General features: G+C 66.3%; 53 protein-coding genes and 2 pseudogenes (1 of these 55 running past the window's edge). 27 read left to right on the forward strand and 28 right to left on the reverse strand.

The features are described 5' to 3' along the window. Positions 1-215: pseudogene (locus SAZ01S_RS01390) on the reverse strand (transposase); the annotation flags it as partial. A 304-nt stretch (positions 216-519) separates the two neighbouring features. Here SAZ01S_RS01390 and SAZ01S_RS01395 point away from each other — a divergent pair. From SAZ01S_RS01395 to SAZ01S_RS01410, 4 genes are all read left to right on the forward strand, one after another. Beyond that, entirely contained in the window at positions 520-1,056 is a 537-nt protein-coding gene (locus tag SAZ01S_RS01395) for an RNA polymerase sigma factor (RefSeq protein WP_084579495.1), read from the forward strand. Continuing rightward, complete coding sequence (locus SAZ01S_RS01400) at positions 1,040-1,984, forward strand: FecR family protein (protein ID WP_084579331.1); 945 nt, start codon at positions 1,040-1,042, stop codon at positions 1,982-1,984. Before SAZ01S_RS01395 ends, SAZ01S_RS01400 begins: the two co-directional genes overlap by 17 nt. Before the next feature lie 97 nt (positions 1,985-2,081). Continuing rightward, positions 2,082-4,997, forward strand: coding sequence for a TonB-dependent receptor (locus SAZ01S_RS01405; protein WP_084579333.1), 2,916 nt, complete (start codon positions 2,082-2,084; stop codon positions 4,995-4,997). Further along, entirely contained in the window at positions 4,997-6,661 is a 1,665-nt protein-coding gene (locus SAZ01S_RS01410) for an FAD-dependent oxidoreductase (protein ID WP_084579335.1), read from the forward strand. Before SAZ01S_RS01405 ends, SAZ01S_RS01410 begins: the two co-directional genes overlap by 1 nt. A 436-nt stretch (positions 6,662-7,097) precedes the next feature. Here SAZ01S_RS01410 and SAZ01S_RS01415 read toward each other — a convergent pair whose 3' ends face one another. The 3 genes from SAZ01S_RS01415 to SAZ01S_RS01425 all read right to left on the reverse strand — a co-directional run bounded on the left by SAZ01S_RS01415 (position 7,098) and on the right by SAZ01S_RS01425 (position 9,722). Next, positions 7,098-7,391: a (2Fe-2S)-binding protein gene (locus SAZ01S_RS01415; protein ID WP_084579337.1), complete on the reverse strand. Its 294-nt coding sequence runs from the start codon at positions 7,389-7,391 to the stop codon at positions 7,098-7,100. Between the two features lie 75 nt (positions 7,392-7,466). Next, positions 7,467-8,264, reverse strand: a complete 798-nt coding sequence (locus SAZ01S_RS01420) for a MipA/OmpV family protein (RefSeq protein ID WP_084579339.1) — start codon at positions 8,262-8,264, stop codon at positions 7,467-7,469. 141 nt (positions 8,265-8,405) lie between these two features. Then, the gene (locus tag SAZ01S_RS01425) at positions 8,406-9,722 is read right to left on the reverse strand and encodes an MFS transporter (RefSeq protein ID WP_084579341.1); all 1,317 of its coding nucleotides are present in this window, start codon (positions 9,720-9,722) and stop codon (positions 8,406-8,408) included. 181 nt (positions 9,723-9,903) lie between these two features. Between SAZ01S_RS01425 and SAZ01S_RS01430 the strand changes: the two genes are divergently transcribed. After that, positions 9,904-10,788 (forward strand): AraC family transcriptional regulator, encoded by an 885-nt coding sequence (locus SAZ01S_RS01430; protein WP_245824492.1) that lies wholly within the window; start codon positions 9,904-9,906, stop codon positions 10,786-10,788. A 113-nt stretch (positions 10,789-10,901) separates the two neighbouring features. Beyond that, the gene (locus SAZ01S_RS01435; RefSeq protein WP_084579345.1) at positions 10,902-11,816 is read left to right on the forward strand and encodes an SDR family oxidoreductase; all 915 of its coding nucleotides are present in this window, start codon (positions 10,902-10,904) and stop codon (positions 11,814-11,816) included. 45 nt (positions 11,817-11,861) lie between these two features. Here the strand turns inward: SAZ01S_RS01435 and SAZ01S_RS01440 are convergent, their stop codons facing one another. Then, on the reverse strand, positions 11,862-12,767 hold the full coding sequence (locus SAZ01S_RS01440; RefSeq protein ID WP_084579347.1) for a LysR family transcriptional regulator: 906 nt from the start codon (positions 12,765-12,767) through the stop codon (positions 11,862-11,864). Positions 12,768-12,910: 143 nt separating this feature from the next. Between SAZ01S_RS01440 and SAZ01S_RS01445 the strand changes: the two genes are divergently transcribed. Beyond that, positions 12,911-13,411, forward strand: a complete 501-nt coding sequence (locus SAZ01S_RS01445; RefSeq protein ID WP_084579349.1) for a DoxX family protein — start codon at positions 12,911-12,913, stop codon at positions 13,409-13,411. A 6-nt stretch (positions 13,412-13,417) separates the two neighbouring features. On the opposite strand, the gene SAZ01S_RS24695 is transcribed toward SAZ01S_RS01445, so the two are convergent. Together SAZ01S_RS24695 and SAZ01S_RS01455 are read right to left on the reverse strand one after the other, a co-directional pair. Beyond that, positions 13,418-13,867, reverse strand: a complete 450-nt coding sequence (locus SAZ01S_RS24695) for a xanthine dehydrogenase family protein molybdopterin-binding subunit (protein WP_167693029.1) — start codon at positions 13,865-13,867, stop codon at positions 13,418-13,420. Then, a complete protein-coding gene (locus tag SAZ01S_RS01455; protein WP_084579351.1) occupies positions 13,867-14,802 on the reverse strand; it encodes a LysR family transcriptional regulator in 936 nt (311 codons plus the stop codon). Before SAZ01S_RS01455 ends, SAZ01S_RS24695 begins: the two co-directional genes overlap by 1 nt. A gap of 90 nt (positions 14,803-14,892) precedes the next feature. Between SAZ01S_RS01455 and SAZ01S_RS01460 the strand changes: the two genes are divergently transcribed. After that, positions 14,893-15,306, forward strand: a complete 414-nt coding sequence (locus SAZ01S_RS01460) for a hypothetical protein (RefSeq protein ID WP_084579353.1) — start codon at positions 14,893-14,895, stop codon at positions 15,304-15,306. Positions 15,307-15,803: 497 nt separating this feature from the next. On the opposite strand, the gene SAZ01S_RS01465 is transcribed toward SAZ01S_RS01460, so the two are convergent. The 11 genes from SAZ01S_RS01465 to SAZ01S_RS01515 form a co-directional block, all read right to left on the reverse strand. Further along, positions 15,804-18,086 (reverse strand): hypothetical protein, encoded by a 2,283-nt coding sequence (locus SAZ01S_RS01465; protein ID WP_139809888.1) that lies wholly within the window; start codon positions 18,084-18,086, stop codon positions 15,804-15,806. Between the two features lie 26 nt (positions 18,087-18,112). Continuing rightward, complete coding sequence (locus tag SAZ01S_RS01470) at positions 18,113-19,507, reverse strand: c-type cytochrome (RefSeq protein ID WP_084579357.1); 1,395 nt, start codon at positions 19,505-19,507, stop codon at positions 18,113-18,115. 3 nt (positions 19,508-19,510) lie between these two features. Further along, positions 19,511-19,909 carry a hypothetical protein gene (locus SAZ01S_RS01475; protein WP_084579358.1) on the reverse strand — a complete coding sequence of 133 codons (399 nt, stop codon included), beginning with the start codon at positions 19,907-19,909 and terminating at the stop codon, positions 19,511-19,513. A gap of 11 nt (positions 19,910-19,920) precedes the next feature. Next, complete coding sequence (locus SAZ01S_RS01480) at positions 19,921-21,372, reverse strand: c-type cytochrome (RefSeq protein WP_084579360.1); 1,452 nt, start codon at positions 21,370-21,372, stop codon at positions 19,921-19,923. Between the two features lie 20 nt (positions 21,373-21,392). After that, the gene (locus SAZ01S_RS01485; protein WP_084579362.1) at positions 21,393-21,830 is read right to left on the reverse strand and encodes a hypothetical protein; all 438 of its coding nucleotides are present in this window, start codon (positions 21,828-21,830) and stop codon (positions 21,393-21,395) included. After that, positions 21,827-23,191: an NADH:flavin oxidoreductase gene (locus SAZ01S_RS01490; RefSeq protein WP_084579364.1), complete on the reverse strand. Its 1,365-nt coding sequence runs from the start codon at positions 23,189-23,191 to the stop codon at positions 21,827-21,829. Before SAZ01S_RS01490 ends, SAZ01S_RS01485 begins: the two co-directional genes overlap by 4 nt. After that, positions 23,191-24,054 carry a hypothetical protein gene (locus tag SAZ01S_RS01495; protein ID WP_084579366.1) on the reverse strand — a complete coding sequence of 288 codons (864 nt, stop codon included), beginning with the start codon at positions 24,052-24,054 and terminating at the stop codon, positions 23,191-23,193. The genes SAZ01S_RS01490 and SAZ01S_RS01495 overlap by 1 nt, the downstream gene beginning before the upstream one ends. Beyond that, on the reverse strand, positions 24,051-25,970 hold the full coding sequence (locus SAZ01S_RS01500) for a peroxidase family protein (RefSeq protein ID WP_218017997.1): 1,920 nt from the start codon (positions 25,968-25,970) through the stop codon (positions 24,051-24,053). The genes SAZ01S_RS01495 and SAZ01S_RS01500 overlap by 4 nt, the downstream gene beginning before the upstream one ends. A 280-nt stretch (positions 25,971-26,250) precedes the next feature. Continuing rightward, positions 26,251-26,595: a thiolase family protein gene (locus SAZ01S_RS01505; RefSeq protein WP_139809889.1), complete on the reverse strand. Its 345-nt coding sequence runs from the start codon at positions 26,593-26,595 to the stop codon at positions 26,251-26,253. Between the two features lie 82 nt (positions 26,596-26,677). After that, positions 26,678-27,484 carry an SDR family NAD(P)-dependent oxidoreductase gene (locus SAZ01S_RS01510; RefSeq protein ID WP_084579370.1) on the reverse strand — a complete coding sequence of 269 codons (807 nt, stop codon included), beginning with the start codon at positions 27,482-27,484 and terminating at the stop codon, positions 26,678-26,680. Between the two features lie 26 nt (positions 27,485-27,510). Continuing rightward, positions 27,511-28,674, reverse strand: a complete 1,164-nt coding sequence (locus SAZ01S_RS01515; protein WP_084579372.1) for an HlyD family secretion protein — start codon at positions 28,672-28,674, stop codon at positions 27,511-27,513. 104 nt (positions 28,675-28,778) lie between these two features. On the opposite strand from SAZ01S_RS01515, the gene SAZ01S_RS01520 reads away from it, so the two are divergent. Genes SAZ01S_RS01520 through SAZ01S_RS01530 form a run of 3 tightly spaced genes read left to right on the forward strand, consistent with a single transcriptional unit; the run spans position 28,779 to position 32,389 of the window. Continuing rightward, positions 28,779-30,380 carry a DHA2 family efflux MFS transporter permease subunit gene (locus tag SAZ01S_RS01520; RefSeq protein WP_245824494.1) on the forward strand — a complete coding sequence of 534 codons (1,602 nt, stop codon included), beginning with the start codon at positions 28,779-28,781 and terminating at the stop codon, positions 30,378-30,380. Positions 30,381-30,392: 12 nt separating this feature from the next. Further along, positions 30,393-31,799: an efflux transporter outer membrane subunit gene (locus SAZ01S_RS01525; RefSeq protein WP_084579374.1), complete on the forward strand. Its 1,407-nt coding sequence runs from the start codon at positions 30,393-30,395 to the stop codon at positions 31,797-31,799. Next, a complete protein-coding gene (locus tag SAZ01S_RS01530; protein WP_245824496.1) occupies positions 31,778-32,389 on the forward strand; it encodes a TetR/AcrR family transcriptional regulator in 612 nt (203 codons plus the stop codon). Before SAZ01S_RS01525 ends, SAZ01S_RS01530 begins: the two co-directional genes overlap by 22 nt. A gap of 495 nt (positions 32,390-32,884) precedes the next feature. Here SAZ01S_RS01530 and SAZ01S_RS01535 read toward each other — a convergent pair whose 3' ends face one another. Continuing rightward, positions 32,885-33,181, reverse strand: coding sequence for a putative quinol monooxygenase (locus SAZ01S_RS01535; protein ID WP_084579378.1), 297 nt, complete (start codon positions 33,179-33,181; stop codon positions 32,885-32,887). A 262-nt stretch (positions 33,182-33,443) separates the two neighbouring features. Here SAZ01S_RS01535 and SAZ01S_RS01540 point away from each other — a divergent pair, with 262 nt between their 5' ends. From SAZ01S_RS01540 to SAZ01S_RS01550, 3 genes are all read left to right on the forward strand, one after another. Next, positions 33,444-34,238: a type 1 glutamine amidotransferase domain-containing protein gene (locus SAZ01S_RS01540; protein WP_084579380.1), complete on the forward strand. Its 795-nt coding sequence runs from the start codon at positions 33,444-33,446 to the stop codon at positions 34,236-34,238. Positions 34,239-34,348: 110 nt separating this feature from the next. After that, on the forward strand, positions 34,349-35,110 hold the full coding sequence (locus tag SAZ01S_RS01545; protein ID WP_084579382.1) for an alpha/beta hydrolase: 762 nt from the start codon (positions 34,349-34,351) through the stop codon (positions 35,108-35,110). 66 nt (positions 35,111-35,176) lie between these two features. Further along, entirely contained in the window at positions 35,177-36,085 is a 909-nt protein-coding gene (locus tag SAZ01S_RS01550; protein WP_084579384.1) for an MBL fold metallo-hydrolase, read from the forward strand. 175 nt (positions 36,086-36,260) lie between these two features. Here SAZ01S_RS01550 and SAZ01S_RS01555 read toward each other — a convergent pair whose 3' ends face one another. The 5 genes from SAZ01S_RS01555 to SAZ01S_RS01575 form a co-directional block, all read right to left on the reverse strand. Further along, positions 36,261-37,316: a hypothetical protein gene (locus tag SAZ01S_RS01555; protein WP_084579386.1), complete on the reverse strand. Its 1,056-nt coding sequence runs from the start codon at positions 37,314-37,316 to the stop codon at positions 36,261-36,263. A 36-nt stretch (positions 37,317-37,352) separates the two neighbouring features. Next, positions 37,353-37,844: a hypothetical protein gene (locus SAZ01S_RS01560; protein ID WP_139809891.1), complete on the reverse strand. Its 492-nt coding sequence runs from the start codon at positions 37,842-37,844 to the stop codon at positions 37,353-37,355. Positions 37,845-37,856: 12 nt separating this feature from the next. After that, positions 37,857-41,096: a LamG domain-containing protein gene (locus tag SAZ01S_RS01565; RefSeq protein WP_084579390.1), complete on the reverse strand. Its 3,240-nt coding sequence runs from the start codon at positions 41,094-41,096 to the stop codon at positions 37,857-37,859. A 511-nt stretch (positions 41,097-41,607) separates the two neighbouring features. Beyond that, positions 41,608-42,042, reverse strand: a complete 435-nt coding sequence (locus SAZ01S_RS01570; protein WP_439951204.1) for a zinc-binding dehydrogenase — start codon at positions 42,040-42,042, stop codon at positions 41,608-41,610. Positions 42,043-42,165: 123 nt separating this feature from the next. Further along, positions 42,166-43,134 (reverse strand): LysR family transcriptional regulator, encoded by a 969-nt coding sequence (locus SAZ01S_RS01575; protein ID WP_084579392.1) that lies wholly within the window; start codon positions 43,132-43,134, stop codon positions 42,166-42,168. A gap of 109 nt (positions 43,135-43,243) precedes the next feature. On the opposite strand from SAZ01S_RS01575, the gene SAZ01S_RS01580 reads away from it, so the two are divergent. Genes SAZ01S_RS01580 through pcaD form a run of 11 tightly spaced genes read left to right on the forward strand, consistent with a single transcriptional unit; the run spans position 43,244 to position 52,758 of the window. Further along, the gene (locus tag SAZ01S_RS01580) at positions 43,244-44,404 is read left to right on the forward strand and encodes a muconate/chloromuconate family cycloisomerase (RefSeq protein WP_174596070.1); all 1,161 of its coding nucleotides are present in this window, start codon (positions 43,244-43,246) and stop codon (positions 44,402-44,404) included. Further along, complete coding sequence (catC, locus tag SAZ01S_RS01585) at positions 44,404-44,694, forward strand: muconolactone Delta-isomerase (protein WP_084579394.1); 291 nt, start codon at positions 44,404-44,406, stop codon at positions 44,692-44,694. The genes SAZ01S_RS01580 and catC overlap by 1 nt, the downstream gene beginning before the upstream one ends. Before the next feature lie 53 nt (positions 44,695-44,747). After that, positions 44,748-45,653: a dioxygenase family protein gene (locus SAZ01S_RS01590; protein WP_084579396.1), complete on the forward strand. Its 906-nt coding sequence runs from the start codon at positions 44,748-44,750 to the stop codon at positions 45,651-45,653. An 11-nt stretch (positions 45,654-45,664) separates the two neighbouring features. Beyond that, the gene (locus SAZ01S_RS01595) at positions 45,665-47,053 is read left to right on the forward strand and encodes a Rieske 2Fe-2S domain-containing protein (protein WP_084579398.1); all 1,389 of its coding nucleotides are present in this window, start codon (positions 45,665-45,667) and stop codon (positions 47,051-47,053) included. Beyond that, on the forward strand, positions 47,050-47,556 hold the full coding sequence (gene benB, locus SAZ01S_RS01600; RefSeq protein ID WP_084579400.1) for a benzoate 1,2-dioxygenase small subunit: 507 nt from the start codon (positions 47,050-47,052) through the stop codon (positions 47,554-47,556). Before SAZ01S_RS01595 ends, benB begins: the two co-directional genes overlap by 4 nt. A gap of 28 nt (positions 47,557-47,584) precedes the next feature. Next, positions 47,585-48,607 carry a benzoate 1,2-dioxygenase electron transfer component BenC gene (gene benC / locus SAZ01S_RS01605; RefSeq protein WP_084579402.1) on the forward strand — a complete coding sequence of 341 codons (1,023 nt, stop codon included), beginning with the start codon at positions 47,585-47,587 and terminating at the stop codon, positions 48,605-48,607. Beyond that, positions 48,604-49,380, forward strand: a complete 777-nt coding sequence (benD, locus tag SAZ01S_RS01610; RefSeq protein ID WP_084579403.1) for a benzoate diol dehydrogenase BenD — start codon at positions 48,604-48,606, stop codon at positions 49,378-49,380. Before benC ends, benD begins: the two co-directional genes overlap by 4 nt. Positions 49,381-49,389: 9 nt before the next feature. Continuing rightward, the gene (locus SAZ01S_RS01615) at positions 49,390-50,100 is read left to right on the forward strand and encodes a CoA transferase subunit A (RefSeq protein ID WP_084579405.1); all 711 of its coding nucleotides are present in this window, start codon (positions 49,390-49,392) and stop codon (positions 50,098-50,100) included. Continuing rightward, positions 50,100-50,774: a 3-oxoacid CoA-transferase subunit B gene (locus SAZ01S_RS01620; RefSeq protein WP_084579407.1), complete on the forward strand. Its 675-nt coding sequence runs from the start codon at positions 50,100-50,102 to the stop codon at positions 50,772-50,774. Before SAZ01S_RS01615 ends, SAZ01S_RS01620 begins: the two co-directional genes overlap by 1 nt. Beyond that, the gene (pcaF, locus tag SAZ01S_RS01625) at positions 50,771-51,973 is read left to right on the forward strand and encodes a 3-oxoadipyl-CoA thiolase (RefSeq protein ID WP_084579409.1); all 1,203 of its coding nucleotides are present in this window, start codon (positions 50,771-50,773) and stop codon (positions 51,971-51,973) included. The genes SAZ01S_RS01620 and pcaF overlap by 4 nt, the downstream gene beginning before the upstream one ends. Further along, positions 51,970-52,758 carry a 3-oxoadipate enol-lactonase gene (pcaD, locus tag SAZ01S_RS01630; RefSeq protein ID WP_084579411.1) on the forward strand — a complete coding sequence of 263 codons (789 nt, stop codon included), beginning with the start codon at positions 51,970-51,972 and terminating at the stop codon, positions 52,756-52,758. The genes pcaF and pcaD overlap by 4 nt, the downstream gene beginning before the upstream one ends. Here pcaD and SAZ01S_RS24340 read toward each other — a convergent pair. After that, positions 52,721-53,137 (reverse strand): SRPBCC family protein, encoded by a 417-nt coding sequence (locus SAZ01S_RS24340; protein WP_084579413.1) that lies wholly within the window; start codon positions 53,135-53,137, stop codon positions 52,721-52,723. The genes pcaD and SAZ01S_RS24340 overlap by 38 nt on opposite strands. A 146-nt stretch (positions 53,138-53,283) precedes the next feature. Between SAZ01S_RS24340 and SAZ01S_RS24260 the strand changes: the two are divergent. Next, a pseudogene (locus SAZ01S_RS24260) lies at positions 53,284-53,465 on the forward strand (transposase); the annotation flags it as partial. A 54-nt stretch (positions 53,466-53,519) separates the two neighbouring features. Here the strand turns inward: SAZ01S_RS24260 and SAZ01S_RS01645 are convergent. The 3 genes from SAZ01S_RS01645 to SAZ01S_RS01655 all read right to left on the reverse strand — a co-directional run bounded on the left by SAZ01S_RS01645 (position 53,520) and on the right by SAZ01S_RS01655 (position 55,582). Beyond that, on the reverse strand, positions 53,520-54,386 hold the full coding sequence (locus tag SAZ01S_RS01645) for an alpha/beta hydrolase (RefSeq protein WP_084579415.1): 867 nt from the start codon (positions 54,384-54,386) through the stop codon (positions 53,520-53,522). A gap of 72 nt (positions 54,387-54,458) precedes the next feature. Next, the gene (locus SAZ01S_RS01650; RefSeq protein ID WP_084579417.1) at positions 54,459-55,079 is read right to left on the reverse strand and encodes a pyridoxamine 5'-phosphate oxidase family protein; all 621 of its coding nucleotides are present in this window, start codon (positions 55,077-55,079) and stop codon (positions 54,459-54,461) included. Positions 55,080-55,114: 35 nt separating this feature from the next. Beyond that, positions 55,115-55,582 carry a cysteine hydrolase family protein gene (locus SAZ01S_RS01655; protein WP_084579419.1) on the reverse strand — a complete coding sequence of 156 codons (468 nt, stop codon included), beginning with the start codon at positions 55,580-55,582 and terminating at the stop codon, positions 55,115-55,117. 308 nt (positions 55,583-55,890) lie between these two features. Between SAZ01S_RS01655 and SAZ01S_RS01660 the strand changes: the two genes are divergently transcribed. Further along, on the forward strand, positions 55,891-55,949 hold the 5' portion of the coding sequence (locus SAZ01S_RS01660; protein WP_245824500.1) for a response regulator. Its footprint extends 559 nt past the window's final position; only the first 59 of its 618 coding nucleotides appear in the window; its start codon is at positions 55,891-55,893; the stop codon falls past the right edge of the window.

A 55,949-nucleotide genomic window follows, 5' to 3' on the forward strand; every position in this document is an offset into this window, starting at 1 on the left:
TGACGGGGAGAGGCTGGAGGAGCCGGTATCAACGCAGCCTGGTATAACCGGCGCAGGTATCTGTCGCCTTGCTTCGATAGGCCGACCAGCTTCGTCTTTCCGCCCGCGGACTGCTGCTTTCGGGTCTGGCCGAGCCGAGCGGCAGATTGTCGGCCCGATTTGAACTGCTCGGGGTCAGCAACGGTAGCGGCGATCGCGGTAATGACACCGCGCCCGAGACGAACCGCATCATGGGGCGCTGCACCGCCTCACCTATGGCTTCGGCATCGAGGGCATCGGCTTGCCGTGCAGCTTCTGCACCAGCCCCGTGGCACCGGCCTCGTCTATGCCGCAGGCCTGGAACACGCTCGGAAGTTTTGAAGTGCTTATCCGATGCTGTCGAGCGACTCCCTCTCGGGCACACCCGCATGGCATCTGCCAACTGGCGGCGCTATTTGGTGCTGACGGAAAATGCGCCCTCATGTCTCGAAGGATGCGGAGAGGAGAGCAGCCACGGAACGGACGGCATTGGCGGCATGGGTGGGGCGGGAGATCCTACCCCACGAACGCGACCTTCGTGGTTGGTTGCGGTCGCGCGTCGTGGCGACCGAGGACGTGGAGGACATCGTGCAGGAATGTTATTGCCGGCTTTCACAGCTCTCCGACGTGTCCCATATCGCCGAGCCGCGGGCCTATTTGTTCGCCATGGCGCGGAACCTGGCCCACCGGCAGCGGCAGCGCGCCCGCGTCGTTCGGATCGAGCCCATTGCCGAAGGCGAGGGACGCGAACTGGCGAGCGACCTGCCCTCGCCGGATCGGATTGCGGCGGGGCGCCAGGAACTTGATCGGGTGCGCGCCGCGCTGGGCACCCTCTCCCACCGCGCGCGCAGGATCTTCCTCCTTCGTCGCGTCGACGGGCTCAGCCAGAAAGAAATCGCCGCACAGCTGGGCGTGACCGAGGCGGTGGTGGAAAATGATGCCAGCCGCAGCCTTCGCGCGATCCTGCGGATGCTGACCGAACCGGACGAGATCGTCCCCCCGGCGACGGAGGAAAGAGCCCATGTCCGATCGCGTTGAGCAAGCGGCCGCCGAATGGGCGCTGCGCCACCCGCTCGATCCGGCGGGGGAGGCCCAAATCGAGGCGTGGCTGGCGGAAGATCCCGGCCATGCGGGCGCGCTCCTGCGCGCAATGGCCGGGCTGAGCCTCGTCGATCAGGCGATCGCACCGCGCGCGGATCGCATCGAGCCGGCGCGGCCGTCGTCGGAGGTGCGCCGCCGGTTTCTCGCCGGCGCAGGCGTCGCGCTCGCCGCGAGCATCACCGGGCTGTTCGGATGGCACTATTGGCGCGCGCAGCATGTCGAAACGGCACGCGGCGAGATCCGCCGGCTTCCGCTTGCCGACGGATCGGTCGCGATGATCAATACCGACAGCGCGCTCAGCGTCGCCCTGGAGCGGAACATCCGCCGCATTTCGCTCGATCATGGCCAGGCCTGGTTCCAGGTTGCCAAGGATCGCGCCCGCCCGTTCGTCGTGGATGCCGGCATCGCGCTCGTGCGGGCGGTGGGAACCGCCTTCTCGGTGGAACGACGCGATCAGGGCGTAATCGTCGCCGTGACCGAGGGGACCGTGGCGGTTTGGGCGGCAAACGCCAGCGGCGCGATGACGATCATCGATGCAGGCCAGTTCGCGCGCTTTCATGCCGGTGCAGCAACGCCCGTCGTCGGCACCGCACCTGCCGCGATCACCCGTGCGCTGGCCTGGCGCAGCGGCGAGATCGCGCTGGAGAATGAAACCGTCTCCAACGCGGTTGCCCAGTTCAACCGCTATAATCGCCAGCAGCTCGTGATCGAGGATCAGCAACTGGCGCATGCGCGGCTGATCGGCCTGTTCCAGATCGACAAGCCCGGTGATTTTGCCGCCACGCTGGCCACATCGTTCGACGCACAGGTAACCACAACGCCCCAGGAAATCCGCATCGCGCGCAAAAAGGCGGAGGCGCGCTGACGGAATCGCCGGCTCGCCGGCTCGTACGGTGTGAGTGCCTCGAAACAGAAGGCGCCGCACAGGGAGAGGTTCACCGATGGTTTCCTTGCGTTCTCCAATGATCGGCTCCGCGACGCTGGTCGTCGCCTCGGTTGCGCCGATGGCTGCCGCGACGGCGCAGACCCGCCAATTCGACATATCGGCACAGCCGGCCCGTACCGGGATTCCCCGGTTCGCGCATCAGGCCGGGATCCAGATCCTCGTGCCGGGACCCTTGGCGGACAACCTCCGGGTCAATCCCGTGCGGGGATCGCTCGACGTCGCCGCGGCGCTGCGCCGCCTGCTCGACGGAACGGATCTGGTGCCGGTGCGCGCAGGGGGCGCGATCGTGCTGCGCCGCCGCGCGGCCAACGAGCGGGTGTCGCTCACCCCCGCCGTCGCCCAGATCCAGCCTGCGCCGATGCAAGTGACGGCGGAGCCTGCGCCGCAGCAGGAGCCGAGCGGCGGCGAGGAGATCGTCGTCACCGGCATCCGCGCCTCGCTGCAGCAATCGATCAACGTCAAGCGCGCTGCCGGGAACATCGTCGACGTCATCACCTCGCAGGACATCGGCAAGCTTCCCGACCAGAATGTCGCGGAATCGATGAGCCGGATTACCGGCGTCCAGATCACCCGCAGCGAAGGCGAAGGATCGAACTTCACCGTGCGCGGGATTTCCCAGAACCGGCTGGAGATCAACGGCCGCTCGTTCCTGGGTCCGAGCAGCGGCGGCGGCGCCTCGCTCGAATCGCTGAGCCCCGAAATCATTTCCAGCATCGTGGTGAGCAAGACCCCCACCGCCGACATGCCCGAAGGCGCGCTGGGCGCCACCGTCAACCTGAAGACCAAGCGTCCGCTCGAGCTGGGAGACTTCGTGGCGAGCGGCCGCATCCAGGGCATGTATGCCGACCAGGCCGACAAGCTGGGCTATCGCGGGTCGGCACTGGTCTCGAAGACGTTCGGCGAGCGTTTCGGCATCCTGGGCACGGTCGCCTATTCCGATATCCACACCCTGGCCTATGGCTTCGACAGCGGCGGCTGGACGCGGACCAACGCCATCGACGGCAATGGCGACGGCGTGGACGATGCGGGGCTGGTCCGGCCCAACCGGCTGATGCAAAAGGTGGACAAGCGCGACCAGCGCCGTCTGACCGCGCAGGGATCTGTACAGTTCCGCCCGGACGACCATTGGGAAATCATCCTCGACGGGACCTATTCGCGGCTCGATATCGGACGCGTCGGCATCAACAACCAGATCCTGCTCAACGACAATGACAGCGGCGCCAAGGCCGATGCCAGCGGCACCATCGTCAGCGGCACGCTCAACAACGTGACGGTGCGTCCGCTGATCTACGACGCCCCCACCCTGCTCAAATCGACCAACATCGGCTTTTCGACCGCGTACAAGGGCAGCCTGGTCGAGGTTTCGATGGACGCTTCGTACAGCAAGGCCAGCTCCGAACCCGCAAACGGCAGTTCGATGACCTATGTCGTCGTGCAGAAGAACGGCAACGTCGCCAACGCGAGCTTCGACTTCCTGACCGGCAATGCCGTGCCGAACATCGCCCTCGCCACCAACTTCAACGCGCTCGATCCCTCGCAATATCGGCTGAACTCGATTTTCGACGGGGCCATCGTCACCAACAATGACGGCTTCGACGGCCGGGTGGACTTCAAGATCCACACCAATGCCGGGCCGCTCTCCTCGGTCGAGCTCGGGTCGCGCTTCGAGCATCTCAGCCTCTATTCGGAGGCGCCGCAGAACATCCCCGGCGTGGCCGGGCTGCTGGCGCTGGGCGACACGAATGGCGACGGGATCATCTCCGTGAACGAGCTTCCCGGCGTCCGCTACAGCGGAACAATCGACTATTATCCGGGCGTGGGCGGCACCTTTCCGCGCCAGCTGCTCGACGGGCATCTCGATTCCGCCGCCGCCCGCGCCGCCTTCCACCTGCCCAAGCCGACCGCCGAGACGATCCCGCTGGGACGGGTATCGATCAAGGACGTGACGCAGGATACGCTGGCGTTCTATGCCAAGGGCAATATCGAGACGACGATCGGCGGGATGGCGCTGACCGGCAATGCCGGAATGCGCTATGTCAGCCAGGAGCGGCTTTCGTCCGGCTATCTGTCGGACACGCAGCCGACGGCGGCCAAGCCTACCTTCCATTATTGGCTGCCCAGCGCGAACCTGTCGCTGGCGATCCGCGACGATCTCAGCTTCCGCGTCGCCGCGGCCAAGGTGGTGGCCCGGCCCAGTCTTGCCGACGTCGCGGTCAGCTTCGTGCCACTGCTGGTCTCGCGCACCGGCAACCGCGGCAACCCCAATCTGCGCCCGTACGAGGCGACCCAGTATGACGCGACGCTCGAATGGTATTTCGCGCCCGCCAGCGCGCTGACCGGCGCGCTATTCTACAAGAACGTCGATTCCTTCACGATCAACCTGACGCAGGAAGAATTCATCCCCGGCGTGTCCGAAACCTATGGGACGTTCCAGATTACCCAGCCGGTCAACGGCGAATCGGGCAAGATCAAGGGCTTCGAGCTTGCCTTCCAGCAATCGCTGCGCTTCCTGCCTGCGCCGTTCAACAATCTCGGCGTCCAGGCGAACTATACCTATGTGGACAGCGAGACCCCGCTGATCGACGAAGCGACCAAGGCACGCCTGCCGCTCCCCGGGCTTTCGCGGCACAGCTACAATCTGATCGGCTATTACGAGGACAAGCTGCTGTCGCTGCGCCTCGCCTATATCCATCGCAATGCCTATCTGCAGGGCCAGGGCAGCGCGGCGGCGGGCGGCAGCTCCTATGCCGCCGGCCGCGGACAGCTGGACTTTTCGGGCCAGGTCAACCTGACCAAGAAGGTGCGGCTGACGCTGGAGGCGATCAACCTCACCAAGGCGGGCGAGGTGCAATATCTGCAGAACCGCAACCGGCTGCTGAGCAGCGCGCGCGAGGATCGGCGGGTGTTCTTCGGTCTGGCAGCGACCTTCTGATGCGGTCGCGCATAACCCGGTTCGCCAGCGTCGCCGCCGCCCCGGCACTGGCCGTCTTCGCGCCGCCCGCGGCAGCCCGCGATGCCGCGCCGGCGGCCGACATTGTCGTCTATGGCTGCACCGCGGGCGGGGTGATGGCGGCGATCGAGGCGCGCCGGCTGGAGCGGACGGTGACGCTGGTGTGCCGCGACTCCTATCTCGGCGGGATGACCACCAATGGGCTGAGCTGGTCCGACACCGGCAACCACCGCGCGATCGGCGGGCTCGCGCTCGAATTCTATCGCCGGGTGAAGCGCCACTACGACGATCCCGCCGCCTGGACCCACGCGCCGCGACCGGCACGGGCCGAGAACTTCATCGACGACGGCGCGATGTGGCAGTTCGAACCCAAGGTCGCGGAGCGCATCTTGGAGGATTGGGTGCGCGCCGCCGGCGTCCGAGTGGAGCGGCACCAGCCGCTCGATCGCAGCCGCCACGGCGTAGAGCGACGCGGCGCGACGCTGATTGCCTTTCGATCGAAGGCGGGACGGCGCTTCGCCGGACGCATGTTCATCGATGCGAGCTATGAAGGCGACCTGATGGCGGCCGCCGGCGTTTCCTTCACGGTCGGGCGGGAGGCGAACGCCGCCTATGGCGAGACGCTGAACGGGGTTCAGCTCGGCAGAACGACCAACCACCAGTTCACGCTCGACATCGACCCGTACAGGGTGCCCGGCGATCCCGGCAGCGGGCTGCTGCCGCGAATCAGCGCCGAGAAGCCGGCACCGGACGGCAGCGCCGATACCAAGATCCAGGCCTATACCTACCGGTTGTGCCTGACCGACGTGGCGTCGAACCGCCTGCCGCTGCCCAAGCCCCCGGGGTATGATCCCGGTCAATATGCGCTGCTCCAGCGCTATATGGACGCAGGGTATCGCAACTTCTTCCAGAAGTTCGATCGCATTCCCAACGGCAAGGCCGATGTGAACAATTTCGGCGCCTTCTCCACCGACAATATCGGCGGGAACTATCGCTATCCGGAAGGCAGCGATGCGGAGCGCGAGGCGATCGCGCGCGCGCATGTCCGGTACCAGCAGGGCCTGTTGTGGTTCATGGCGCACGATCCAGGGGTGCCGCCGGAAACCCGCGCCGAGATGGGTCGCTGGGGCCTGTGCCGGGACGAATTCGTCGCGAATGCCGGCTGGCCGCGCGAAATGTATGTCCGCGAGGCGCGACGGATGGTGTCCGATTTCGTGATGGCGGAACCGCAGGTGCGCGGCCTGCAGCCGACGCCGCGGCCGATCGGCATGGGCTCGTACCAGATGGATTCGCATAATACGCAGCGCATCGTCGACGCCCGCGGCCATGTCCGCAACGAGGGCAATATCGAGGTGCCGGTCGGTCACGCCTATCCGATCAGCTATGATGCGATCGTGCCGAAGCGCAAGGAGGCGCAAAACCTCCTGGTCCCGGTCGCCCTGTCGGCATCGCACATCGCCTATGGGACCATCCGGATGGAACCGGTCTTCATGATCCTGGGCCAGTCTGCGGCGGCTGCCGCGGATCTGGCGATCAAGGGCAAGCTGCCCGTGCAGACTGTCCCCTATGCGCGGCTGCGGCAGCGGCTGGTGTCGGAGGGGCAAATTCTGGCGCTCGAAAAAGGATCTTATACCAGGCTGCGTTGATACCGACTCCTCCAGCCTCTCCCCGTCATCCCGGCGACAGCCGGGATCCATTCGCCACTCGGTCTCAGCAAACCCCGACAGCGAGACCGCAATGGACCCCGGCTGTCGCCGGGGTGACGATGTGGAGAACGAAGATAGGTTCTTCTCCGTGCAGGTTGGTATTAGCCTGCACGCCGCGAACGCCACGCGGATCTGCGCAATATCATCGACGCCATGGACATCTGTGACGATGGTCTCGACGTTGCCCTTGCCATCATGCGCGAGCGCATCGCGCCACGGCTGTCCCAGCAGGGCATCGAATTGCGCTGGCGCGATACGGCGCGTCGCCCACTGCCCGATCTCGATCCCTCGCAGCTGGTCCAGTTGTTCCGGATCGTTCAGGAGGGAACGACCAACACGCTGAAGCACGGCCGCGCCAGCCGCATCTTTATCGATCTCAGGTCGGGGGCGAACAGCGTGCCACCCAGGCATTGCGCACTGCCTGCGCCCGCGGGCCATCGACACCTTCGATCGTCGTCACCTCGGCCGTACCCAGCGCGTTGCGCGGCACCGAGCAGGACCGCACCGGGGCGCCGTCGAGATGGACCGTGCACGCACCGCATTGGGCGGCACCGCATCCATATTTCGTGCCGGTCAGATGGGCCGTGTCGCGCAGGACCCAGAGAAGCGGCGTCTCGCCATCCGCCTCGATCCGGTGGCGCTGCCCGTTGACGGTGAGCAGATAGGGCATGGTGGGGCTCCAGTCGGGTGTTGGTCGCCAGGGCGAGCCCGGCGCCGGCCGTCCTCGGCCTGCGCCGGGCTGCATTCAGAAGCGATAGGCGAGCATCAGGCCGGCGATCGGCTGCCAGCGGCTGCCTTCGCGCGTGACCGGGCTGTCGGCCGCATCGCCCACCAGATAGCCCGCGCTGGCATGGGCGATCACGCCCAGATGGCGATCGAACCAATAGCCCGCGGTCACCCCGCCGCCGACGTCGCGCAGCCCCGATCCCGGGCGGTAGGCCGCGAGCCCACTCGCCGCCGCGCCGGCCGCGTCGATGCCGAAATAGGTGCGGGTATAGTTCGCATCCGCCCAGGTCGTCCGCAGGTCGAAGGACAGGAACAGGTCGCGGCGCTGCACGGCGGCGTAGGAGGCGCTTGCGGTCGCGAGCAGGCCGTCATGCGTATCGGACACGTCATGCACGACGGACAGTTCCAGCTGCACCCCGCCCTGCCCCTGGGCATTGCCGCCGATGTGGTAGCCGACGAACCCGCCCGCCTCGACCGCGGTGCCGATCTCGGGAAGCCGGCCGAGCCGCCCGTCCACATCCTGTCGCGGCAGGCGCGGGCCGATCACCGGCCCGGCGGCGAAGCGCGGATCGGACACCAGATCGACACGCGCACCAGTGCCGCGGAGCTGGAAGTTGACCCCGCGCCAGCGGATGTCGGCGGTGGCGAAAGGAAAGGGGCGCACGTCGCCGGCGCCGTCGAACTCGGGCACCACCCCGGCACCGAGCGCGACCATGCCATGGGCGCCGCCGTCCTCGGCGGGGGCTTGCTGGGCATAGGCGGTCGCGCTGGTCAGCGCAGTGGTCCAGGCAAAGGAAAGCAGCAGCAGAATACGCATGGTCGAAACTCCTCGTCATGGGGGTAGCCGCCGGAGGCAGGGGGGTGGCCTCCGGCGGCGGTTCGAGGGATCGCCCACCGCCCAGGGGCGGCGGTGGGTGCTCCCTCGCCGGGTCTGCGGTCTGGCGCCGCAGACCCGATCTCAGGCCATCGCTGGTTTCCCGGCGGCGGCGATATGGCGGTTGGCGACCAGCATGGCCGCGGCGGTGAGCACGCTGGCGATCGGCACGAGCAGCAGGCCGAAGCGCAGGCCGTGGCGGATGCCCGCGTCGCCCGCGGCATCGCTCGCCGCGCCGACGAGCAGCGGCGCCAGCGTCGGCCCCAGCAGCCCCGACGCGATCAGGACCATGCTCGAGGCCATCGCCTGATGGCCGGCGCCGGCGACCAGATGCGCGGCGCCGAAGGCCCCGGGCAGCATGAACGCGAAGGACAGCATCGTAGGCACGAGCAGCGCGGTCGCGAGCCAGCCGATCGGCACGAACAGCGCGACGCTGGCGGTGGTGCCCGCCACCAGGAACAATGTCGCCGGCGTCGCGAGCAGGAAACGGTTGCCTGCGCTGCGCCGCCGATCGAAGTCGCGCCCGCCCAGCAGCGTGCCGACCAGCCCCATGCTGCCCTGGAGCAGCCCGAAGGCGAGGCCCGCCTGCGCGGCGCTGAACCCATGGACACGGATCAGGAAGCTCGCGGCAAAGGCGTAGAAAGGCGCGGACGCAAAGCCGACGCCGACGGCGGCGAGGAGCAGCCAGCGAAACGCGCGCGACGCCAGCAACACCCTGCCCGTCTTCAGGAACGGAACGCTTTCCCCTTGCTGCCGCAACGGCGGGGTCGGGCCCATGCCGGCGACGAGGATGGCCAGAACGGCCCCCGCGATGCCGGCGCCGAGCAGCGCGGTCCGCCAGCCATGCGCATCGGCGACGACGCCGCCCAGCGCGAAGCCCAGCATCGTGCCGAGCGGAATGCCCATCGAAAACAGCCCGAGCGCGCGGCCGCGACGATCCGGTGCGATCCGCCGGGCGATCAGCGCGTGCGCGGCGGGAATCGCGCCGGCCTCGCCGAGGGCGACGCCGAAGCGGCTGGCGGCGAGCGCGGCGAAGCTGGTGGCGAGCCCGCCCAGCCCGGTCATTGCGCTCCAGACCAGGACGCAGCCGAGCAAGACCAGCCTGGGCGAGCCGCGATCGGCCGTGCGGGCGATCGGCAGCGAAAAGAGCGTATAGCAAAGCGCCGATGCCAGGCCGGTTACCAGGCCGATCTGCGCATCGCTCAAATCAAGATCGCGCTTTATCGGTTCTATCAAGATAAACGGTAATATACGGTCAACCTGACATACAATACTTACCAGCAACAGCGTTCCAACGAACCCAACTTCTCTATATCCACGAAGATGAAACACCTCATTCGCCACGACCTCGCCCGCGGATTGGTACAAATTTCGGGTTGACGGGATCGCTGGATCTGTCATCTTCGGGAAACACCTCGGCTTATCTGCGCCATCAAGTTAGAAGGTGTCTTCGATGACCAGAATGCCGGAAACCGCGAAAATCTTGCCTTTTCCTCCAAATGGCGCGGTGCGTGGCGGGGCCGCGCACGCCCGGCCCGTCGCGCCGCCGGACGATCGCGCCGCTGCAGCCTTGCGGGAGGCTGTGTATGCGCACATCGATGCGGGGGGTGGCGGCGAGGGGCTGTTTCCGCTGCCGGCGCCGGAAGTGCACGTCATCCGCGCGAAGCGCCATGTTCCCGCGAACCGGCAGATCTATCTGCCGTCGCTGTGCGTGGTGGTCGAGGGTCTCAAGCAGATCGAGTTCGGCGACGACTCGCTCGAATATGGCGCGATGGAATGCCTGATCGTCAACATGGAGATGCCGGCGTCGGGCCGCATCGTCGGGGCGTCGCCGGGGGAGCCCTTCGTCGGCATGACGATCGACTTCAACCTGGAACTGCTGCGCGAGGTGCTCGAACAGCTCGAGCAGCGGCCCAAGCCCGGCAAGCATGACGGACCCAGCATCTTCGTGACGCGGGTGACCGATTCGCTCGCCGATTGCCTCGTCCGCATGCTGCGGCTGACCAAGACGCCCGAGGCGGTGCCCATCCTGTTCCCCTCGTTGATGCGCGAGGTCTATTACTGGCTGCTGACCGGGCCGCTGGGCGGGGAGATCTGCAAGCAGCTCATCGCCGACACGCATCTGGAGCGGATCACCCGCGCGATCCGGCTGCTGCGCGAACGCTTCGCCGAGAAGCTGCGGATCGAGGATCTCGCGGAGGCCGCGGGGATGAGCCCCTCCTCCTTCCACCAGCATTTCAAGACGCTGACGCTGATGACGCCGATCCAGTTCCAGAAGCAGCTGCGGCTGATGGAGGCGCGCCGGCTGATGCTGGACAATGCGGCGAACGTGACCGCGGCCGCCTATCAGGTCGGCTATGAAAGCACGTCGCAGTTCACCCGCGAATATAGCCGCACCTTCGGCATCGCGCCGAAGCGCGACGTGCTCGAGCGCAAGGCGCTGATCGCGGCGGTGACAGGGCGGTAGCGCCCGCTGCGCCACGAAAGCGAGGATCGGACAGGTTTTCCGTGGCTTCGGGCAAGCGGGGCGCCGGGCGCCTCGCTATTCCGGCGGCAGTTGCACCTGATCCGAGAACAGACATGAATCGTTGGACCGCCGCCGACATCCCCCCGCAGCATGGCCGTTCGGCCGTCGTCACCGGCACCGGGGGCCTGGCCCTGGAGGACGCCCAAGCGCTCGCCCGCGCGGGCGTCGCGGTGGTGATCGCCGGTCGCAACCCCGACAAGGGCGCCCAGGCGGTTGCCGCCGTCCACGCGGCGGCCCCGGGCGCGACGGTACGGTTCGAACTTCTCGACCTCGCCAGCCTGGAATCGGTCGCGCGGTTCGCCGAGCGCCTGGCGGACCAGCAGGAGGGGCTGGACCTCCTGATCAACAACGCCGCGGTCATGGCGCCGCCGACGCGGCTGGAGACCAGCGACGGCTTCGAACTGCAGTTCGGCACCAACTATCTCGGCCATTTCGCGCTCACCGCCCGACTGCTGCCGCTGCTCAAGCGGGGAACGCAACCGCGGGTGGTGACGCTGAGCAGCGTCGCCGCACGCGGCGGCGCGATCGCTTTCGAGGACCTGCAGGCCGAGCACAGCTATCGGCCGATGCCGGTCTACAGCCAGTCCAAGCTGGCCTGCCTGATGTTCGCGCTGGAGCTCAGTCGGCAAAGCCATTGGCACGGCTGGGGCATCGCCAGCATGGCGGCGCATCCCGGCATCACCCGCACGGACCTGATCGCGAACGGCGCGGGTCCGCAGAGCGTCTCCGGGCGGCTACGACGCTTCCTGCCCTTCCTGTTCCAGCCCGCCTGGCAGGGCGCGCTGCCGACGCTCTTTGCCGCCACCGAGCCTTCCGCGCAGGACGGCGGCTATTACGGCCCCCACGCTCTGGGCGGCACGCGCGGCTATCCGGCGCTCGAAAAGCCCCCTGCCCCGGCCCTGAACGGTGTTTCGGCAGCGCGACTATGGGAGGAATCGTGCAAGCTTGCAGGCGTCCGGTTCGCTTGAGCTATGTCCCGCATCGCTCGGTTCGCCGATGAAGCCAGAGGCGGCTTACAGCCGGCCCTCCGCCTGAAGTCGCTCGAACAACGCGGCCAGCCAGTCGGCGAACACTCTCGTCCGCGGTGATACGGTACGGTGGCCGGGGTAAAGCACCGATATCGGCATGGGCGGCGGCGGAGAATGCTCGAGGACAGGGACAAGCGCGCCCGCATCGATCTGGTGCTGCACGCGATAGCGCGGAACCTGGATGAGTCCGAAACCGGCAACGCCCGCCGCCGTGTAGAGTTCGGCCCCGCGGACGGTGACGTCGAAGGGCAGCAGCACCTCTCGCGTCCCTCCGTCCGCCACAAAGTCGAGCGCGTATGGCTGGCCGGAGGCGGATGCGGCGTAGGCGACCATCCGATGGCTGGGAAGATCCTCCAGCGCCGAGGGCATGCCGAAACGGTCCAGATAGTCGGGACTCGCCAAGGTAGCCTGCGTGGATTCCGCTACCTTCCGGCCAACGAGCGAGGAGTCCGGCAGCACTCCCGCGCGCAGCACGCAGTCGATGCCTTCCTCGACCAGATCCACCATGCGATCGGCCTCGCTCAGCCGGAGCTCGATCGCCGGATGCTGGCGCAGGAAGTCGGGAAGCGCCGGCAAGACGAAAAACCGCGCGAGCGTGCCCTGCATGTCGACGCACAACGGCCCCTTGGGTTCGGACGGTCGAAATCCACTTTCGATCGCGTCGAGGTCCGCCAGAAGCTGGACGCATCGGCCATAGTAGACAATCCCATCGTCCGTCGGCCGGACAGCGCGGGTCGTGCGCTCCAGCAGCCGCGCACCGAGATGCCCTTCCAGTTGCTGGATGGCGCGGGTGACCGTGGCGCGGGGGAATCCCAGGTCTCTCGCCGCGCCCGCAAAATTTCCGCGTTCCACGATCCGGACAAAGAGCCGCATGGTTTCGAAGCGATCCATGCGCCCTCAGATGCGCCGATAGGCATCGCACATCAACCAGAGATTGTTGCTGCACATGGAATGGTGAATTCAGCTCCAACTGCTTGAGCGGCCGCACTTCCACGATACTGTTGTCTTCAACGAAACATGTAAAGGAGTTGGACATGGCGGCCCCATCCTTCCGCGCGACGACGCAAGCGCCTCGACTGCGCTTTCCCGCCCTCGAAGGTTTTTACGTTCGCGGGCGCGTGGCAAGCTATGTTCTGCTCCGGATGGCCTTCGGCATCACCATCATGACTCACGGGCTGCCGAAGCTGACCGGCAGCCCCCATGGCTCCATGGCCGATCCAATGGCGGGATCGGCCCACCTGATCGAGAACGCGCTGGGCCTGCCCTTCGCACCGCAACTGGCGTTGGTCGTGGCGCTGCTCGAAAGCTTTGGCGGGCTGGCGATCGCAATCGGCTTCGCGACTCGCCTGTTCGCGCCGATGCTCGCGGTCCAGATGGTGGCAATCTGCTTTGCGCTGGGGCCGACCTATCCATGGATCGATCGAGGTATCGAATATCCGATCCTTCTCGGCGTCGTCGCGCTGCTGATCGCCATGCACGGGGCGGTCGCCTGGTCGCTCGATACCCGCTTGGGGATATCTGCTCGGGCTGCTTGACGGACGTCACCTCGATCGGCGGGACCGTGCCGATCCACAGGCGAGACCAGCCTGTCGAGCGCAAGGGGCAGGTCCCGTGCCCACTTGCCCGTCGCATTGAACACCGCATTGGCGGCCGCTACCGCCACCCTGTCGTTCCGATTTCGCCGATCTAGCGCGCGCCGAGCGGGGTGCGGGATCGGGAATGTCGGTCCACAGCAGGTCGATGTCGGGCACGTCGCGATGCACGGGGACGTGACAGTCGGCGAGCGACATGCGCATGATGCGGCCGCTCCGCTCGTCGAGCGGCATCTCCTCGAGCGGCGCACCGCTTTCGGCGTTCGCGCTCAGCTCACGCCGCCCTGCCCGGCGCAGGACCGCCTTGTCCAGCTCGGCAAACGGCCGCTCGGAACGGAGCGCGTCGGCCGGGATTGGCCAGTGGTGCCCGCGCGAAGGGCGCCATGCGGCGGCGGTCATCAACCGAGATATCGCCAGTCTGTCGCCACCGCCTTGAGACCATCCAGCACGGAGCGAACCCGCGATGGGGTATGGCGCCGCTCCAGGCGTATGGCGTGAATCGGCGTCTCCTGCACGCGCCACGCACGCAGAAGCTCGACAACCCGACCGTCGCGCAACGGCCCCAGGCCGACCCAGGCGGGTATCCAGACAAGCCCCAAGCCTTGGCGCATCATCGCCCAGATCGCGCCCAGATCCTCCACCACGATGCGCGGGCGCGGCACGTGTCGAAACAGAGCGCCGCTGCCCGGATCGGCGAATTGCCACCCCATCACGCGCCCCGAGCCGGGATCGCGAAAGCCGATCTGGTGGTGCGCGTCGAGGTCCGCCGGTGATTGCGGCGTGCCCATGATCTCCACATAGCGCGGCGTCGCGCACAGCACCCACGGGAAGCTGCCGAGTGGCGTCGAGACCATGTTCGCATAGCCGGCAAGCGCACCGAAACGGATTGCGATGTCGATGCCCTCGGCCGCGAGATCGAGCGTGCCGTCGTCGATCTTGAGTTCGAGCTCGATGTCCGCGTTCGCGCGAAGGATGGCGGGCACCTGCCGCGCCAGTCTGGCGCGGAGGAAGGGCGCCGGCGCGCTCAGCCGGATTCGCCCGCCGGACCCGCTCGCCTTCGCATGATCTAGAAGAGCCTCGAGCCTTTCCGCCTCGCGAAGCAGGTCGCGCGCGCCTTCGAGCAGGCGTTCGCCCTCGGGCGTCAGCGAGATCGCATGGGTGGTGCGATGGAGCAGCCGCACCGCGTTCGCCTTCTCGAAGCGGGAGACTGCCTTGGACAGTGCCGAGGTCGTCGTGCCTGCGCGGCGCGCCGCCTCCGCGAACGATCCCGCATCCACCACCCGCGCGAAATGGAGCAGGTTCAGGAGCCTCTGAACGTTGGGCGGTGTGGACATGGCGGCAACTCGATCCTGCTCCCAGCATCCCTACACGCGCCGTGCGCATATCGCGATACTAGCCTCATGGAAATTTGGAGGTGTACGGGAATGCAAGCGAACGAGCTCGACGATATCGCCCTGGACGAAGCCGCGCGGGCTATTGGCGGCGGCCCAATGGTGATGGTGAATCTCGTGAAGTTCCGCGAGGTGCCCGACTATCCGGATAGATTCACCGCGGCAAAGCCGGATTCTCGCAGTGGCTATTACGAGGGCTATGTCGGCGGCTTCCGCGCCGCGTGCGAAGCCGTCGGCGTGACGCCGCAGCTGCTCTATGCGGGCCAGCGCATCCACGGCCTGCTTGCCGGACCGGACGACCATTGGGACGACATCGTCGTCGTCCGCTACGAAAGCTTCGCTGACCTCCGCGCGATACTCGATAGCGACGTGTACGCCCGCCGCGCCAAGCCGCATCGCTTCGCCGCGGTCGCAGACTGGCGCTTCATCGCGACCCGGGCACGTTGATGGGCCGTATTGATATGGCGGCAACGCCGCTAAGCCAGGAAGGCCGCGCCCGGAAGATCGATGCAGGCGGTCGCCGGAAGGTAAACTCATGCCCGGGACAGACAGCGCCACATTGATACCGCGGCTTGCTCTCGCGAAGTACGTCAAAGGCAGTCTTCCTGCACGTACAGAGGGGGGGTATATCCTATCGCGTAGTTCTTGCCGCTCACTGGCCGACAGCTCGACCTGGTGATGGTCACGCGCGGGCGATCGGCGGCGGGCGAAGGACCGGCTTCGGCGCCCAGTGCCCAGAGGCATCGGTGCTGCTAACGGCCGCATTCGGCCTGTACGGCCGGTTCCATTCGGTGGTCGAAAAGACGTGTGTCGGTCGACACCTGCCGCCGCAAGCGAACGCCGGGATCGGTGATCTTTGCCATACGTTTCGGCCATGAACGTTCCAGACCGATGGGATGCCCGTCTCCTTCGCCTTAGCCCGTGCCGCCCCATCCTGCGCATAGCTATGGCGCGGGCTGGCTCTGCCGCACTAGGTCGTGAAGCCGGCGCCACGCCACCCGCTGCGCCTGTTCGCACCGGCTGATCGTTGCACCCGGCGCTAGCGGGCGGTTGAGCCGGTCCACCTCGTCGAACATCCGCTTGCGAGACGGTTGCGAGAGCGCCCAGCTCATCGCGAACGGGCGTTCGTCGTCCGCGATGCAGGGGATGAGACGGACTTCGCGGGGCGCGGGGCACTGGGCCGTCGCGCTGGCCACGTCCCGCCGCGCGAGCCGGGACAGCGTGATCTCGGCGCGGCCACCCTGGGTGTTCAACATGCCGCGTAGCGGTGCCAGGACGTCGTTCGCGACCGACCCGCCTGCCGCTTTGGGGCGCCATCGTTCGGCGGTGATCAGAGACGGTTCCTTAACGGACGGCGTCTCGTGGAGGCTGCACGCGTCCCAGACGAGACTGTCGAATTCTCGCTTCTTCCTATTTGTGCTCTTTTTGCTCGGATACACGATCGCGTCATTGCGCAGCGTGACGAAGATCGGGACCGGTTCCACGCAGATATGCTCCCTGTCGCAAAGCACGCGCCACGCCCGATCGATGGCGTCGAACAGGTCGAGCGTGGTTTCCACCCCGCTCGCTTCGACATAGCCGCCGTCGATCACATGGCCCGCAACGCGATCGGACCGCTTGACTTTCAGCGTGCCGGCAGGGCTGACCCAGGAAAAGCGCGCCGAATTCATGACCGCGGTCGAGGCACGAACCTCGCGGTCCATCACGTCGTGGAAATCATAGGTATCGGGCAGCACCGGCCGGGGCGGGTCCTCGCTCCCGCTGGACTCGGTGGTCCAGGTGATGTTGCTCGTGACGATACGATGCCCGTCCTCCTGGATGGCGCCGACGAGCAACAGGTTCGGCCGCCAGCCGCTGCCGCCCTTCCACAGGTCGAGGAAGGGCGCATTCAGCATCCCGACGCAGTTGCCCTGGATCGCGAGCAGCCTGCACTGCCGGTCCCAGCCGTCCTCGAAGCCGCGCTCGATGCTCCAGGCACGGTCGCGGAAGAGCGGAAACGGCAGGAAGCGCTGGAGGAAATCGGTGTAGAGCATGCCGCCGATCGCAGGAGCCAGGAAGTCGGTGGAGGCATGGCCCTTGCTCAGCGCGGCGCGATACGGGGTGCCATCCGCTGCCTTAAGCGAGGCGACATATTCCACCGCGCCCAGGCTCCCGCCGGAAACCGCGGTGATGGCGAAAATGCGCCTGGCGATGTCAGCATCGCTGCTCGCACCGTCGCCGACCAGCCCGTTGAGAACGGCGGTGGTCCACAAGGCAGCGCGGGAAGCGCCGCCAGCGGCGGAGACCAGGATGATGGGTTGAGTCATTTTCTGGCCCGGCGAGGGCCGGAACTGCAACGCCCATTGCCGGTAGGCCTGCTCGATCGTCGGCCGCGTTGGGCGCGCGACGTCGAGCAAGCGCACCTGATGGTTGTCGTTAAAGATGCTCACCACCAGCGCGACAAGCACGAAGAAGCTGAGCCAGGGAAACCGCTCGCGCCAGGTGAGCGCCATCAGTACGCACACGCCGGGGATGACCAGGGAGAAGCCGATAAACGCGAGCGCGGCGGATCCCGCCCATAGCGGGAACGTCACCGGGTCGAGGGCGAGCCAAACGAGGCTCGTGGCGGCGAGCAGCACGGAGCCCCCCAACACAAGGAGCTCGAACGTGGTCAGGCCCCAGCGTACGGGCTGGGCAAGCAGTTTTTCCGCGCTTGGGAACGTGATGAGCCATTCGACGAGGCGGTAACGCTTCCAGAAACCGAGATAGGCCAACGCTCCCAGCACCAGCAGGAATGCGGCCTGTTCCGCGACATGGTGGCCGTCCGGAACGCGCCAAACGGCGATGGCGCAGACAATGAACGGAAAAATTCCCAGCAGACGCGGTAGCTGGAGCAGCAAACCGTCGTCGCACCAATGATGACGAGAACCGTGGCGGCGCTCCAGCAGGAACCTTGCCCAGAGCCAGGACTGGAAACCGAGAAAGGCGATCGCCGCGACGAACAGCCACCACTGGGTCTGCGAGTTGCTTGTCTCCGCCCAGGAATCCGAAATGGTCGCGATCACGTCTCGCCCTTGCGGCGCGACCAGAACGAGCAGGGCACCGAAGCCGAGCAGCAGTACGATGAAACGCAGATCCGCGACGTCGAGGTAGCGGGCGTGCAAGGGAACCCAGGTCCGATGGAGGAAACGGGACAGCGGGTTGCTGCCGGAGCGACGCTCGGGCCTTTCGGTCGGACTTTTTCCCATTCCGCCTGTCCCCTCCCCGCGCGCGATCAGAGCGTCTTCAGATATTCGACCAAGGCATGCCGCTCCGCATCGCTCCGTTCCGTACCCCAGAGATGACCGCCATTGCCGTTGCCGGGCAGCTGCGTATCGAACAGCGTGCCGCGATCGCTGCGGAAACCGCCCGCCACCGGATCATAGGACGTGCTGCCCCGGCCGAACCGCACGGGCCGCCTGTTCGGCGGCAGCAGCAGTGCGTCCAGCGTCGGCACGGAGCCGTTGTGCAGATAGGGCGCACGCGCCCAGATGCCGTCCAGCGGCGCAGCGACATAGCCGTCGGTCTTGGCGAAATGGCGGTAGCGCCAGGGATAGATGTCGAGCCGCGAAAAACCGTCCACCGTTTCCTGCGTCATCGCATCCAGCCGGTTGCGATCGGTACCGGTCCAGGCGATCGGGATCGCCTGCCCCGTCTTGGCGCCGCCTGGTGCGTGGCAGTCGGCGCATTCCTGCGCGAACAGGCTCTTGCCCTGCGCGGCCAGCGCGGCATTGACCGGCCATGGGAAGCGCGGCGACCGAAGATCTATCAGCCACCGCTCTATCCTGTCCAGGCTAGCGCGGTCGATCGAGCGAGCGCTCGCGCCGTTGCCGATGCCCGAGTTGAGCACCACCTCGTGCAGGTCGCTGTTGACGCCGTCCCAGTGGAGCAGCCCGTTGCGGCGGCCACGCATATTCCACAGCGCGGGAAAATCGGTGATGTCGAGCGTTCCGTCGAACGGAAGGCCGAGGATCTGGATCTTCGCCGGCTGAAAGCCCGGCGAGCGCCCCGGCCCCCAATCGGTCTGATCGTCCATGAACTGCAGCTGCCAGGCCTGCTTCGCCAGTTGCTGCTTCACCTGCGGAAGGACGATGCGTCGATAGAAGAGGCGTTCCATCGCGCTGAGCGGATGGCCCAGCCGCTCGGCTTCAGTGAAGACCGCTTCGGGTGTGAACGCGGGGCTCGCGGCACAGCGCTGCAGAAAGCGGAGATAGGCCTGCAGGTTGAGGCGGGTGTTGGGCGCACCCGCGATCAGCCTTGCCTGCCCGTCCGGCCCGCGGACCTCACCGGCGTGGCACAGCGCGCAATTGATGCCGATCCGGTCTACCCCGACGCGCTCCACCGGCATGCCGACCGGTGTGGCGTGCCCCGGCTCCCAAAGGAAGCCGAAGCGTCGATAGCCGGCTGCCTGCTGGTCCGTCGGCATGCAGATGCCGGGCATGGTCTCCCAGATACGCAGCGGCAGCCCCTGCACAGGCTCGACGCCGACCGAGCCATACAGGAAATGCTCGCGATCCGAGGCGTAGACCCGCGTCGGCGGAAACAGGGTCCGATATGCGGGCGGTGCCAGCAGGATCAGCAGGGCCAGCAGCCCTGCCGCCGCATATCCCAGACGGTGGCGCAGTCGCATGGCTCAGCCCGCCTCGCCGCTGCGAACGATCCGAATCAGCAGGATCAGCTCGAGCAGCCCGATCGTCCCGTCTCCCGCCATCAGGCCCAGGAACCCCGCGGGCATGAAGCCCAGCACGACCCCGACCAGGAAGGTGCTCGCCGGCACCAGCCGCCCTACGATCAGCAACCAGGCATTGGCGCGGTACCGGAACGGGTCGTTTGCCGCCGGGATATAGAAGAGGCTGAGAATCATCAGCAGGATCGAATAATTGTAGAGCCAGGTCACATCCTGCTGGTCGCCTAGCCGAAGCGCGTTCAACAGCGCATGGGGGTCGAAGAAGACAGCCCAGACGCCGAACGTCCAGTTCACCAGTACGCCGATCCAGACCACGATCCGGAACAGGCCGCGCGCGTCGGTCATCTCCGCCCCCTCTACAGTGTCTTGAGATATTCGATCAGTGCCGTCTTCTGCTCCGGCGTCAGGTCGATTCCGTACAGATGGCCGCCATTGCTGTTGCCGCGGTCGCGTGTGTCGAACCGGTAGAACTGCCGGCCATGCGCGGCGGGCACGTCGGAGACGAACCCCACCCGCAGCGGATCATAGACGTCATAGCCCCGGTAGAAGACGGCGCGCCGCTCGCCCGGGGGCGACAGCAGTTCGCTCAGCGTCGGCACCGAGCCGTTGTGGAGATAGGGTGCGCGCAGCCAGATGCCGTCGAGCGGATGGCTGGCATAGCCTTGGGTCGGGCGGAAACGATGGAAAGCCCAGGACTTGCCGGCACCGATGGTGTTCATTTTCGCCGCCATGCTGTCGTCGAAGGCCAGCTGGCGTTCGGGGTCGGTCTGTAGGTATTTGGTCGGAATAACCGCGCCGAAGCCCTTTTGCCCCGCTTCATGGCACGACGCGCACAGCGCTTTGTAGATCGGCGCGCCTGCCGCCATCTTGGCAGGGTCGATCGCAAACGGATAGCGCGGCGCCGGCATCTGCATCAGCCATGCCTTGATGCGGTTGATCGCCGCCATGTTGACGTTGTTCGAAAGCGTAATCGGCGTCGCGCCCGCACCGATCGAGGCCGACAGATTGCGCTCGTCGAGCGAATCATTGTTGCCGTCCCAGTGAAGCCACAGCCCTTCGCGCGACTTCTGGTCCCAGATCGACATGAAGTCGGCGGTGCCGATGGTCTTGTCCTGGGTCATGTCCTGGTGAAAGACCAGAACTTTATACGGATTGAAGGTATCAACCCGCCCTGGCCCCCAAGGGGGGCGGCCGACGACGATTGAATCGAACTGTGCGCCGCCCTCGATCAGTGCCTTGCGCACCTGGGGCACGGCGATGCCGTAGATCAGCCGGTCCTTCACGCCGAGCTGGATGTGCCGCCCGATCGCCGCGATCACCTTCTCCTTGGTGAAGGATGCACTGCGCCCGCAGTTGAACAGAAAGCGGAAATAACCCATCAGGTCGAGCTGCTGTGCGGGCGCTCCCAGATAGACCGCAGGCGTCGCCTCGGGCGAAGCGCGGACCGTGGTCGAATGGCACAGCGCGCAATTGGGGCCGACCTGGTCGAGCGGTCCCACGCGGCGCATCGAGAAGCCGATCGGGGTGGGCTTGCCCGGCTCCTGGATAACCCCGAGCGACGCATAACCGCCTGGCAGCAAGCCCTTGCAGACCTCCGGCATCGTCGCCCAGATCCAATAGGGGATGCCATTCACGTCGCTCGAGATCGAGCCGTAGCGGAAATGGTCGGCGTCGCTCGTGTAGGTAACCGGCCGATCGATCCGCGAAACCTGACGGAAGATCGACAGCCCCACCAGCGCCAGGATGACGAGGATGCCCAGCAGGATCCACAGCCAGCGAACCGGCTTCCGCGCATTCGTGGTTGCCATGAACAGTCCCTCCCTGCCGCTCAGGGGCGGCTCATCACCTCGGCCTGAAAATATCGGTAATAGAAGTTGGCGATCAGCAGCGCCGCGATCAGTTCGAACCCCGCCGGCCAGAGCAACCGCCCGCCCAGTATCGCGAGGGCGACGGCGAGTACCCCGCGCTCGACGATGCCGAGCAGGTTGATCAGCTTCGTGCGCGCAGGCGCGGGGCGACCCAGCGCCAGGAACAGCAGGTTCAGCAGCAACAGCAAGCCCGCAAGACGCACCAGCGGGAGCGCCCCCGTGGCGTCGAAGCCGAGCAGATAGGCCAGGTTGCGAGGCTCGATCAGGAGCGCGAGCGCCGCCGCAGCCTCGACGATGAGGATGGCGCCAAGCACGACGCCAAAGGTGATGCGCGCCCGCTCTGCTGCGATGCCGGTATAGCCACGGGAGAGCGTGTCGGTAAGGCTGGGGGTGCTCATCGCGTTAGCAAGCCTTCTTCCGCGGGGATTTTGAGATCGGCGTGGGTGGAGTAGATCGACATGATCGTCTGGATCATGCGGTCATAGTCACCGTCGTACCGGTCCACCTCGTAGCAGCCGAGCGGGTTCTTGGGCGCATTGACCAGGCAACGATTGCAATAGGTGCAGGGGCGTTCCGGCTGGTCGGCGCCCTGTTCCCAGATCTTCACCAGATCGTTGTTCGCGATCAGTGAGCGCGCGATCGATACGCCGTCGCAAGCACCGCTGTGGATCGCGTCGGTGATCACCGAGGCGTGCTGGAACCCGCCCGTGACGATCACCGGGATCGATACCGACTGCTTGATCAGCCGCGCGTCCTCCAGGCTGATGCCCTCGACCGGATGGCCCTTCTTCAAGCGGAACCAGATCCAGTGGAAGATCGGGCGCAGCAACTTGTATCGAAACATCAGATAGTTGCGGAGGCCGAAGTCCCCCGACGTGATCATCGTGTCATAGGTGGTCGACAACACGTCGAGCGGGAAATCGCCCGGCGGGTTGAGCGGGTGGGGAAAGGAGGACCCGCTCGACACATGGATCGCATCGACGCCGGCGGCTTCGCACCATTTGGCGATCTGCACCGCGTCCTCGATCCTGTTGCCGACCTTGTCCCACGGCATGACGTTGTTGTGATCGACTCCGCCCAGCTTCACCTGCAGATGGAAGTCACGGCCGACACGGTGGCGGATCGCGTCGATCACCTCCAACAGGAAGCGGGCGCGGTTCTGCAGGCTGCCGCCATATTCGTCGGTGCGGTCGTTGATCCCCGAACTGAGGAACTGGGTGAACAGATAGCCATTGGCGGAGTGTAGTTCGCACCCGTCCAGCCCCGCCTCGCGCGCGCGCCAGGCGCCGTCGGCAAAGGCTTTCACCACCTGCGCGATCTCGGCCTTGTCCATCGCTTGGCAGGGCACGCCGTTGATCGGCTCGCGGGTGCTCGTCGCGCTGCGGGCGATGCGGTGCTTGTTGTGAATGCCCGGCAGGTCGAGCTGGCGCCCAGAGTGGCTGAGCTGCATGATGAACTTGGCACCGTGCGCATGCACCGCCTCGCCCAGCTTCTGCCAGAGCGGGATATACGCATCGCGGTGCACCGTCCCGTAACCCGCGATGATGCGCCCCTCCATCATTACAGGGACGTAGGAGGAAATGATCGCCCCGACGCCGCCGGCCGCAAACTTCGACTCCCAGTTGATCCGGGTCTGCGTGATGGAGCCGTCCTCATTGTCGAAGCGTCCGGAGATGCTCGAGCGGAAGATACGGTTCTTCACTTCCAGGTTGCGGAAACGCAGCGGTGAAAAAATCACCTCTCGGCCGTTCGCATCCATTACGCAGCCTCCCAGATCGCGGCGTAGAGAGCGGGAACCCAGCTATGGGCCGGGCACTGGCACCAATGCCCGCGCATCAGGGCCGAGCCCATATTCGGATTGGCGGCAAAAGCGGCGTCCAGCTTGAGCAGGACGAGCGTGTTCGGTCCAAACCCGCCAGCGGCGGACAGGCCGGCGGCGGTTGGCTGCCGCAACACCTGTTTGGGGGCGACCATCACCCGCGCCACCGCCGCGCTGGTCGAGAGCAGAGCCGCCTGTTCTCGGTCGGCCCACAGGGCCCGCATGCGTCGCAGCGCGGCAACCATGTTGTGGATGGCGATACCGGTCGCGTGCACGCCGACCGGGCTCCCGCCGACACGGCTGCCCAGTTCTTCGCGGGCGCGCGCTACGCGCCCCGTCAGCTTCCAGACCAGCGCCCGCAGCGGATTGAAATTGCGCGGGGCCGCGTCGAGGATGCGAGCCGCCGCCCAGCTGCGAGCGTCCGCCGCATAATCGGGGTCGAATTGCCGACCCACAATATTCTGCAGCAGGATCCCGGCATCACGGACCCGGCCCTCGCCGCGGACAAAGGCGGCCAGCGGCCTCAGGTCCTGCGTCGCGACCTGACCGGCCAGCGCGGTGAACTTGGCCTCGGTTGCGGCCTGCAGCGCCTGGCGCTCGGGATCGTTGCGAGGCGAGACCGGCGGAAACGGGTTGCCGCCGAGCTGCAGCGCTCGCCGTACGCCCCCGAACACCATCCGGTTGAGTAGGGGGCCGCGGCGCATATAGACGCGATCCATGCGCGGATCGTCGACGACGCGCGCAATCGTTTCCGCATCATCGATGCTGAGCAGGTCGACCAGGCCGGGGATCGTCAGCCTCATGCCGCACCGCGCGCCCAGGGGAAGAATGGGTTCCGCGTCTCCGCAAAGGCGGGAATAAGGCTCGGGCAGTGGCGTTCCAGCACGGTGCGCAGGCTGTTGTCGGCGATATAGCTGAAGCCTGCGGGCGTATAGACCTCGGGCCGGAAATCGGTGGTGTAGAAGCGATCGCTCTTCAGTCGGCGCGACGCCATCAGAATGAAGATGTGGAACACCGTATCGGAGAAGCCGAAGCCGACGGGCGTGCCGCCGTTGCTCTCGCACAGCGTGCCTATCAGCAAATCGACATGCTCGACATGGTCGTAGATGGCGGCAACCTCGCGGCACCATTGCTTGTTGGTGGAGAGCTCATCGAACGTTCGGGGTGCGGACATGCCCATCATCCGCCGGAACGCGCAGTAGCGCGGGATCCCCCGTTCGCGGTCGCGCAGAATGTCGATCGCGGCGATGTCATTATAGACTCCCCCGGTTTCGTTGGCAGGGAGCTGGCGCAGGAAATTGGGATAGTTGTGCAGGACCAGCGCGCCCGGATGGCTGGTGGCCAGCGAATAGACAATGTCGTCAAAGTCGATCCGGTCGTGGAGCGACGAGACCCGGCCATGCGAGACGCCGGCCATGTCGGTCTTCAGCAGTTCGACATCGTCCTGCGCGCGGCGGAACGAAAATTCATCCGGAATGAGCGAATGCATCCGGTAGCAGGCGACGAATTCTTCCGTCATCGAGAAGGGCGCGGCATGATGGTCGGTTTCCGATCCCATGATGCCCGAATTCTCTTCATTGTCGTCGAACCGCCCGAAGCCGCGGGTGAAATGCTCACCGGCAAGTCCCCACCAGTTGGTCCGCATGATCAGGCGACCCGTCGGCGAGTTCATCAGCGCCGGCGTCCATTCTGTCGTATGGATCTTGGCGATCAGCGCCGCATTCACCAGCCGCGCCTTCTGGAAGAGCCACTCGCCGGACGCCTGCGGATAGTCGGCCTTCAGCCGGTCGACGATGGCGTTGTGCTCGCGGGCGAACAGGGTCTGGAACACCGACAGGCCGACCCACCAATTGCCGCTGATGCCCGCCAACTCCTGCCCGGCGAAGCGCGCGCCTTCGACGTCGCCGATATCTTCCTTGGCCGGGCAGATCGGGAGGTGCCCCTTGCCCCGCAGCCCGAGCTTGCCGTCCGCAAGGAACTCCCCCGTTTCCGGGTCGGTGCGGATCAGCTTCTGCCGGCGGAGGCTCGATCCATAGATTTGCGAGCCGTCCCACCAATGGGTCTCGGTATTGGTGTAGGTGGCGGGGCGTCCCTCATCTCCCGGCTGTGCTGCGTCGGGAACGCCGCGCAGCACCCGCATCGGCGAGCCTTGCGGCCAGTCGTCCCCTGCCTCCAGGGGTAGTTCATACGGATTTTCCGTCGTGTTCTTCCCGTGGCTCATCCAGTCATGCACCATGAACTGGAGCCAGCCCGAAATGAGCACGTTAAGATGCGGTACGGGCACGAAGTCGCGACGGGCCAGCAACTGATTGCTGATCGTGCGCGGGTTCGGCTCCAGTAACGCCGCGCCCTCGCAGCCGAACGTCGCATTGATCGGAAAATTGCGTCCGAAGCGAACGCCGGCCATGCCCATCGCAGGATCACCAAGGTCGTTGTGGCTTCCGTCGGCGGTTCGCGCCGTCATGAAGTCCACACCCGGATCCGGCTCGGGTGCCTTGGGTCGCTGTAGCGGATAGGTATCGAATAGATTGGACCACCGCATGTTCACGCGCGTACCGAATAGCGTGATCAACTGTATCAGGAATGGCCACTTGTGCCATGGCGCAAAACGCGCGGTCATCCGTGCAATAACCCCTGCAACAGATTCCAAGGCTGTTTTCGCCAAAGCCCTTCCCCCCCCGGATCCGAGTCCCGGCAACCTACGACGAATAATTTCCAAATACAATCTAAGGCGTAGGGACATCGATCGGATCAGAACACGACCGTATCGATCAAGCAGATGACGGGTGCGAAGGTATGGACTTCTCGGTCGTAAAGAATGCGTGACTAGTCCTTGTCTCCGCTGGATATGTTTCGACTTTATGCCCCGGAGGCCAGAGCACGGTCCTGGTGGAAATCGGTAGCTTTAGGTTTTTCTTCGAGAGGATGCGGGCGGAATGGTCCGATCCGCGAGCGCTTCGCGATATCCACGCATTCGACCATTGACGGTGCGTCTACCGCTAAACGGGCGGGACTTTCTGAACCGCCCGCCCGTTCCAGCGCCTCCGCCACCGCCGGCACCGGCGCGAGCCCGATCCGCAGACCCGGTTGACGGTCAGCGCCGGAACGCCGACCGGCAGGCCGCCGCCGATCGCCGCCTGGCGGGTAGGGTTCATGCGGTTGCCAGCCTGGATCACGTTGCCCAACACGACCGAGCCGACCCGTGCCGCATCGAGCCCCGTGCGGCGCAGCGCCTCGCGGACGACGGCGGCGCCAAGCTCGGTCGCGGGCACGTCCTTCAACGAACCGCCATAGCTGCCGATCGCCGTGCGTACCGGCTCGCAGATCACGATATCCCGCGCCATTGCCTCTACTCCACCATCAAATTCTGAACGCTGGCAGCGGTCGGCCGCTCGGTTTCACGACCCCGCCGCTGCGATCCCTGGGTCACGCCGCGACGGTCTCCGCAGCGGCGCGGTAGCGCGGTGCCACCTCGCGGCGGGAAAGCTCGGAGGCCATGGCGAGCCGCGCCGCCTGCATCGCCTGCCATTTGCTTTCGTCCGCCAGCGGCGGGATGGTGACGGTCTCGCCGCGATCGAAGCCGAGCAGCGCGGCGTCGACCAGATCGCCCGCGTCCATCACCCATTCCGCCGGGAAGGAATCGACGTCCTTGCCCGAGCGCGCCCAGATTTCGGTTCGGGTCGCGCCCGGCAGCACCGCCTGGACGCGGATGCCCTTGTCGCCGACTTCCTTGGCGAGGCCCTGGCTGAGGTTGAGCAGGAAGGCCTTGGTGGCGCTATAGGTACCGTCGAACATCTCGGGCGCGAGCGCCAGCACCGACGACAGGTTGATGATGCCGCCCTTGCCGCGTTGCGCGAACGCCCGCACCGCGGCACCGGCCAGCAGCGTCGGCGCGGTCACGTTGATCGCGATCAGCCGCTCGATCGTCGCCGTCGGCGTGTCAATCAGCGTGCCCTCGAGCGAAATGCCGGCATTGTTGACGAGCAGGGTCAGCGTCTCGTCCTCGGCGATCCGCGCTTCGACCTTGGCCAGCTGCGCGCGATCGCTGAGATCGGCAGCCAGCACGTCGACGCGCACACCGGCCTCGGCGCGGAGGCGCGTGGCGAGCGCATCGAGCCGGGCGACATCGCGCGCGACGAGGACGAGGTCATAGCCGCGATGGGCGAGGCGATCGGCATAGATCGCGCCGATGCCAGTCGAGGCGCCGGTGATGAGCGCAGTTCCTTGGGACATTAGTTTTCTCCTTGTTTGAAGCGGGGTCAGTGGGACAGCCGCACCTTGGCGGTGACGGACAGGCCGGGGCGCAGCGCCTGGTCGATGGCCTGTCCGGGGTCGAAGCGGATGCGCACCGGCACGCGCTGGACGATCTTGGTGAAATTGCCGGTGCCGGGCTCGAAGGGCAGCAGCGAGAAGCTGGCGCCGGTGCCCGGCGCGAAGCTTTCGACATGGCCGGTCAGCGGATGGTCGAGCGCGTCGACGCGGATCGTCGCGGGCTGGCCGGGGCGCATGTCGCGGGTCTGCGTCTCCTTGAAATTGGCGGTGACGTACAGCGCGTGCATCGGCACCAGCGAGAGCAGCCGCGAGCCGGGCTGGACATAGTCCCCGACCCGCACCTGCCGGTTGCCCACCACGCCGTTCACCGCCGCGCGGATCAGCGCATGCCCCTGGTCCTGCCGCGCCAAATCGAGCGCGGCGACAGCGCGCAACCGCGCCGCCTGGGCCTGTTCGAGCGCGGCCAGCAGGCCGGGGCGCCGCGTCGCGGTGACCGCCGCCTGCTGCTCCGACACGGCGAGCAGGGCCTGCGCCTTCGCCGCCTCCTGCGCGCCACTCACGGCCTTGGTGCGGTAGGTCTCGGCATCGCGGGCGGCGACCGCGCCGGTCGCGACCAGCGCATCGTAGCGGCGGCCATCGGCTGCCGCGCGCGCCGCCTCGGCGGCGGTCGAGCGGATCGCCGTGCGCGCGGCGGTCACCTGGGCGGCGGCGAGTCGCTGTTCCGCATCCAGGCTGGTAAGCGCAGCGCGTGCCGCAGCGATGTTGGCATCGGCATCGGCGAGATCGGCGCGCGCGCTCGCCGCCTTGGCGTCGAACTCCTCCGGGTCGATCCGTACCAGCGGATCGCCGGCACGCACGACCTGGTTGTCGCGCACATACACCGCGCCGACCAGCCCGCGGACCTTGGGCGCAACGGTGGTCGAGTCGGCCGCGACATAGGCGTCGTCGGTCGCCTCGACGGAAGGCCGCGCCGTGATCCACAGCGCGCCGCCGCCCGCAACCGCCAGTGCCAGCGCGGACACGAGGATCACGCGCCTGCCGGGCAGGCGACGGCGCGGAGCTGCCGCCGTCGAGGACGTTTCCGCCGGCCCGCTCGCATCGACCGGTCGCCGCAGTTCCACCACCTGTTCCCCGATCGGTTCCGCGCTCACTGGGCGCCTCCTTGCCGAAATGCCTTGCCTATATGACGATCATCATATTATATGACGTTCATCATATGTCGAGTCCCAATTTTGCTGGTTCGAAAGGAAGCGCGTTGGCCGGGTGGTTGCAGGCACTGAGTCAGGACTGGTCGGCGAACCCGTCGGCGATGCCGACCGCGCGCAAGTTCCTGATCTTCGGCGTGATGGCCTTCGGCCAGTTCATGGCGCTGTTCGACATCCAGATCGTCTCCGCGTCGCTCAGCGACGTGCAGGCAGGGCTCGCCGCCGGGCCGGACGAAGTCAGCTGGGTGCAGACCGCCTATCTGATGGCCGAGCTCGTGATGATTCCGCTCTCCGGCTATCTCGCCGGGGCGATGTCGACGCGGTGGCTGTTCGTCCTGTCGGCCGGCATGTTCACCTTCTCCAGCCTGATGTGCGGGCTGTCGTGGAACATGGAATCGATGATCGCCTTCCGCGCGCTGCAGGGCTTTACCGGCGGCGCGATGGTGCCCCTGGTCTTCGCCGTCGGCTTCACCATCTTCTCCGGCAAGCAGCGCGCGCTGATCCCCGCCATCCTCGGCACGGTGAGCGTGCTGGCGCCGACGCTCGGCCCCAGCGCGGGCGGCGCGATCACCCAGGCGCTCGACTGGCGCTGGCTGTTCTTCATCAACATCGTGCCCGGCGTGATCGTGACGCTGCTCGCCGCGCAGATCCTGCGCATCGACCGCGCGACGCCGTCGATGTTCGCGCGGATCGACTGGAGCCATTTCGTCGCGATGGCGGTGTTCCTGGCCGGGCTCGAATATGTGCTGGAGGAAGGCCCGCGAAACGACTGGCTGGGCGATCCGGGCATCGCCGTCGCGGCCTGGTGCTCGGCGGTGGCGTTCGTGCTGTTCCTCGAACGCTCGTTCCGCTCGACCAACCCGCTGGTGCGGCTGCAGCCCTTCCGTCGCCCGACCTTTGCCTTCGCCTGCATCTTCAACTTCGTGATCGGCATCGGCATGTATTCGGCCATCTATCTGGTGCCGGTCTATCTCGCCCGGATCCGTGGCTATGACGCGCTCCAGATCGGCACCACGGTGTTCGTCGTCGGCGTTACCCAACTGCTCAGTGTGGTGATCAGCGCCTATCTGAGCCAGCGGGTGGACATGCGCTGGATGATCACCGTCGGCCTGTCGCTGTTCGCCTGGAGCCTGTGGCTTACCTCCGGCATGACCAGCGACTGGGGCTTCTGGGAGTTCTTCCTGCCCCAGGCGGTGCGCGGGCTGGCGCTGATGCTGTGCATCGTCCCCAGCGTCAACATGGCCCTGGCGGGCTTCGCGCCGACCGAGCTGCGCTATGCCTCGGGCCTGTTCAACCTGATGCGCAATCTGGGCGGGGCGATCGGCATCGCCGTCGTCAACACGCTGCTGCGCGACCAGGCCCGCATCGCCTCGACGCGGCTGGGCGAGGCGCTCGGCAGCCATCCCGGTGCCGCGACCGATGCGGTGGCGACGATCGCGCGCCGCCTCGGCCAGGTCGCGCCCGATCCACGCGAGGCGATGAGCATGGCGCAGGGCCTGTTCGCCCGGCTGGTGGGCCGCGAGGCGCTGACGATCGCGTTCGACGACGTGTTCCGCCTGCTCGCCTGGATGTTCCTCGCGGCGCTGGTGATGGTGCCCTTCTGCCGCCCGCCCGCCAATGCCGCCCCGCCCCCGCCGGATGCGGCGCACTGAGGAGACCGCGCCATGCGCCTTGCCCCTGCCCTGCTCGCCGTCTCGGCACTGTCCGGCTGCGCCGCCGGCCGGGACTATACCCGCCCCGGAGTGGCGCTGTCCGCCGCCTATCATGCCCCGGTGCCCATCGCCGCGCCCGACGCGCAGTGGTGGCGCTGCTTCGGCGACCCCGTTCTCGACACGCTGGTGGAAACTGCGCTGGCGCAGAATCTCGACGTCGCGGCCGCCGCCGCGCGGGTCGACCAGGCCCGCGCCGCCGCCGGTGCCGCCGGCGCTGCCCTGCTGCCCCGGCTCGATCTCGCCGCCTCGGTCGACCGCACCCGACAGTCGCTGCGCACGCCGGTCGGCGCGGTGGCGAACCGCCTCGACCTGCCGCGCGACTTTTCGCTCTACACGGTCGGGCCGCAGGCATCCTGGGAGCTCGACCTGTTCGGCGGCCTGCGTCGCGGGCGCGAGGCGGCCCGTGCGGACCTTACCGCCGCTGCCGCAGGCGCCGACGCGGTGCGGCTGAGCATCGCGGCGGAAACGGCGGACGCCTATCTCCAGCTTCGCGGGCTGCAGGCGCGATACGCCGTCGTCGCACAGCAGCTGGAGACCGAACGCAAGCTCGCCGCGCTGGTCCGCCAGCAGGCCGAACAGGGGCTGGTCGCCGAGCGCGAACTGCACCGCGTGCTGGGCGAAAGCGCCGGGATCGAGGCCAGTCTCGCCCCGCTCCGTGCTGCCATCGCCGGCCAGATCCACCGCCTCGACGTGCTGACCGGGCGCCAGGCGGGATCGGACCCGCTGCACCTCGCGACCGCGCAGGCGGTCCCCGACGCGCCCGATCCCGGCGGCAGCGCCATCCCCAGCGACCTCATGCGCCGCCGCCCCGATCTTGCCGCCGCCGAACGCCGGGTTGCCGCCAGCAATGCGCGGACGGGCGCGGCGCTCGCCGATTATTACCCGCACCTCGCGCTGAACGGGCTGCTCGGCTTCGCCAGCATCGGCACGGGCAGCCTGTTCACCAGCGCCGGCCTGCAGGCGAGCGGCGGCGCGGGGCTGCGCTGGCGCCTGTTCGACTTCGGCCGCGTCGATGCCGAGGTAGCGCAGGCCCGCGGCCAAGAGGCCGAGGCACTGGCGCAGTTTCGCGGCGCGGTGCTAAGGGCCACCGAAGAGGTGGAAACCGCCATCGTCCGCCTTGCCGAAACACGGACCGAAATTACCTTGCGCGAACAACAGGTCGCATCGCTCATCCGCTCGCGCGACCAGGCGCGGCAGGGCTATGCGGGCGGTGCGCTGTCGCTGGTCGACGTGCTCGACGCGGACCGCGCGCTGCTGGAGGCGACCGATCGCCTCGCCGCGGCCCGCGCCGAGGCCGCCCGCGCATCCGTCGCGGCGGTTCGTGCATTGGGCGGAGGATGGCAGACGAGGAGCGGATGAGCGAAGCAACTACCCCCAAGGAGCGCACGCGCGCCCGCATCCTCGACGAGGCGGCCAAGGCGATGCGCGAGAAAGGCGCCGATGGCATCGGCGTCGCCGCGCTGATGAAGCGCGCCGGGCTGACGCATGGCGGCTTTTACGCCCATTTCGAGAATCGCGACGACCTGGTGGCGCATGCGGTGGATCGCATGTTCCAGGACAGCGACTTCCTACTGAAGCGCCATCTTGCGGAGAATGCCGCGGCCAAGGGCCTGTCAGAGCTCATCGACTATTATCTGTCGGACGAAACACGGAAGCGCACCGATGGTGGCTGCCCGCTTCCCAGTCTGGGAGGCGAAGCAAGCCGGATGCCGGCCGCCGCCCGGCAGCGCTTCTCGGAAGGCATCCAGGCGTTTCGCGCCGCATTGGCCGCAAGCCTGACGGCGTTTGGTTCGCCTGACCCCGAGTCCTTGGCCGCCTCCGTCCTGGCCGAGATGGTCGGCGCAATGACCCTGGCCCGCACCCTCGACGAGGATGCGGCAAGGGTCGCGTTGCGGGCATCGAGGGAGCAGTTGAAGCGCCGGATCGGGCTCCCCGCCCTATCCAATTGAAATTCTGCCAATGGCCGAGCCGCTTAGGCTGATCGGCCGCATATCCGCCGGTGCGCTGCGAGGCAGCGCGGAGACTGCGACAAGATGGATGGCGATCGCCCCGACACCGGCTTTTACCCCAGGTAACGCGACAGGCGTCGAGACCCCGGCACTTGGATCGAACCTCGTTGCGGAAGGGAGAGCCTTGCACCACCGTCGAGTTTTCCAGCTTCTAGCGGCATCACTTGCGCCAGCGACGGCGCCCTAACGCTTGCGGCAGCGAGCGATCGGGCGGGATCGTCCTTGGTGCGCACCCGGGAAATCGGGCGCACGACGCTGAGGACATCGGGCAAGCCGATCGCGATGCCCGAAGGGCAGATCGTGACCGTGGTCACGAGCTACCGCATCGGTCCGGGCGCCGCTTTGCCGTTGCACAAGCATGTCTATCCCCGCTTCAGCTTTAGCCGAGCGTGCCGGGCAGGATATCCTTGAGGGCCATGATCGAATCCCTCCTGGTCAGGCGACGATGCGCGGTTCGAGGCTGAACGCCGTGCGGTCGGCCAATTGTGTGATGGTCGCCAGATAGTGCTGGAAGTGCGGCGTCGCGCGGTGCGCCTCCCGCGCCGCGGCGTCAACATAGAGCTCGTCGAGGACGAAGATTCCCGGCTCGGCCTGATCTGCCCACAGGTCGTAGCGCAGATTGCCCGGCTCCGCCCGGCTCGGTTCCACCATGTCTTCGAGCAGCGTCCGCAATTCCGCCTCCCTGCCCGGACGCGCCGTCAGCACGGCGATGGTCTTCACGTTGTTGGTCATCTCGCTTCCTCTTCGGCTGCGGTGCAATTTCTTGATGCAGCGTGCCGCCAGACGGGTTGTGCCGGGCGCAGGCTAGGTAGCGCAGATCGTTTCCGGACCGCAGTTAAGCCGGGTCAAATCCGGAGAGTGTCGCGAAACGCAGTCCTGGAAGCGACCTACCCTCCCTTAACGCGACATTACCGCAATTGACGCCTCCTGGAAGATCAATGGGCTTAGATACCCCTGTACTGCTGCTGGGCCGATCTAGGCCAGGGAGGACAGGATGCGCAAAGGCAAGGTCGTCGTCATCGGTTCCAATGCGAACCGCATCGAAACCCAAGGCGGATATTGGGGAGACACCGGCAATTATCTGAACGAGACCGTGGTCCCGATGCTGGCGCTCATCGATGCCGGCTACGACGTCGTGCTCGCGACGCCCAATGGCGCCCCGCCGACGATGGATAAGGCGTCGGACTCGCCCGCGCACTTCGGGGGCGACGTGCAGGCCTATGAGCACGCCAAGCTGTTCTGGATCGACGACCCGTCGATGCAGGGCCGTACGCTCCGTTCGATCCTCGACGAGGGTATCGAAACCTATGACGGGGTCTTCATCCCTGGCGGCCAGGCCCCGATCGTCGACCTGATGCAGGACCAGGAGCTCGGCGAAATCCTGCGCCATTTCCATACGCACCAGAAGCCGACGGCGATGCTCTGTCACGGCCCGATCTCCGCGACCGCCGCCATGCCCTACGCGCGCGAGTTTCGCGCCGCGCTGATCGCGGGCGACCATGCCAAGGCGAAGGAATGGTCCAGGGGCTGGCAATATGCCGGCTATCGGATGACCGTGTTCCAGAAGTCCGAGGAGAAGGTGATCGAGGACACGATCCTCCACGCCAGGATCTATTTCGACATGCCCTATGCGCTCGGGCTGGCGGGTGCAGTCGTAGACACGGGCCCGGACTTCGAGCCCTATGTCATCGAGGATCGCGAGTTGATCACCGGCCAGAACCCACGCTCGGACCACCCGATCGCCACGGCCCTCATCGCGGCGCTGGATCACAAGCTCGGCCATGCCTGACCACCGGCCGAACACGATCTGAAACCGCGGCGATGCGCGCGCTTCGGCCCAGGTGCGTACGCGAGCACCCGGCAGCGAGCGCGCCCCCCGATCAACCTGGAGTGACGTCGATGAAACATCTTATTGCAGGAGTGCTCCTCGCCATGGCCACCACCGCTGCCGCTGCCGCCCAGCCCCGCACCCCGACCAAGCCCATCTCGATCGTGCTGGTGCATGGCGCATTCGTCGATGCCTCGGGCTGGAAGCCGGTCTACGACATCCTGACCAAGGACGGCTATGAGGTGCTGGTCGTCCAGAACCCGACGGTCACGCTCGACGGGGACGTCGCGGCCACGCGCCAGGTTATCGCAAAGGCAAGCAAGCCGGTGGTGCTGGTCGGCCACAGCTATGGCGGCGCGGTCATCACCGAAGCGGGCGCGGATCCCAAGGTGAAGAGCCTCGCCTATATCGCGGCGCTCGCCCCCGATGCCGGGGAATCGGTGTTCGAACTGGCGACCCGGCCGGTGCCGGGCGAAGCCGGCCCGCCGCTGCTGCCGCCGGACAACGGGTTCATCATCGTCGACCCGGCCAAATTCCCGACCGCCTTCGCGGCGGATGTCGATATTGCGATCACCGGCTTCATGGCGGTGGCGCAGGTTCCCTGGGGCCTGGCCGCGGTGCAGACCAAGCTGACCACGGCGGCATGGCACGACAAGCCGGTCCGCTGGATGCTGACGACACAGGACCATATGGTCTCGCCGACGACCCAGCGCTTCATGGCGACCCGCGCCAAGGCCAAGCTGACCGAGATCAACAGCAGCCACGCCGTCATGCTGTCCCACCCGAAGGATGTCGCCGCGTTCATCGAGGCGGCGGCTGCCGCGGCCAACTAGGCGGCCCGCTGCGAGAACGGTGCCTCGCCGGACGGTCGATCCAATATAGTTGAAGGAGATGGCAGAATGGCCGATTCATCCGACACGCCCACCGCACTCGACCGTCGCCAGGCGATAACGCTGGCCGGCGCCACGATACTTGCCTCGACGCTGTTCGCCGCACCGGTGTCGATCGGTGCCGCCATCGCGCGCCCGGCGGCAAGCGCCAGCCTTACCCAGATCCGCAATGCCACCTTGCGAATCGAGTATGGCGGCGTCCGCTTCCTCGTCGACCCGGTGCTGGCGGACAAGGACGCCTATCCGGGCTTCGAGGGGACGGCAAACAGCCAGCGGCGCAATCCGCTTGTGCCGCTGCCCATACCGCTTGCTTCGATCCTCGACGTCGATGCGGTCATCGTCACGCACCTGCACCCCGATCATTGGGACGAGGCGGCGAAGGATAAGCTGAACAAGGCGCTCCCGATCTTCGCGCAGAACGCCAGCGATGCTGCCCAGCTCCGCTCGGCAGGCTTCGCAGACGTCCGTATTCTGACCGAAAGCACCGAGTATCGCGGCGTGCGCCTGAGCCGCACGGGCGGGCAGCATGGCACCGACGCCGACCTGAAGGCGTTACCGCAGATCCTCGGCCCGGTCAGCGGCTTCGTCCTGCGCCACCCGGCGCACAAGACGCTGTACGTCGCCGGCGACACGATCTGGAACCGCGAGGTCGAGCGCGCCATTGCCACCTACGCCCCCGATGTCATCGTCCTGAACGCCGGCATGGCGACCGTGATCGGACTGGATCCGATCATCATGGGCCCGACGGACGTCCTTGCCGTACATCGCGCCGCGCCGAATGCGATGCTGATTGCGAGTCACATGGAAGCCGTGAACCACTGCATTCTCAGCCGCGCCGATCTTCGTGCTTTCTCCAGGCGAGACGGGTACGCGCAGCGCCTGCTGATCCCCGCAGACGGGGAAACTTTGCCGATCTAATACCAAGCTGGTTGATACCGACGCCTCCAGCCTATCCCCGTCATCCCGGCGAAAGCCGGGATCCATTCGCCTCTCGGTCTCAGCAAACGCCGATAGCGAGACCGCAATGGACCCCGGCTTTCGCCGGGGTGACGATGTGGAGGACGAAGATAGGTTCTTTCCGGGCAGGTTGGTATTACTCTTCGCCTTCCTTGGCGCCGCTGGTCACGACGATGGTGCATTCACCAATCTGGAAAAGCATGGCTGCGACCGCCATGGTCCCAGTTTCAGTCTCCCGCGCGATCTCGAACGGACCGGCGGCCGACATCTCAACGTCGTCGCTCAGCGACGGGTACTGATAATAGGTCACCGTCAAGGTAGCCCCCACCGGAAACCCTCCCGAAGGCGAAGTCGCGGTGACGACCAGGTTGCCGCTGAAATTCGCCGGCACAATGGCGTCAAAACCCGTGATCTGGTTGCCGTTCACATCAGGGGCCGGCAGCGTCATGTTTTGATTGATCGGGCAGGTCTGGTCCGTGCACTGGGCGTTGACGGCGGTGCCCGTCACGAACCCACGGCCGAGAACACGGAAATGGAAATAGGCGGAAACAGGGTTGATGCTCGCGAAGCTGAAGGTGCGGACCAGTTGCGTCGAAGCGTTCGATTGGTAGCTGATGTTGCGCCAACCCACGGAAGGGTTGTTCTGAACCCAGACCGCAAAAGCTGCGTTCGACGGGAACGTAGCGGGGATCTGGACCGGATGGGCGGCCGTCTGGAGCACGGTGATCAAACAATAGTGCGGTCCGGGCGGAAGGCCGGTGAGGAGGAATGACGGGCTGCTGATGGCGACCCCGCCGGCCGCGATATTGGTGTTGCCCGTGCCGTCCACCAGCGGGAGCAAGCCCACCCCGCCTGCGCTGTTGATCTGGGTCCAGGTCGAGGGCCGCAGAAACAGCGACGCATTGGCGTAGTAGAGGCTGGCCGTGCCCGCGCCCGCCACCGTGTTGAGGTTCTTGGCCCGGACATAGATGTTATTGACGCCGCCGTTGATGATCGACTTGCCCTGATCGGGCCCGCTGTAGGTCGAGTTCGCGGTCGCCCAGGTGAGGGTCCCGTTCTGTACTGGAATGATATCAGGAGACTGGCAGGGATTTCCGGTCGATGGGAAGAGACCCGTGTCGCTGAAATTGTCTCTGACATAGAGGTCGTTGTACATGGTCAAGCTGGCGGTATTGCGGGTCAGGACAAGCATGGCTGGTCTCCTGTGAGCGGCTGGAATGGTTGAGCGCTAGGAAGCGGCGGCGAGAATCTGACCGTCCACGACATCGGCGAACGATCGCACCGACACCGGTTCGTCTCCGATGCTGCGCAGATCGATCAGGACGTTGTGACGGACGAAGAACAGGACACTGATCAGGTCGTCATGGCCGGTGAAGGCAATGTCTCCGATACCGCCGCCGCGCTCTTTGAACCGGGGCAGGCTTACCGCCATCGACATCGACAGAAGTTCGAGCAGGACCTGCAGAGCCTCATCGTGATCTGCGTGTTCCGTCACGCGGATCATGACCCTGTGCTGCGGTCTTCCGGTTTCCTGATAGTAGTCGGCGTAGCCGCCATCCCCGTAGGGAAGGCGTCGCTCCAGAACCCAGGCCCCGATCCCGTCCGCGACGGTCAGGGCCAGCCCTCGCGTGCGGGGTTCGGCCTCTGCGCCGACCCGGCGCGGCCAGGTTTCGAAACCGAAGCGTTTCTTGGCGCCGTCGAGCAAGACGTTGCTTGTCAAGGATCCGCCTCCCTATGCCACCGGCCGACGGCCGGAGTTGGTGTTGAGATTGGGGCCATATGGAATGCATCGAGCTATGCCCGCTGACGTATTTGCGGCGAGGCGTTCCCGGTAGCTGATCGCGGTAAAGGGGGTCGGTATGGGAACGAACGGCGTCGGGCTCGCACCGAGGGTCGAGAATGGCACCTTTACCGGCAATCCCGCCGTATGCGTCCCCGTCCCCCACGGATCGGGGCCCGTGTCGTACTGGAGGCAGGCGTCGTAGAGCGGGTCGGAATAGGATGCGAGCCCGGTCCAGGGCACCTCGTGATAGCTGAACCCGCCGATGCCGTGCGGGAAAGGAACCGCCCAGGTCGTGTACCCGATGGCGAGGATCTGATTGCAGGTGAATCCGGTGGCGGGATCGGCGGTATTGAACATCATCGAGGCGAAGACGTTCGCGCCCAGGACATTGGAGAAGGTGGTGACGATGGTGGCGCAGTCGGTGCAGTTGACCGTCTTGCCGTTCCCGCCGCCCGTGGTGAGATAGTCGAGGAACAGTCCGCACAGGAATCTGGAAACGCCCGCGCTCGGGCCGGTATAGAAGGAGGCGCCGGCGACCAGATCGTACTTCAGGCCAATGCCCGAATTGACCTGGGTGGTGACCTTGCTGAGGACCAGATCGGTGGTCGTTGCCCCCCTGGCCCAGGTGCAAGCGTAGTCGAGCAGGTCGGTCCAGGGCAGTTGCTGGTTGCTGCGCACTGCACCCTGTTGCCAGGGCTGGTTGGGAAGGCTCAGGATCACATAGACCCGGTGACGGGTCGTGGCCATGTTCGCCCACGACCCGTCATCCACCTGATACTGCCATGTCCACGTCACGTCCTGAAGCTGAACGCCGCCGTTCGCCAGGGTATGGTTCGACAGCGGCACGATGAGGGTCGCCGTGGTTCCCTTGAAGGTCACGGCGATGGGATCTATGGCCCCCAGGATGCCGCCGCCGGTCGCCTGGATCTTGACCGTATGGGTCGTCGCGGCGGGAATGTTGACCACGACCTGCACGGTGGGGGTTTTGCCGGCGATACTCGCGATCGCATAGGCGCAGGGCGCATCCTTTGCCGAAACCCGTCCCGGCACCCATTCGGGCACGGGAACGTCCGTGCCGAAATTGCGCCGGATCGTCAGCCCGTCCACCGACGCGCCCGTGGGATCGTAGTCGAAGGCGAGGCTGGCCAGGGCCACCACCGGCAGAGGGTCGCAGGTCGCCGGCTTCTCCAGATAGATTTTCACAAAGGTGACAACGGTCGCCGCAAGCGAGGCGATGACTCTGGCGGTTCCAACGCCGGCCGCGATGAGCAGCATGTTGGCAATGACCCGGATCAGGGTCCAGAAACCGACGTCGATGAGCAGCAGGATCAGCGGCCTCAACAGCCCCGCCGAATACAGCACCCCCAAGATCGTAAAGACGCCCGTAGCCGTCATCCTCACGCCGGAGGCCAGCTGGGCAGCGACGCGAGGTATGGTCAGCGCCCTGCCGATCAGCACGATCGCTTTGTCGCCGAGCGTGCTGCCGACCCCGGTGAAGGCGTCCAGCGCACCTCCGATGATCGTGAAGATCAGACGCACTTTCCACATCGTGCAGTCGTCCATCGCGGCGGCATCCGCCCGGTAGGCGACGTAGGAGCCGCTCGGTCGATGCACGACGATCAGGCGTTCGCCATCGATGACATGGTGCATCACCAGGAACGGCAGAGCCGTCGGCTCCTCGGCCAGTTTGCGACGCGCCTCCATCCAGGCGGCCTCGATCAGCGCCCTGTCTTTCGGGTTGTCGAAGGCTTCGATGTCGCGCGCCATGGCGTCGTCGAAGTCGGCGCAGTGCCTCTTATGCAGATCCGAAAAATCCAATTCCGCCCGAAGCGCCGCCATCATCTCCGGATCGAGCCCCATCGGTGGCGGAGGAGCTTCCTCCCCAACGAGATCCTGTGGAGAGGTGACCGGTGCCGGTCCCAGTTGCCCGGCCAACACCGCGCCCTCCGCAAGGCCGATCGGATGACCGTTAGCCTGGTTGCGGGCGGGCGCATTGGTGAAGACATAGGCCGCCGAGAGATTCGTCGAGGTGACGTCTGGCGGCATGTTCATGTTGGTCAGGATATCGGCCGCGCTCAGCGCCGTGGACCAGACATCAACCTCGCGCAGAAAGCCCTGCAGGGTCGTGGCGCCGGACGGGATGCCCTGGGCGATCGCTGCGCCGATCAGAAGGTCGCTGAACTGGCTGTACAGCGGAATGGGCGGACAGGCCCTGGTGCTGTCCAGAACACCATTTATGTAGAGCGACAAGGTGGTGCCGTCGAATGTTGTCGCGATATTGGTCCAGACCCCCACCTGGACCACGCCGGACGAGGTCAGCACCTGGCCGCTGTCACCGTCGGACCCGCGCTGCGACACGGCGCGGAAGGCGGAGACCGTCGTGTCGTACTGAAGATAAACGGCGACCCCGGTGTCCAGCATGAGGTCGCTGTTGACGAACAGCGCCTGCACCGGGTTGAGCGCGGACGAAACAAAGACCCAGGTCTGAACGGTGTAGGGATCGACCTGTCCGCCGCCGGGGTTGATGGATTTCTCGCCCATCGGCCTGATGAAGCCGACTGTTCCCAGAGAGGCGGCCGGCGACACCTTGATGGCGGCGGCATTGGCCTGAAGGGTGATCGGATAGGCTGAGGGTCCGCGATCCATGGCTGGATTGACGCTGAAATCAAAATCCGCCGCCAGGGTTCCGGCCACAGGCGGGCCGAACATGTTGTTCAGCACGGTGTCCGCGTTCAGCGACGTATTGTATATCCGCAGCCGACGGATGAGGCCCTGGACGCCCTGACCGATCGTGACGGGGTTGGTGCTCGTGGCGACCTGTCCCATGCAGCTTTGGCCGGTATTGAACTTTCCATCGATATAGAGCCGAACCATGGCTCCGTCGAAGGTCATGCAGATGTAGTGCCAGCTATCGTCCTGAAGTTTGTCCTGAGTCGGATCGGACAATACGATCGGCAGATTGTTGAATTGGAAATAGACCGAGGGCCCTTGACTGCCGAAGGCGAACACCCCCGCCTGTCCGATCGCCACGGTATTGGCAGGCAGGCCGTTGAACCGGATCCAGGCATCGACCGACACCGCCGTTGTTGCTGTAAACAGCGCTCCGGCCGCGGCGCTGGTCTGGGCACTGGATAGAGCATCGAGCGCCAGCGCCACATAGCTGCGATCGGTTCGGGGGTCGTTGAGCATGCAAGGACCTCTGGAGCCAGAGAGATGCCGAAATAACTTAAGCGACTATTGAGTTCGGATGAAATTGTTTAACCGACCTAACTGGTTAGGCTACACAGGGACGTCGCACGCGACATCCGATTCTTCATCTGAAATAATATTTTTACATAAATCCCGTCGATCGACAACTTAAAAGAGAAATGACGGGTTGGGATGCCGCCAATATAATTGCATCCGGCATGGAGGTTCCTGGAAATCAACACTGCCAACGTTTGCCGCGCAGCTTCCACTTCGCGGTTTATTTCTACAAATAACAATATTTAGCCGCTTTTTGAGCGCCTCACAAAGCTTAAGTTCTTGCGATATCAATTCCGTAATCGCTAAGCGACCCTTTCGTCGCAATATGTCTTCAATATCGCAGCACTATGTATCGACCCTGGCGTCGGGTGCGCTGGCCGCACTGCGGAAGGTCGCCGTCACCACCACATCCCGCAATTCCGCCAAGCTAGTGCTAAGCTGGCAATCGCGCTGATCACAGCGCTTCCAATACGGTTTTGCCAATGGCGCGGTCGCTTTCCAGCAACGCATGCACCTGCTTCAGGTTGGCCGCATCGATACCCGCCATCCGTTCCCGCAACGTCGTCCGCAGCACGCCCGCGTCGACGAGGTGTGCCACTTCCTCCAGCAGGCGGTGCTGCTCGATCATGTCGGGGGTGTGGAACATCGCGCTGGTGAACATCAACTCCCAGGCAAGGGTGATCGACTTGCGTTTCAGCGGCACGATGTCGAAGTGCGCGGGATTATCGATAAGCGCGATATGCCCCTGCGCCGCGACGATCTTGGGGAACAGCGGCAGGTAGCGGTCCGAGGCGGTGAGGCCGGCGACATAGTTGACTTCCGGATGGCCGATCCGGGCAAGTTCCTCGTCCTGCGGCTTATGGTGGTCGATCACATGATGCACCCCCATCTGCTCCACCCAGGCGATCGTCTCCGGACGTGAGGCGGCGGCGATGACCGTCAGGCCGGTCAGTCAAGGTGTTCTACGAACGGACGATGGCATAGCCGGTCAGCGGTGCTGCCGAGGATATCTTCAGGGTGTTAGAACATCCTGCAAGGCCAGGGCATCTGCGGTCATACCGGCCAGCTTAAGGATCTTCTCGGGCACCCGGTATCCCCACAGGCTGTACATGCGCGCGACGATTTCGGCGAGGAGCGCGAGTTCGGGAGCGGTGTTGTCCGCCCGGTGGCTCATGATGATCGGCGACGTCGCGGGTTCGGCCAGCGCATGGAACGTGACGCCGTCGATCAGCGCCTTGCGCACCGATTCCGGCACGATGCACACCCCTTCCTCCGCAGCCACCAACCCGATCGCGATCTGAAGCTCGCGCGCTTCATGTGCGACGCGCGGCGCCATGCCGCGATCACGGAACAGGCTGAGCACCTGGTCCGCATAGCTGGGGCGGGGCTGGCGCGGATAGAGGATCAGCGGCTCGGACGATAGGTCGTCGAAGGACAGCGGTGTCGTCGCCGTCGCGAATCGATGGGCGGCGGGGACCGCCACCATCAACGGCTCCTCGCGCAGCACGATCCGGCGTACCGCATCGTCCTCGAACCGGACGCGGCCGAAACCGACGTCGATTCGCCCCTCCTTCAGCGCGGCGATCTGATCGAGGCTCACCAGTTCGACAAGCGACAGATCGACATGCGGCGCCATCCTGCGGAATTCGCGGATCAACAACGGCAGCCGCGCATAGATGGTGGACGCGACGAAGCCGATGGCGAGTCGGCGTTGTTCGGCCCGCACCGCACGCGCCACCATGTCGCGCATCTCCCCTACCCGCCCGAGCAGTTGCGTCGCCTGTTCGAAGACCAGCCGCCCGACCGGCGTGAGCCGCAAGGGCCGCGCGGCCCGATCGAACAGCGGGGCGCCGATCTCCGCCTCCAGCTGCTGGATCTGCCGGCTGAGCGGCGGCTGGGCGATGTGCAGCCGCTCTGCCGCGCGGGTGAAGTTCCGCTCCTCGGCCACGGCCACGAAATAGCGGAGCTGGCGCAGGTCCATCATGCAACCATACCTAATGGGTATAGCGCAAAGACTGCAATAGTCTTGGGCATGGACCCGTCGCCCGGCCTAGACGGCGAGGACCGACAGCGCATTGCGGGAAGTCCATGTGAAGGTTGCTCTCCACTCGATCGAAGCCATCCTCGTCGATCTTCCGACGATCCGCCCGCACGTGCTGGCGATGGCGACGATGCATCGCCAGACGATCGTCCTCGTCCGCATCCGGACCGACGACGGCATCGAGGGCATCGGCGAGGGCACGACGATCGGCGGCCTCAGCTATTGCGAGGAGAGTGCCGAGGGTATCAAGCTCGCCATCGATACCTATATCGCACCCTTGCTCGCCACCTGTGACGTGAGCCGCGTGGCGGAGACGATGGGCGCGATCGGCCGGCACGTCGTCGGCAACCACATCGCGAAATGCGCGGTCGAAACGGCCCTGCTCGACGCTGCGGGCAAGCGGCTGGGGGTTCCGGTCTCCACGTTGATCGGCGGCGGCCGAGTGCGCAACAGCATGCCGGTCGCCTGGACCCTGGCGAGCGGCGATACCGCGCGCGACATCGAGGAAGCCGAGGCGATGATCGCCGCGCGCCGTCACAACATCTTCAAGCTCAAGATCGGCAAGCGTGACGTGCGCGCGGATGTGGCGCATGTCGCCGCGATCAAGCGCGCGATCGGCGATCGCGGCAGCGTGCGGGTCGACGTCAACCAGGGCTGGGACGAGACGCAGGCCGATCGGGGCATCGCACTGCTCGCCGATGCAGGATGCGATCTCGTCGAACAGCCCGTGGCCAAGGAAAGGCTGGCGGCGATGGCGCGACTTTCCGCCCGCCACAGCATTCCGTTGATGGCGGACGAGGCGCTGCACGGGCCGCGCTCCGCCTTCAGGATCGCGGCCGATGTCGGTGCGCGCGTGTTTGCGCTGAAGATCGCACAGTCGGGCGGGTTGCTGCCGGCGCGCGAAGTGGCGTCGATCGCCGACGCGGCCGGGATCGGCCTGTATGGCGGCACGATGCTGGAGGCCGGCATTGGCACGGCGGCCTCCGCGCAGTTGTTCGCCACGCTGCCGCACCTGGCCTGGGGTACCGAGCTGTTCGGGCCGCTGCTCCTCACCGAGGAGATTCTCGCCGAACCGCTGGCCTATGCCGATTTCGCCCTGCGCGTCCCCGAGGGACCGGGCCTGGGCGTCGCCATCGATGCCGACAAGCTGGCGCATTTCCGCCGAGACCGCACCGCACCCACGCTTCATATGGTTGGAGGGCACGCCTGATGCTGTTCCAGGTCGAAATGGACGTCGCCATTCCGCTGGGGTTCGACCCCGCCGAGGCACAGCGGCTGAAGGATGCGGAAAAGGCGCGGTTCCAGGAACTGCAGCGGGCCGGCACCTGGCGCCACATTTGGCGGGTGGTCGGTCGCTACGCCAATGTCAGCATCTTCGACGTCGAGAGCAATGCGCAGTTGCACGATCTGCTGATCGGGTTGCCGCTCTACCCCTTCATGACGATCCGCGTGACGGCGCTCTGCCGCCATCCGTCCTCGATGCACGCCGACGATCGCTGACCCCGCGCCAACCAACGACAGGCGCCCGCGCGCCGCACGACAAGGAGAGAGCAATGGACGCAAGTTTCGTCAACACCCCCGAGGTGCAGGCGCTGTTCGAAACGGCAGCGGGCACCGGCAGTGCGGAGGGTTCGCCGCGCGTGAAGGCGATCGTGCGCGATATCCTCCAGGCAGCGGGCACGATCATCGCGCGGCACGACGTGAGCGAAAGCGAATTCTGGAGCGCGGTTCGCTACCTGCAGCAGGGTGCCGACGAATTCGGTCTGATCGTTGCCGGCATCGGGCTCGAACATTTCCTCGACCTCTACATGGACGCCAAGGATGCCGAGGCGGGGCTGACCGGCGGCACGCCGCGGACGATCGAGGGGCCGCTATACGTCGCCGGCGCGCCGCTGGTGGAGGGCGATGTCGACCTGAGCAAGGATCCGGACGATACCGGCGCGCTCTACATGCGCGGCATCGTCACCGGACCCGATGGCGAGCCGGTGCCCGGCGTGATCCTGCACGTCTGGCACGCGAACTCGAAGGGCTGGTATTCGCATTTCGACCCGACCGGCGAGCAGACCCCGTTCAACAATCGCGCGCGCATCAAGCTGGGGCCGGACGGTCGCTACAGCTTCCACTCGCGGATGCCGAACGGTTACAGCGTGCCGCCGGGCGGCGCGACCGACGTGCTGATGCGGGCGCTGGGGCGCCACGGCAATCGCCCCGCCCATGTCCATTTCTTCGTCGAGGCACCCGGCTATCGCACGCTGACGACGCAGATCAATTTCGGCGACGATCCGTTCGCCCGGGATGACTTCGCCTTCGGCACCCGCGAGGGGCTGCTGCCGGTGCCGCAGCGTCAGGGCGACAGCGCCTATATCGCCTTCGATTTCCAGCTCCAGCGCGCGGCCGGCGCCGAGGACGAGCAGCTTTCCGCCCGCCACCGCGCCGCGGCCGATCCCGTCCTGGCGTGAAAGGAACGATCATGGCTTCGACTCTTGCCGAGCGCATCGCAGGCGCCGTCATCGACGATCCCGAAGCGGGCGTGTTCCGCTGCCGGCGCGACGTCTTCACCGATCCTGCCATGTTCGATCTGGAGATGCAGCACCTCTTCGAAGGCAATTGGGTGTATCTGGCCCATGAAAGCCAGATCCCGGAGCCGAACGATTATTTCACCACCTGGATCGGGCGCACGCCGGTCGTCCTGACGCGTGACAAGGCCGGGGAACTGCACGCCTTCATCAATGCCTGCGCGCATCGCGGCACGACGCTGTGCCGCCGCAAGCACGGCAACAAGGGCAGTTTCACGTGCCCGTTCCACGGCTGGACGTTCAGCAATGACGGCCGGCTGCTCAAGGTGAAGGACGGCAAGAGCGGCGGCTATCCGGATGCGTTCGACACCGACGGTTCGCATGACCTGACGCGTGTCGCCCGCTTCGAAAGCTATCGCGGCTTCCTGTTCGGCAGCCTGCGTGCGGAGGTGCAGCCGCTGGCGGAGCATCTCGGCGCGACGCGCACGATCATCGACCAGATCGTCGACCAGGCGCCGGACGGGATCGAAGTGCTGCGCGGCAGTTCGACCTATGTCTATGACGCCAACTGGAAGCTCCAGATCGAGAACGGCGCCGACGGCTATCACGTCAGCACGGTTCACTGGAACTATGCCGCGACGACGGCGCACCGCAATCGCGATGCGGCTGGCACCCGCACCGTCGATGCCAATGGCTGGTCGAAGAGCGTCGGCGGCGTCTATGGCTTCGACAACGGCCATATCCTGTTGTGGACGCGGCTGCTGAACCCGGAAGTGCGGCCGGTCCATGCCCATCGCGACGCGCTCGCCGCGCGCCTGGGCGAGGAACGCGCGGGCTTCATCGTCGAGCAGACCCGCAATCTGTGCCTTTACCCCAATCTCTATCTGATGGACCAGTTCTCCACGCAAATCCGGGTGGTGCGCCCGATCGCCGTCGATCGCACCGAGGTGACGATCTATTGCTTCGCGCCCAAGGGCGAGAGCGATGCCGAACGCGCGCTGCGGCTGCGCCAATATGAGGATTTCTTCAACGTCAGCGGGATGGGCACGCCCGACGACCTCGAGGAATTCCGTGCCTGCCAGACCGCCTATACCGGTGCGGGCAGCTTGTGGAACGACCTGAGCCGCGGCGCCACCCGCTGGATCGACGGTCCGGACGACAATGCGCGTGCGATGGGTCTCGCGCCGATCCTGAGCGGCGAGCGCAGCGAGGACGAAGGCCTGTTCGTGCGGCAGCACGAATATTGGGCGCAGGCGCTCCTCACTGCGATCGCGGCCGAGGGCGGTGGGGGCGATGGCGGGGCGGCCCTGCCCTCCACCGCCGGGCTGAGGGCTGCGGCATGACCACGCTGCTCGAACGCCCGATCGCCCGCGAGGACGTGCTCGCCTTTCTCCACCGCGAGGCGCGGCTGCTCGACGATCGCGAATGGGACGCCTGGCTCACATGCTATGCGCCCGAAGCGACCTTCTGGATGCCGGCCTGGGACGACGACGATCGCCTGGTGGAGGATCCGCAGCGCCACGTGTCGCTGATCTATTATCCCAATCGCCAGGGGTTGGAGGATCGCGTCTTCCGCATCAAGACCGAGCGATCGGGCGCCAGCACGCCCGAACCGCGCACCTGCCACATGATCGCCAATGTCGAACTGCTGGCCGAGCGGGAGGGCGCGGTCGATCTTCGCTTCAACTGGCACACGCTCAGCCATCGCTATGGCGCGACGAGCCAGTTTTTCGGCACCTCCTTCTACACGCTCGACCTGCGCGGCGAGGCGCCCGTCATCACCGCCAAGAAAGTGGTGCTGAAGAACGATTATATTCACCAGGTCGTGGACATTTATCACCTGTGATCCGCGACGCTGGCCCGGAGAGGCTGGAATGACCCATCGCATCGCGCTCACCTTCGAGGATGGCGCCACCCGCATCATCACCTGCAATCCCGGCGAGACCGTGCTCGATGCGGCCTATCGGCAGCAGGTCAACCTGCCGATGGACTGTTCGGATGGGGTCTGCGGCACCTGCAAGTGCCGCTGCGAACAAGGCAGCTATGATCTGGGCGACGACTATATCGACGACGCGCTGAGTGCGGACGAGGCGGGCGAGGGCCTGGTTTTGACCTGCCAGATGGTGCCCGCATCGGACTGCATCGTCGCGGTGCCGGTGCCGTCGCAGGCCTGCAAGCTGGCGCCGGCGACGCACGAGGCGACGGTGATCGCGGCAGAGCTGGTTTCGGAAAGCACCATCCTGCTGCGCCTCGCGCTCGACCAGCCCGAGGCGCTGGCCTTCCTGCCGGGCCAATATGTCAACCTGTCCGTGCCCGGCACCGGCGAATCCCGTTCCTATTCGTTCAGTTCCAAGCCCGGGGCGGCCGAAGCCCGCTTCCTGATCCGTAACGTGCCCGGCGGACGGATGAGCCGGTGGCTGGTGGAAACGGCGCAGCCCGGTGATCGGCTGTCGATGGTGGGGCCGCAAGGCAGCTTCTTCCTGCGCGAGGTGACGCGGCCGGTGTTGCTGCTCGCCGGCGGCACCGGGCTGGCGCCGATCCTGTCGATGCTGGAGGTGCTGGCCGACCAGGGCTGCAGCGCGCCCGTTCATCTGATCTACGGCGTCACCCAGGATCGTGACCTGGTGGAAACCGATCGGCTGGAAGCGCTGGCCGCGCGGTTGCCGGGCTTCGTCTGGAGCGCGTGCGTCAGCAATCCCGATGCCGGCCACCCGCACAAGGGCTATGTGACCGACCATCTCGACACCGTTCCGTTCGATCTGGGACAGTGCGACCTCTACCTCTGCGGCCCGCCGCCGATGGTCGAGGCGGTGCGCGCCACGCTGCGCGATCGGGGGCTAGCGCCGGTCCATTTCCATTACGAGAAGTTCGCGCCCACCGAGATGGTGGCGGCGTGACGGCGCGGGCGCGCTTTGCCGGCAAGGTGCTGGTGGTGACCGGCGCCGCCCAGGGCATCGGCCGCGGCGTCGCCGAGGGCGCAGCCGCGGAAGGCGGGCGCGTGCTGTTCGTCGACCGCGCGCCGTTCGTCGACGAGGTCGCCGCCGCTGCCGACGGCGAAACCGCCGGCTTCGTCGCCGATCTGGAAAGCCCTGCGGGCGCGTCCGCCGCCATGGCTGCGGCGATCGCCCGGTTCGGCGGCTTCGACATCCTCATCAACGGCGTCGGCGGCGCGATCCGCATGCGTCCCTTCGATGCGTTCGAACCCGCGCAGATCGAGGCGGAAATCCGCCGTTCGCTGATGCCGACGCTGTGGTGCTGCCACGCGGCGCTGCCGCATTTCCTCGCGCGCGGCGGCGGCACCATCGTCAACATCTCGTCCAATGCCACGCGGGGCATTTACCGCGTGCCGTATTCGGCCGCCAAAGGCGGGGTGAACGCGCTCACCCAGAGCCTGGCGATGGAATATGCCGGGCGCAACATCCGCGTCGTCGCCACCGCGCCGGGGGGGACCGAGGCGCCGCCGCGCCGGGTGCCGCGCAACCCCGAGGGCGAAACCGCGCAGGAGCGCGCCTGGATGGCCGAGGTGGTCGACCAGGTGACGCACTCGGCCCTGCTCAAGCGCTATGGCACGATCGCGGAGCAGGTCGCGCCGATCCTGTTCCTCGCCTCGGACGAAGCCGCATACATCACTGGAACGGTGCTGCCCGTCGCGGGCGGCGACCTCGGATAACGGACGGACATGACCAGCAAAATCTATGAGAGCCCGGCCGCCGCCCTGGAGGGGCTGCTGTTCGACGGCATGACGATCATGTCGGGCGGCTTCGGCCTGTCGGGCAATCCCGAGAGCCTGATCCCCGTCATCCGCGCCTCGGGTGTCCGGCAACTGACGGTCATCTCCAACAATGCCGGCGCCGACGGGTTCGGCCTGTGGATGCTGCTGGAGAGCCGGCAGGTGGGCAAGATGATCTCGTCCTATGTCGGCGAGAACAAGCTGTTCGAGCAGCAATATCTGTCGGGCGAACTCGAGCTCGAACTGAACCCGCAGGGCACGCTGGCCGAGCGGATCCGCGCCGGCGGCGCGGGCATCCCCGCCTTCTACACCCGCACCGGCGTCGGCACCGTCGTCGCCGAAGGCAAGCCGGTCGAAACGTTCGAGGGGGAAGACTATGTGCGCGAGACCTGGCTCCGCGCCGATCTGTCGATCGTCAAGGCGTGGCGCGCCGATCCGGCCGGCAACCTGATGTTCCGCAAGACCGCCCGCAACTTCAATCCGAACATGGCGACGGCCGGCCGGGTGACGGTCGCCGAGGTGGAGGAGATCGTGCCCGAAGGCAGCTTCGATCCCGATTGCATCCACACCCCCGGCATTTACGTCGACCGGATCGTGCGTGCGACGATCAATGAAAAGCGGATCGAGAAACTGACGACGCGCGAAAGGGAGGCTGGCTGATGGACGCCGAAGCGAAAGGCTGGACCCGCGACGCGATGGCGGCGCGCGCCGCACGCGAGCTGCAGGACGGCTATTACGTCAATCTCGGGATCGGCATCCCGACGCTGGTCGCCAATCATGTGCCCGCCGGCATCACCGTGACGCTGCAGAGCGAGAACGGCATGCTCGGCATCGGCCCCTTCCCCTATGCCGGCGAACAGGATCCCGACCTGATCAACGCGGGCAAGCAGACGGTGACCGCGCTGCCCACCTCGAGCTTCTTCTCCTCGGCCGACAGCTTCGCGATGATCCGCGGCGGGCATATCGACATGGCCGTGCTCGGCGCGATGGAAGTTGCCGCCAATGGCGACCTCGCCAATTGGACGATCCCGGGCAAGATGGTGAAGGGGATGGGCGGGGCGATGGACCTGGTCGCCGGTGTTCGCCGCGTCGTGGTGGTGATGGACCATGTCGCGAAGGACGGCACGCCGAAGATCCTCGAGCGCTGCACCCTGCCGCTGACCGGTCGTGCCTGTGTCGACCTGATCGTCACCGATCTGGGCGTGATCGCCGTCGACCGGCGAGAGGGCGGGCTGACCCTGATCGAAGCCGCGCCGGGCATCACCATCGAGGAGATCGTCGCGAAGACCGGCGCCCCTCTCCAGATCGCGCTCGATGCGGAGGCGGCGCTGTGAGCGCGGCCTATCTCTGCGACGCGGTCCGTACGCCGATCGGCCGCTATGCCGGTGCGCTGTCGTCGGTTCGCGCCGATGACCTTGCCGCCGTGCCGATCGCTGCACTGGTCGAGGGCGGCGCCTTCGATCCGGCGGCGATCGATGACGTGATCCTGGGCTGCGCCAACCAGGCGGGGGAGGACAATCGCAACGTCGCGCGCATGGCCGCGCTCCTCGCCGGGCTGCCCGAAACCGTGGGCGGCAGCACGATCAACCGGCTGTGCGCCTCCGGCCTGGATGCGGTGGGCACCGCCGCCCGGGCGATCCGCGCCGGCGACGCTGATCTGCTGATTGCAGGCGGGGTCGAGAGCATGAGCCGCGCGCCCTTCGTGCTCGCCAAGGCCGAAAGCGGCTTTTCCCGCCAGGCCGAGATTCACGACACGACGATCGGCTGGCGCTTCGTCAATCGGCGGATGCAGGCATTGTACGGCGTCGATTCGATGCCGGAGACGGGCGAGAACGTCGCCACCGATTTCGGCATTGCACGGGCGGATCAGGATCTATTCGCGCTGCGCAGCCAGCAGCGGGCCGCCGCGGCCCAGGCCGAAGGCTATTTCGCCGAAGAGATCGTGCCGGTGACGATCACCGATCGCAAGGGGCGCGAGACGCGCGTCGACCGCGACGAGCACCCCCGCGCCGACACGACGCTGGAGACGCTCGCCAAGCTGCGGCCGGTGGTCCGCGCCGACGGGACGGTGACGGCGGGCAATGCCTCGGGCGTGAACGACGGCGCGGCGGCGATGATCGTCGCCAGCGAAGCGGCGGTGCGGGATCACGGCCTGGTGCCCCGCGCACGCATTCTGGGCATGGCGAGCGCTGGCGTCCCACCGCGGATCATGGGCATCGGCCCGATCCCCGCGACGCAGAAGCTCCTCGCCCGGCTTGGCCTGTCGTTGGCGGCGATCGACGCGATCGAGCTGAACGAAGCCTTCGCCTCGCAGGGGCTGGCGGTGTTGCGCGGGCTGGGGCTGGCCGACGACGATCCCCGCGTCAATCCGAACGGCGGCGCCATCGCGCTGGGCCATCCGCTTGGCATGTCGGGCGCGCGCAACGCGATGACGCTGGTGCATCAGCTCGAAAAGACGGGCGGACGGCTGGGGCTGGCGACGCTTTGCGTCGGCGTCGGCCAGGGGCTGGCGCTCGCGGTGGAGCGGCTATGAACGTGCATCGTCTCACCCTGGGCGACGGCTGTCGCCTCGCCGTGGCGTGCGACGGCGATCCTGCCGCGCCGCCGCTGATCCTGTCCAATTCGCTCGGCACCGATCGCGCGATGTGGGCGCCGCAAGTGGCGCCGCTGGCGCGGCAGTTTCGGGTGATCCGCTATGACACGCGCGGGCATGGCGCTTCGGATGCGCCCGCCGGGGCGTATGGCCTCGACCGGCTGGGTCGCGACGTGCTCGAACTCGCCGACGCGCTGGGGCTCGACCGGTTCGCCTTTTGCGGGCTCTCGCTCGGCGGGATGACCGGGCAGTGGCTCGGCGTGCAGGCGCCGGCGCGGCTGACCCGGCTCGTCATCGCCAACAGCGCGCCGTATATGGGCCCGCCCTCGGGATGGGACGCGCGGATCGGCGTGGTGCGCGGCCAGGGCATGGCGGCGATCGCGGAGGCGGTGGTCGAGCGCTGGTTCACCCCCGGCTTCCGCGCAGATCCAGCGAATACCGCACCGACCCTGGCCACCCTGCTGGCGACCGATCCGCAGGGTTATGCCGGCTGCTGCGCGGCGATCCGCGACATGGACCTCCGCCCGCTGCTGGGATTGATCCAGACGCCGACGCTGGTGATCGGCGGGGCGCAGGACCCGGCAACGCCGCCGGAGCAGACCGCGGCACTGGTCGAGGGGATCGCCGGCGCTAGCTGCGTGATGCTGGAGGCGGCGCACCTGTCGAACCTCGAGCAGCCAGCAGCGTTCACGACGGCGCTGCTCGGTCACCTCCGGCAGGGGTAAAGGGCGCGCGGTCGGCGCGCCGCATCGACCGGCCCGGCCGGCTGCCAAGGACGAAGAAGGGGCGCAGGAACCGCATGGTTCCCGCCCCCTTTCCCCGCGCGACACTGCTGCTCGTGCCGATTGCGTGGGCGCCGATGGTGAAGTGCTTGGCAGCGCCTCTTCCTCCCACGCCATCCTCCACCCAGTCGATCGACCCGGCCACTTCGATGACCGAGGTTGCGTCGGGATCGCGCACGGTGCCCTGCTGTACCAGTTCGGTGGCTTCGGTGTCTTCCATCGAGATATAGCCCGCCGCGCCGACCAGATTGGCCTGCTTGAGCCCCAAGGCGCGCAGCGCCAGGATGATGCTGGAGGGCGGTAGCGTCGCGGTGACCAGCAACGATGACGTGACAAGCAACCGCCAGGTACGCGAGATGGAGTGCCAACCCGGCCGCAAGACGCTCGAGGTCGAGATCCTCAAGGGGGCGCTGGACCGGTCGCGCCCAAAAAAACGACCTTGCTCATGCGCTCGCCGCTGCCGGAGGATTTCTGCGGAGCCTGGCCCGGCGGGACCTGCGCGGTGTTAAGCTCGTCATCTCGGATGCGCACGAAGGCACCAAGGCGGCCGCCTCGCGCGTGTTCAGCGCGACCTGGCAGCGAGGCCGCGTCCACTTCGCCCGTAACGCCTGGCGCACGCCGGCAAAAGCGGTCGCCGTGTGGTCCCGGCCTCTTCCCGACGAGGGTGCCATTACCGCGATCGGGCCGATCTGCGCATCCTCTGCTCACGTACTGCCTGAGGCACCCGGCAGGCGCTGCTCGATCCATGCAGTCATCGCTCCGAGAACAGCTTCTTTGTTGAAATCTGCGAGAAGATCGTGAAACGCGCCGTCGTAGAGCGCCAGCCTTTTGTCTTTGGAGGCGGCGGCCTCACAGAAAAGCCGGCTGCCGCTAGGCAGCGTCACCCTGTCGGCGGTACCGTGCACGATGAAAACAGGTGTGGTGAATTGGGCGAATTCCCGTTCGAGCCGCTCCCCCGCCCGGATCAGCGCAGCCAAGGTGCTAGCCGGCTGCTTCTCCCCGGTGGTCAGGGGGTCCGCGTTCAGGAGACCAACTCTACTGGGATCGCGCGAAAAATCCTCGTTCTTCAGCCGTAAGATGCGCGCGCGGGGAAAGACGCGGCTGAACAGCTTGAGACCGGTCAACATAAAGTCGGGCGCAGGCAGTTTGAAGGCGAAGCTCTCACAAATCAGCCCATGCAGGCGGAACGGGTGCTCGATGGCGTAGAGACAAGCCGCCACGCCGCCGGCACTATGCCCCAGCAGGTACAATGGAAGATCATGTTCGCGTCGCGTAGCCAGCTCGACCATCGCAGCGATATCAGCGACATACTCGTCAAACCGTTCCACCGTGAAGCGCGGCCCACTCGATCGGCCGCGCCCGCGGAGGTCCACCGCGTAGACCACGTGACCCGCAGCCACGAGCTGCTCCGCCACCCATTGATAGTGGCCGCCATGCGCATTGAACCCGTGGCAAATGGCAACGATCGCGCGCGGGGATGACGTGGGGCGCCAGCTACGGACGAAAATCGACACGCGGTCGACGGCGAGCGTACTCTCTTCAGGGTCTACGCGGGAGGCGCTCGCGGTCATGGTCCAGTTCCTTCAGGCGAGAATCGTCAAAGGAAGGATGCCCCTCCAAAGCACAGTCCGACGCGGTGTCTGTCACGGCTCCGCCAGTTGCTGGCGCAGCTCGGCATTTTCACGCTCCAGGGCGGTCAGGCGGTCGTGCAGCGGCTGGACGGCTGTCGCGATTTCGCGCTCGCTGAACCGCGGCACGATGTGTTGCGGGCAGTTCCAATCGAAGGCGACCAGCCGCAGCCGGAAAATCCGTTCGATCGACGCGCCATATTCGCCATCCGTCACGCGCTCGGTGAGCGCGCGATCGGACTCGGGCGCGAGCGTCTCGACCTGCACGTACATCTTCAACCTTGCGCGCCGGACATAGTCCATCAGGATCAGGCACGCCCGGCCGCTCGTCCGGAAATTACCGGTGCTGATATATTGGCGGTTCCCCCGGTAATCGGCGAAGGCGAGCGTCTGCGGATCGAGCATTTTCAGGAAGCCGGCCGGGCCACCGCGATGTTGCACATAGGGCCAACCGGTCTCCGATACCGACGCGATGTAGAAACTGTCGCGTTGCGCGAGGAAGGCGGCTTCGTCCGGGGTGAAACGATCGGACGCGCGGTGGCTCTTGAAACGAGTCCAGCGCTCGCCCACGCCCATCTCGGCCTGCACGGCGGCCACGCCCGGCGTGCGGGCCACGTCCATGAAGCCATAGGGCATTGCGTCCCCTCCTTCCGATTCAGCCAGCGGCTTGCCTAGACTGCTGCCGCGCGCGGCGCCTGCCGGGCGCGGACATAGCTCTCGATAACCGCTGCATGATTGGGGGCAGCGAGGCCATAGAGCATGGCCAGCTTGCCGGCTTCGGGGCGCACCCAGGTGCGATGGAGCTCGGAAAGCGGCGCGTTGGGTGATGTCGGCTTCACCCCGCCCTTGCGCGGCACATAGACGGCGTGCGGGGCGTGGAGGGCGATCTCCGGGATCAGCGGGCCGTTGGAGCCGGCCGGTTCCGAAGCCGTTGTGATGACAGGGATCTGCAGCAGCGAGGCGAGCCGGGCGATCATCTCTACGTTGCGGCGCAGGTCGGCGACGGGAATGTCCTTCACCGTCTGGAACAGCCCCGACTGGTGATCGAGCAGCAGGATCACCGTATCGGCCGGGTCCATCAACATGGCGCCGCCGCCGCTGGCAAGAATACTGGTCTTGGGGACGGGCGAAGACCGCATGACGGTTATCCTGTGGCTTTGCCCCTGCGCGCCGGCAGCGGCATGGGACGCTTGTATTCGATGTGCACAGGCATTGTACGCGAGATCGGCGCGGCGCCTCGGTCAGCTGTGGTAAGCGGCGGTTAAGCGCAGGCATTGCCCGGCCGGTTCGGCGAACCGAGGCAAGCTCCCCGCGCCGTTCCCGGGAACAAGGTTGGCGCGCAACCGTGGAAATTTCTCGCGGGATCGCTAGGATGGTCCATTGCGGACTGCAGGGACGGCGGCGACTTCCATGGAATGGGGGGGACGCCGCTAGGGATCGGGGAAGCGTGACGATACGGGTGCTGACGGTCGACGATCACGCAACGGTCCGCGACGGCGTGGCCGC

The organism is Sphingomonas azotifigens NBRC 15497 (genome assembly GCF_002091475.1).
GTDB classification, from domain to species: Bacteria; Pseudomonadota; Alphaproteobacteria; order Sphingomonadales; family Sphingomonadaceae; genus Sphingomonas; species Sphingomonas azotifigens.

Excerpts from the sequence above, each read along its gene's own strand:
- SAZ01S_RS01400 (WP_084579331.1), top strand. The coding sequence starts at position 1,040 with ATGTCCGATCGCGTTGAGCAAGCGGCCGCCGAATGGGCGCTGCGCCAC.
- SAZ01S_RS01405 (WP_084579333.1), top strand. The coding sequence starts at position 2,082 with ATGATCGGCTCCGCGACGCTGGTCGTCGCCTCGGTTGCGCCGATGGCT.
- SAZ01S_RS01410 (WP_084579335.1), top strand. The coding sequence starts at position 4,997 with ATGCGGTCGCGCATAACCCGGTTCGCCAGCGTCGCCGCCGCCCCGGCA.
- SAZ01S_RS01415 (WP_084579337.1), bottom strand. The coding sequence starts at position 7,391 with ATGCCCTATCTGCTCACCGTCAACGGGCAGCGCCACCGGATCGAGGCG.
- SAZ01S_RS01420 (WP_084579339.1), bottom strand. The coding sequence starts at position 8,264 with ATGCGTATTCTGCTGCTGCTTTCCTTTGCCTGGACCACTGCGCTGACC.
- SAZ01S_RS01425 (WP_084579341.1), bottom strand. The coding sequence starts at position 9,722 with ATGACAGATCCAGCGATCCCGTCAACCCGAAATTTGTACCAATCCGCG.
- SAZ01S_RS01435 (WP_084579345.1), top strand. The coding sequence starts at position 10,902 with ATGAATCGTTGGACCGCCGCCGACATCCCCCCGCAGCATGGCCGTTCG.
- SAZ01S_RS01440 (WP_084579347.1), bottom strand. The coding sequence starts at position 12,767 with ATGGATCGCTTCGAAACCATGCGGCTCTTTGTCCGGATCGTGGAACGC.
- SAZ01S_RS01445 (WP_084579349.1), top strand. The coding sequence starts at position 12,911 with ATGGCGGCCCCATCCTTCCGCGCGACGACGCAAGCGCCTCGACTGCGC.
- SAZ01S_RS24695 (WP_167693029.1), bottom strand. The coding sequence starts at position 13,867 with ATGACCGCCGCCGCATGGCGCCCTTCGCGCGGGCACCACTGGCCAATC.
- SAZ01S_RS01455 (WP_084579351.1), bottom strand. The coding sequence starts at position 14,802 with ATGTCCACACCGCCCAACGTTCAGAGGCTCCTGAACCTGCTCCATTTC.
- SAZ01S_RS01460 (WP_084579353.1), top strand. The coding sequence starts at position 14,893 with ATGCAAGCGAACGAGCTCGACGATATCGCCCTGGACGAAGCCGCGCGG.
- SAZ01S_RS01465 (WP_139809888.1), bottom strand. The coding sequence starts at position 18,086 with ATGGGAAAAAGTCCGACCGAAAGGCCCGAGCGTCGCTCCGGCAGCAAC.
- SAZ01S_RS01470 (WP_084579357.1), bottom strand. The coding sequence starts at position 19,507 with ATGCGACTGCGCCACCGTCTGGGATATGCGGCGGCAGGGCTGCTGGCC.
- SAZ01S_RS01475 (WP_084579358.1), bottom strand. The coding sequence starts at position 19,909 with ATGACCGACGCGCGCGGCCTGTTCCGGATCGTGGTCTGGATCGGCGTA.
- SAZ01S_RS01480 (WP_084579360.1), bottom strand. The coding sequence starts at position 21,372 with ATGGCAACCACGAATGCGCGGAAGCCGGTTCGCTGGCTGTGGATCCTG.
- SAZ01S_RS01485 (WP_084579362.1), bottom strand. The coding sequence starts at position 21,830 with ATGAGCACCCCCAGCCTTACCGACACGCTCTCCCGTGGCTATACCGGC.
- SAZ01S_RS01490 (WP_084579364.1), bottom strand. The coding sequence starts at position 23,191 with ATGGATGCGAACGGCCGAGAGGTGATTTTTTCACCGCTGCGTTTCCGC.
- SAZ01S_RS01495 (WP_084579366.1), bottom strand. The coding sequence starts at position 24,054 with ATGAGGCTGACGATCCCCGGCCTGGTCGACCTGCTCAGCATCGATGAT.
- SAZ01S_RS01505 (WP_139809889.1), bottom strand. The coding sequence starts at position 26,595 with ATGGCGCGGGATATCGTGATCTGCGAGCCGGTACGCACGGCGATCGGC.
- SAZ01S_RS01510 (WP_084579370.1), bottom strand. The coding sequence starts at position 27,484 with ATGTCCCAAGGAACTGCGCTCATCACCGGCGCCTCGACTGGCATCGGC.
- SAZ01S_RS01525 (WP_084579374.1), top strand. The coding sequence starts at position 30,393 with ATGCGCCTTGCCCCTGCCCTGCTCGCCGTCTCGGCACTGTCCGGCTGC.
- SAZ01S_RS01530 (WP_245824496.1), top strand. The coding sequence starts at position 31,778 with ATGGCAGACGAGGAGCGGATGAGCGAAGCAACTACCCCCAAGGAGCGC.
- SAZ01S_RS01535 (WP_084579378.1), bottom strand. The coding sequence starts at position 33,181 with ATGACCAACAACGTGAAGACCATCGCCGTGCTGACGGCGCGTCCGGGC.
- SAZ01S_RS01540 (WP_084579380.1), top strand. The coding sequence starts at position 33,444 with ATGCGCAAAGGCAAGGTCGTCGTCATCGGTTCCAATGCGAACCGCATC.
- SAZ01S_RS01545 (WP_084579382.1), top strand. The coding sequence starts at position 34,349 with ATGAAACATCTTATTGCAGGAGTGCTCCTCGCCATGGCCACCACCGCT.
- SAZ01S_RS01550 (WP_084579384.1), top strand. The coding sequence starts at position 35,177 with ATGGCCGATTCATCCGACACGCCCACCGCACTCGACCGTCGCCAGGCG.
- SAZ01S_RS01555 (WP_084579386.1), bottom strand. The coding sequence starts at position 37,316 with ATGCTTGTCCTGACCCGCAATACCGCCAGCTTGACCATGTACAACGAC.
- SAZ01S_RS01565 (WP_084579390.1), bottom strand. The coding sequence starts at position 41,096 with ATGCTCAACGACCCCCGAACCGATCGCAGCTATGTGGCGCTGGCGCTC.
- SAZ01S_RS01570 (WP_439951204.1), bottom strand. The coding sequence starts at position 42,042 with ATGGGGGTGCATCATGTGATCGACCACCATAAGCCGCAGGACGAGGAA.
- SAZ01S_RS01575 (WP_084579392.1), bottom strand. The coding sequence starts at position 43,134 with ATGGACCTGCGCCAGCTCCGCTATTTCGTGGCCGTGGCCGAGGAGCGG.
- catC (WP_084579394.1), top strand. The coding sequence starts at position 44,404 with ATGCTGTTCCAGGTCGAAATGGACGTCGCCATTCCGCTGGGGTTCGAC.
- SAZ01S_RS01590 (WP_084579396.1), top strand. The coding sequence starts at position 44,748 with ATGGACGCAAGTTTCGTCAACACCCCCGAGGTGCAGGCGCTGTTCGAA.
- SAZ01S_RS01595 (WP_084579398.1), top strand. The coding sequence starts at position 45,665 with ATGGCTTCGACTCTTGCCGAGCGCATCGCAGGCGCCGTCATCGACGAT.
- benB (WP_084579400.1), top strand. The coding sequence starts at position 47,050 with ATGACCACGCTGCTCGAACGCCCGATCGCCCGCGAGGACGTGCTCGCC.
- benC (WP_084579402.1), top strand. The coding sequence starts at position 47,585 with ATGACCCATCGCATCGCGCTCACCTTCGAGGATGGCGCCACCCGCATC.
- SAZ01S_RS01615 (WP_084579405.1), top strand. The coding sequence starts at position 49,390 with ATGACCAGCAAAATCTATGAGAGCCCGGCCGCCGCCCTGGAGGGGCTG.
- SAZ01S_RS01620 (WP_084579407.1), top strand. The coding sequence starts at position 50,100 with ATGGACGCCGAAGCGAAAGGCTGGACCCGCGACGCGATGGCGGCGCGC.
- pcaD (WP_084579411.1), top strand. The coding sequence starts at position 51,970 with ATGAACGTGCATCGTCTCACCCTGGGCGACGGCTGTCGCCTCGCCGTG.
- SAZ01S_RS01645 (WP_084579415.1), bottom strand. The coding sequence starts at position 54,386 with ATGACCGCGAGCGCCTCCCGCGTAGACCCTGAAGAGAGTACGCTCGCC.
- SAZ01S_RS01650 (WP_084579417.1), bottom strand. The coding sequence starts at position 55,079 with ATGCCCTATGGCTTCATGGACGTGGCCCGCACGCCGGGCGTGGCCGCC.
- SAZ01S_RS01655 (WP_084579419.1), bottom strand. The coding sequence starts at position 55,582 with ATGCGGTCTTCGCCCGTCCCCAAGACCAGTATTCTTGCCAGCGGCGGC.